Raw genomic sequence first — 56878 nt, forward strand, 5'->3', positions numbered from 1 at the left:
GCCGGGCCGGGTGCCCCGGCGCGGGGCCGGGGGGGGGTGGCGGGCGCCCCACCCCCCCCGCCCCCCCCGCTCCGGGTTCCACAAAACTAAACCGCCCCGGATCACTCCGGGGCGGTTCGCGTTTCAGCTTCGATCAGCCCTTCTTCCCCTTGCCGGGCTTTTCACTCTTCTCACTCGGTTTGCTGCTCGGCGGGGGCGACGACGGCTTGCTGCTCGGCGGCGGTGGGGCCGACGGCTTCGACACCGGGGCCGGCGGGGCCGACGGCTTGAAACTGCTCGGCGGCGGGGCCGAGGGTTTGAAACTCGGCGGCGGGCTGGACGGCTTGAAGCTCGTCGGCGGCGGGGCCGGCCGCGACACCGGGGCCGGGGCCGGCCGCGGGTCGATCCGCTGCGGGGCCGGGGGCGGCGGGAGCGACCGCGTGGTTTGCGGGGCCGGCGCGTCGAACCCCTTCGGGTTCGTCGGCGGCTTCGGGTTCGGGGCGGGAGTCGTCGGCTTCGCGGCCGGCGGCGTGGTCATCGGTTTCGCGGCCGGCGGGGTCGGGTTGGCCGGCGCGGTCGGCTTCGGGGCCGGCGGTTGCGGGGCCGGGTTCAACGGCCGCGGCGCGGGCGTCGGTACCGGCGGCGTCGGGTTTACCGGCTTCGTCGCGGGCGGGGTCGTCGGCGGAAGCGGCTTCGGCTCCGGCTTGGGCGTCGGGGCCGGGGTGTTCGGCTTCGGCGACGGCGGCAGCGGCTTCGGGTCCGGCGACGGGGCAGGCGTCGTCGGCGTCGTCGGCTTCGTCGGCATCGGGGCCGGCGTGTTCGGCTTCGTCGGTTCCGGTTTCTGCCCCGCCGTCGGGGGCGTCGGCGTTAGCGGGGCCGGCTTCGGCGCGGGCTTTAGAGCCGCGTTGTTGTTCGCCGCGTTCGGCTTGCCGATCAGCGTGCTCGCCGGCGGCGGAACCGGGTTGGCCTTCGCCGTCGGGGCGGCCACTTGCGCCCGCACGACCGCCGCCTTCGGCACGTCCAGCTTCACGGCCTTCGGGGCGTCGTTCCCCTTCACCGGGACCTGCCCGCGGTCCACGAGGCTCGTCTCCAACTGCTTCCGCTGGGCGGACACCTGCCGCAGTTCCTTCGCGAACTGCTGCTCCCGCACCCGCTGCTCCTGCTGGATCGGCTTCAGCGCGATCGCCTTGTTCGTCGCCGCCACGTTGGTCAGCGAGGTCAGCATCATCTGGTTGTTGTTCACCGTGTTGTTGTTGTTCACGATGACGGTGTTGTTGTTCGTCACGTTGGTCACGTTGTTGGTGACGTTGTTGACGATCACGTTCTGCTGCACCAGCGTCCGCGGCGGCCGGGCGACCGTCCCGTTGAACCGGCCGACGTAGGTGTTGTTGATGTTCGCCGCCCAGAACCGGTCGTTGCGGTTCGCGACCCGGTAGTAGTCCCACAGTGGGTCGTACCCGACGGACCGGCCGACGCTCACGGACACGCCGAACCCGCTGCCGCCGATGCCGACCGCCCACGCGGAGAACCCGCGGTTGACGTACCGGTTCTCGAAGTAGTCGCCGAAGTAGTAGCAGCCCCACCCGCGGCGGACGAACAGCGACGTGTACAGCGCCGGCTCGCTCACCACGATCGTCGGCGTGTAGAAGTACGACGGCCGGGCGTACACGGCCCGCGGCACGTACACCGGCGCGAACAGGACGCCCCGTTCGGCGAGCGGCATGTCCCAGTACCCGTCGATGAAGATGTGGCCGGCCGGCGTCCAGCGGTAGTGCGCCGGGACCCAGACCCAGCCCGGCCGGTGATCGACCCAGAAGCCGGGCCGCCACACGTACCGGTGGCTCCGCCACACCCAGCAGCCGGGGACGTGGATGTGCGTCTCGCTCGGCGCGGGGATCGACGGGGCCAGGTCGAGCGGGGCCGGCGGTTGCGTCAGGTACTCCACGTCCGCGCGGGTGATCTCCGGCGTCGATTCCTGCCAGAACCCGTGGACCCACTGGAATCCGTTGCGGACTTCGCGCCAGCTACCGGGAACCCAGACGCGGCCGGGCGGGGGAACCCTCCAGAACCCGCTGATCCAGATGAAGTCTTCCCGCTCCTCGTCCCAGTGCCAGTAGCCGGGAACCCACTGGACGTTGTCCCCCTCCGGCTTCTGGTCGGGCGGCAGCTCCTCGATGGCGTCCGGCGGCGCTTGGCGGACGAGCACGGCGTCCTTTTGGACTTCGAGCGTGGCGGCGAACGCCTCGTGGACCGGGCCGCGGGCGAGGACTTCCACGTCCGGCTCGGCGGCCGGGGCGACGGTCGGGAACGAGGTGGCGAGGCCGAGGCTGGCGAGGCCGGCGAGTATCAGGCGGGGAAGGCGGGTTCTCATGGCGTACCCTCAACGGGGTGATTTTCAGGCGGGGTGCGGACACCGGCGAACGTGGTCGGCCGGGCAACTTGCGCCGTTACCTTCAAGTTCGCGGCAGAGTTTACCGAACGTATCGGCTACACCGTACCGGACGGGTGAGGATTCCGCAACGGGAAGCCCCGATCCGGCAAAAACGAACCCGCCCGCCCCGAAGGGCGGACGGGTCGGCGAGTCAGGTTCCACACTTCCCGACAAACAAATACATGTGCAAGTCCAGTGCCGGTCTTGTAGGGCGGGTCAAGGCTTTGCGCCGACCCGCCGGGGCATACGCGGCGATGGCGGGTCGGCGCAAAGCCTTGACCCGTTCTACATCACGCCAACGACCACCCCTTGCGGTACTCCCGCTTCAAGAACTGGTCCGCGGCCGGGCAGTTCGTCGCCTTCATCGCGGCCGCGTCCCACTCCAGCTTCTTCCCGGCGCGGTACGCGACGTTGCCGAGGTGGTTCGCCTCCGTGAGCCAGCCCGCGTACTCGAAGTTGCACGTCGTCGCCGCCCCGGTCTTGCAGGCGTGGATCCACTCCAGGTGGTGCCCCATCGACTTCGCGATCGTCGGCTCCGGCGGCTTGAAGTCCTGGTACAACTTCTTCGGCAACAGCATGTGCTTGCCGTAGTCGGCCAGCAGCATTCCCTTGTCGCCGACGAACAGCACGCCGTTGTCCCACTGCGGGATCTTCTTCTGGGCCCAGGCCGCCGGCTTCGCCGTGCCCTGGTGCCACGTCAGCGTCAGGCCGGGCATCCCGTCCCGCGGGCCGTAGGTGTACGTCGCGGACATCGACGCCGGGGCGATCTCCGCGTGCGGCGGCGGGCCGGCCGCCTCGATCGTAAGCGGGGCCTTCAGGTTCAGCGCCCAGAACGGCAGGTCGTTCCAATGGCTGCCGAGGTCGGACGTGGTGCCGTTGCCGAAGTCCCACCACCGGTACCACTTCGGCCCCGGCACGTAGACCGGGTGGAACGGCCGCATCGGGGCCGGGCCGACCCACAGGTCCCAGTCCAGCGTCGCGGGCGGCTTCACCGCCTCCTTCGGCCGCTCGGTCAGGCCGACCATCTCGGCCTTGAACGCCGGGTGGTTCTCGAACTTCCGCGCCTCCTCGACGGATTGAAGCCCCCACGCCCGCGACACCCAGACGTGAACCTCCGTCACGCCGCCGACCGCGTTCGCCCGGACCAATTCGACGACCCGGCGGTAGTTGTCGCTGGCGTGCATTTGCGTGCCCATTTGCGTGGCGACCTTCGCCTTGGCTGCCGCCTCGCGGATGACCCGCGCCTCGTGGACGTTGTGCGTCAGCGGCTTCTCGCAGTAGACGTGCTTGCCGAGCTTCAGCGCCGTCAGCGTGGCGAGGGCGTGCGTGTGCTCGCAGGTGCTGACGACGACGGCGTCGAACTCCTTCGCGTGGTCGAACAGCTTGCGGAAGTCGTTCACCCGGCGGGCGTGCAGGTTGTGCCGCACGGCCGCCGCGTCCATCGCGGTCGCGTCCACGTCGCACACGGCGACGACGTTCTCGCCCTTGATCCCGTTGAGGTTGGCCGCCCCGCGGCCGCCGACGCCGATCCCGGCGACGTTGAGCTTGTCGTTCGCCCCATGGATGCGGGCATACGAGAACGCCGGCAGCGCGACGGCCGCCCCGAGGAACCGACGACGAGTGAACATGATCGTCTCCCGTGTGAATTGGCGAACGGCACGGCGTAAGCGTGCCGGTGGTGTGCGTGCGCAGTACCGGCACGCTTACGCCGTGCCGTTCGCCTTATGGCACTTGCATGATGTACGCGATGAGGTCGGCCATCGCTTCGACGCTAACGTCCTTCTCCAGCCCCTCCGGCATGAGCGAGAGGCCGGTGCTCTTCATCGACTCGATGTTCGACCGGGCGACGGTGTCCTTCAGCCCCTCGCCGCGGACGAACGTGACGCTCGTGGCCGTCTCCGCCTGGATCATGCCGGCGACGGTGCGGCCGTCGTCGAGGTTGCACGTGTAGTTCAGGTACTGCGGGTTCACCTCGGCGTTCGGGTCGAGGACGTTCGACAGGATCGCGTCCACGCCGCGGTTCTTCATGGCCGACAGGTTCGGGCCGAGTTCCTGGCCGACGCCTTCGAGCTTGTGGCACGCGGCGCACGTCTTCGCGAACACGGCCTTCCCCTTCGCCGCGTCGCCCTTCCGGTCGAGGGCCGGGCGGTACTTCTCGACCACGTCCGTCCGGCGGGCCGGCTTGAACGCCGCGAGCAGCGCCGCGGCCCGCTTCTGAATCGCCGCGTCCTTGTGGGCCGTGAGCCGCTTGATCTGCGTGGCGTCGAGGTTCTGCGGGGCGAACATCTTCTTCTCGATCGCGTCCAGGAGTGCCGTCACGCGGTCCGGCTTGGCGAGGAGCGTCTCGCCGGCCGCCGCCCGCAGCCGCGGCGAGAGGGTCTGCCAGTTTTTGAGCAGCGTCTCCGGCAGGGCCGGGTCGTTGAATCGGTCGAGCACGCCGAGGGCCGCGAGTTGCACCTCGCCGGGCTGCCGCAGGTCGAGCAGCTTCACGAGCGTGTCGCGCACGTCGGCCAGCTTGCCGAGGGACAGGGATTGGACCGCTTCGACGCGGACAGGCAACCGTGCCTTTTCGTCGGACGCGGTGACCGATGAAGCCTTCAGGAGTCGTCCGGTCAGTCCTTCATCAATGACTTTTGAAACACCTTCGCGTGCTTTCTTGCCACCGCCGGCGTTGACAGCTTTCACCAGTCTCAAGAGCAAGGCGTCGGACTTACCCTCTTGTTTCAGAGCCTTTAACGTGGACGTGAGATACCAGACGTCATTCTCATCGTCGCGCCGCGAAATCATTGTGGCGAGGTCGGCGAGAACTTGGTGGTCACCATTAGGCTTGGTCCGCACCATGTTGCTTATCGCTGACAGCACTTGCCCGGGGGTTGACGTGCCCCGTTTTCCCGTCAAGGAGCTGAGGAAAGCGGTTTTTGACCAAGTGTCCTTCAATTCAAAGGATAGGTGAAAGAGTGGGGGTGACCATAATAAGTGATCCCCGAAGGTGAAGAGAAACTGATACCGAACTTGGGCGTCCTTCGCTTTCTCAACCTCTTGCCAGATCTCGTCGAGAACTATCGCGTTGGGAATTGCGTCCGGATAAGTTGAAGTTAAGCGAAAAGCATGTTCGCGGACGACAGGATATTTTGAACTCATCGCCACCCGCACTTGCTCCGCCTTGAGTGCGGTGATCCCATGCAGCGCATACAACGCGTGAACGTGGCCGTACTCCGAATATGCGAACACAGATTCATGCATGTTCACGAGTGCCGGAACCGCCGCCTTGTCCTGCCGCTCGTACAAGAGACGGCTCGCCGTCTCGCGGTGCCACGCATTCGGGTGGTCGAGCAGATCCACGAGTTGTGCCGTCGTCATCGCGCCCAACTTCGGCAGCGTCCGCGGCGTGTGGCCTTCCGGCACGACGCGCCACAGCCGGCCGCGGTCGCGGCCGCTCGTCAGGTCGAGGTGCTTCTTGATGACCGGCGGCAGGCTCGCCGGGTGCTCGATCGTTTCCCGGTACATGTCGATCACCGTCAGGCAGCCGTCCGGGCCGTTCGCGAACTGCACCGGCCGGAACCAGTTGTCCTTCGACGCCAGGAACTCCGAGTCCTTGTCGATCCGGTCGGCCCGGTACTGCACGCTCCCCTCCGGCAGCGTCAGCTTCTTGCGGTGGACGAGGCTGCTGCACGCATCGCCGATGAACGCCTGCCCCTTCAGGTCGGGGGCCGCGTCGCCGCGGTAAATCGTCACCCCGGTCGCGCCGGTGAAGTACCCGGTGGAGCGGCCGCCGCCCTCGACGATGCCGGGCGTGATGCCCTGCACGCGCAGCCGGGTGCGGACCGCCCGCCACGGCTCGACCGGCGCGGCCGGGAAGACCTCCGCCTGCGGGCCGTCGGTGGCGATGCTCACCCGCGGCGGCGGGGCGATCAGGTACGGGTTCCGGGCGATGTACCGGTCCTCGTACATCACCTGCTGGATGTGGTCGCTGTTGGACGAGACGAACTTGTGCCCCCAGTCGTCGAACGTCATGCCGTGCTGCGCCCCGCCGCTCGTCGGCCGCAGGTCGAGCGTCCGCGGGTCGAAGTCGAAGTCCCGGCCGTTCACGTTCACCGGCTTGAAGTTCTTGTCGTCCGGCCGCGAGATCGTGCCGCCGCAACTGCTCGCCGACCCGTGGATGCGGTTGTCGAGCGTCCAGAGGAACGTGTTCAACAGCCCCTGGACGTTGTGCGTGCCGAACCCGGTGTAGACGATCTTCTTCACGTCCGCCTTACCGTCGCCGTCGGTGTCCTTCAGGTAGTAGATGTGCGGCGCGTCGCCGACGAACACGCCGCCGTCCCAGCACGCCACGGCCGTCGGCCAGAGCAACCCGTCCGCGAAAACGATCGCCTTGTCGTAGACCCCGTCCCCCTTCGTACTGTCGAGCAGCTTCACGCGGGAGAGCTTCTCGTCGCGGTTCTCCGAGTAGCCGCGCATCTCGACGACGTACAGCCGCGAGTTCTCGTCCCACGCCGCCGCGACCGGGCTGGCGATCTGCGGCTCACTCGCGACGAGTTCGACCTTGTAGCCGGGCTTCATGACGAATTTCTTGAGCGCGTCGGCCGGCTCCGTCGGCGGGATGCGGGGGAGTTCCTTCGCGTAGTCGATCTCGGCTGGCTTCTTCGGTTCGGCGGCGAACGCGGGCAGCAACAAGAACGGGACCAGCAACAACAGTCGGCGCATGTCGGACACCACCGGATGGGATCGAAGAGGTGGTGAGATTCTAGCCGAACGTCAGCGCGGGGAGAAAGGCAAAGGCAGACCGACGGCCGTTTCTTTCGCCGCGCCCGGGGCTGGGGGTTTCGCCTTCGCGCGGTTCAACAGCGGCCGCTCGACCAGGACGTGCAGCAGCCATCCGGACCCCAGGCAGCCGCTCAGGAGAAGCGCGACCCACAGGAGGTGCGTCGGCAGGTTCGTGTTCATCCCGATCGTGACGACCATGATCGTGATCCCGACCGGCAGGTGCATGAGATAAATCGAGTACGACGCATCCCCGACCGCCTGGAGGCGGCGCGGCAGCCGGACGCGGCCGGTGATCTCCCCAGCGACGACGGCGTACACGATCAGCGCGCACGGCGGCCCGAACGCGACGACCCGCGCCCAGAACCGGCCGCCGAGGTCGTCCGGCGTCGGGCCGTGCAACAGGGTCACGAACACTCCGAGCCAGATGAGGGCGACCGCGAGCGCCGCCCGCGACCAACGGACGAACCCGCGGGTGACGACGGCGGCCACGAGCGTTCCGGCCAGGAACTCCAGCACGAACGGGCTGATCGGCAGGTACATCCAGAACGCGGCCGGCGAGACGTTCGCGAACTTCGCCGCGACGATGCCGACGGCCCACGCGATTCCCAGCACCGCGGCCCATCGCTTCGGCACGAGGAACAGCAGGCCGAACGCGAGGTAGAACATCATCTCGTAGTAGAGGCTCCACGTGCCGGGGTTGAACTTCGACGGCTCGTGCCGCGGCACGAGCAGGAGCCACTCGACCCAGTTCGCCACCCACCCCGCCGCGAACACGTCGCCCCCGGCGAACAGGCCGAGCAGCGCGGCCCCGAGGACGCTCGACACCCACAGCACGGGGTATATGCGCCACAGCCGGCGGGCGAGGTAGCGGGGCAGCTTCTTGGCGCGGCCGAGGTGGTCGAGGTGCGCCCAGGTGATGATGAACCCGGACAGGACGAAGAAGACATCGACGCCGGCGTACCCGAACCAGCGGAAGGCGTGGAACGGCCGCCACTTCGACCAGACGTAGCCCTCCCACGACCCGACGTGGTAGCAGACCACGAGCAGGCAGGCGATTCCGCGGAGGGCCTGGAGGTTCTGGAGGGTCGGCCGCATGGCCGCGGAGTGTAGCGGCGGCGGTGGGGATTGGGCAAGGGGGACTGGGAAGGAGCTGGTTTTCAGGCTGAAAGCCTGGGAGTTCATAGCCCAGGGCAACGCCCTGGGCGCGCCTGGGCGGTCGCGGACACGCCGGACGCCCGCGCCCAGGGCGTTGCCCTGGGCTATGAACTCTCACCCCTTCGGGGTGAAAACCGTTACAGCACTTCCTTGATCGGCTCGCCGCCTTCCGTCACGACCGGCATCGGCCGGCCGGTCGGGTCCGTCCACGTCGCGTCCAGCGGGATGTCGAGGTGCTGGAACACCGTCGCCGCGAGGTCGGAAGGCGTCACCTTGCGGGACTTGATCTCGCCCCCGCGGTGGTCGGTGCTGCCGACCGCCTGCCCGTGCTTGCCCTTGCCGCCGGCCATCAGCATCGACATTACGGCCGTCCAGTGCTCGCGGCCGGCGTCCTTCGTCATCACCGGCGACCGGCCGAACTCGCCCATCATCAGGATCAACGTCGAGTCCAAGAGGCCGCGGCTGTCCAAATCCTCGATCAGCGCCGCCAGCGCCCGGTCGATGGTCGGCAGGATCGGCGTCAGCCCCTTCTGGATGCCGCCCCACGGCGGGACGTTGTCGCCGTGGTGGTCGAAGTACCCCCACCGGCCGCTGACCAGCACGAACGTCGTCCCGGCCTCCACCAGCCGGCGGGCGAGCAGCGCCTTCTCGCCGACGCTGACGCGGCCGTAGGTGTCGCGGACCTTCTCCGACTCCCGCGACAGGTCGAACGCCTCCCGCACGGCGGACGACAGGACCATCTCCTGGGCCATCGCCGTGTACCGGTCCACCTGTTGGAACTGGGCCTGGGTGTCGAGTTCCCGCCGCACCGTGTCGAAGTGCTGGCGCAGCGCGGCGCGGTCGTGCAGCTGGTCGAGCTGCAACCCCTTCGGCAGCGCGAGGCGGCCGGGGAGTTCGTTCCCCTTGACCGGCTCGAACGCGGCCCCCATGTGCCCGGCCCCGTACACGTCGGCCTTCCAGGAGTCCGCGAGGCCGAGGAACGCTGGCATTCCGGCGACGTTCGACCCGCGGAACTTCGCCGCGACCGACCCCATCGCCGGGTAGCCGCCGCCGTCCTTGCCGTCCTCCGTCCGCCGGGCGAGGGCGCTCCCGGCCTGCATCGTGATCGGCGTGTGGTTACTCGCGGAGCAATCGACGGCCCGCAGCACGCTGAGCTTGTGGGCGAGCCGAGCCTGCCGCGGTAGGTGTTCGCAGAACTGAATCCCCGGCACGCTGGTGGCGATCGGCTTGTACGGCCCGCGGATTTCGGCGGGCGCGTCCGGCTTCGGGTCCCAGGTGTCGATCTGACTCGGCCCGCCGGACAGCCAGAACAGAATGACGGCCTTCGGGTCGCGGGCCTTCGTCGGGCTGGTGGCGCGGAGCGTGTCGGCGAGGGTCAGCCCGGCGAACCCGGCGAGGCCGGTCTGGAGGAACCACCGGCGGGAGCCGACGCGGAGCAGGTCGGCGGTCGGCGGCAGCAACGGGTTGGCGCGGGCGGCGGCGGCGTGAGAAGGCATCGCGGGCCTTTCCGGCGGACGTGGAGGGAATTGAAATGTAGCCGAGCGGCGGGGAAAAAGCGAGGGAAATAGTAGTAGGCACACTCCGTGTGCCGTCCCCTTCCTGCCGCGGGGCGTTCGTCCGAGCCGCTGCGACCGATCATAGTAGTAGGCACACTCCGTGTGCCGTCTCGTCCATGCGCCCGGAGAGTTCGCCCGAGTCGCGGCGGCGGACAGCAGACGGCACACGGAGTGTGCCTACTACTATGGCGCGTGTTTCTCCAGGAACGCCTTCAGCGCCGCGTAGAAATCGGACGTGAACCAGGCGTTGTGCTCCTGCCCCTCCATCCGGTGAAACGCCTTCGGCTCGTTCGCGACCGCGAACAGCGCCTCGCCCAACTCGAACGGGACGGTGCGGTCCGCCGTGCCGTGCGCGACGAACACCGGCGTCCGCACCCGCGGCAGCTTCGCGAGGCTGTCGAACCGATTAGACATCAGCGTGTGCGTCGGCAGGAACGGGAACAGCGACTTCGCCGCCGCCGGCAGCGACGTGAACGTCTTCGTCAGCACGAGCGCCTTGTGCTCGTGCCGGACGGCCAGCTCCGTCGCGACCCCGCCGCCCAGGGACTCGCCGAACAGGATCAGCTTTGCCTTCGGGACGTGCTTCTCGTTCGCGAGCCACGCGATCATCGCGTCGCCCGCGGCGTAGCACCCGGCCTCGGACGGGCTTCCCGCGCTCTTGCCGTAGCCGGGGTAGTCGAACAGGAGCACGGCCGCGCCGAGAACCTTCCGCAGCTCGATGGCCGTCCGGGAGCGGTGCGAGAGGTTCCCGCCGTTGCCGTGGGCGAAGAGGACGACATCCGCGCCGGGCGTCGAGGGGAAATACCAGCCGTGGATTTTCGTCCCGTCCGGGGTGGCGGTCCACACGTCCTCGCAGTCGGCGACGGGGCATGGCACCCACGACTCGGCGGCCGTGTTGCCGGGGTAGACGAGGCGGTTTTCGAGCCACTTCATGACGACGACCGTACCGAGCCAGACGGCGGCGAGAAACAGGAACAGCCGGCGAACCCGCCGCCACCGGCGCGGGCGGGGCGTCACGGCTTCCGCCGCGTGAGCAGCCACCCGACCGCGATCAGCCCCCAGCACGCGGCCGGCGGCCAGTCCCCGACTCTCGCGTACAGGCTCTCCCGCTTGTCGAGCCGCAGCTTGTCCGTCACCGGGCCGACGTGGTGGATGCTCTTCTTCACCGTGTCGTGCGGCAGCGCCTGGACGACGCCGTCCGAGTTGATGATCGCCGAGACGCCCATGTTCACCGCCCGCACGACCGGCCGCCGGGCCTCGACCGCGCGGAACTTGCACACCGCCAGGTGCTGCTCGTGCTCCTCGGACCCGCGGAACCAGCCGTCGTTCGAGATGTTCACCAGGAAGTCCACCGGCCGGTCGTCGCCGTCCTTCAGGTTGTACTGCCGGGCGAGGTACGGCTCGCTGTCCTCGTAGCAGATGAGCACGCCGAACGTGTACTGCACGTCCCCGGACATGAACGCGAACCGCGTCCGCCTCTCCCCCGGCTTGCACGAGTAGTCGTGCCGGTACGGGGTGAAGTTCTGCAACCACGGGAACAGGCCCTTCAGCGGCACGTACTCGCCGAACGGGACGAGGTGCATCTTGTCGTACCGGCCGCTCGTCGCGCCGTCCGGGGCGAGCAGGACGGCCGAGTTGTACCGCCACGTCCGCTCGCCGTCCCACTCGTCGAGGCCGGTCCCGAGGAGGACGTTCGTTTGCCACCGGGTGAAGGCGTGCCGCTCCAAGTCGGCGTTGAGCTTCAACCCGTCCTTGACGCGCTCCGGCAGCTCCCCCTTCACGCCGTCCGCCACGGCCGTGACGCCGAGCGGGTAGCACGTCTCCGGCCAGACGATCAGGTCCGGCCGGCGGATCGCCGCGGTTTCGCAGAGGCGGTTGTACTCCTTGAACAGCAACTCCTCGTCGTTCATCTTCACGTCCTGGGAGAAGTCCGCCTGGATCGCGGTGACCCGCGGCCCGACCGCGAACTCCTCGTGCTTCAGCCGGCTCACGCCGTACCCGTAGGTCAGCAGCAGGAACAGGCAGGCGAACGTGGCCGACCACATCTCGCGGTAGAAGCCCGGCTTGTACGCGGGTGGCCACTTCAACAGCCGTCGCACGGCCGGGGCGCGGAACGCCCACTCGGCGAGCATCCCGTTGAAGAACGCGACGAGGAACGAGATGAGCCAGACGCCGCCGAGGTCGGCGACCTGGATCAGCGGCGGGTAGTCGTGCTGCGTGTGGCCGAGGTAGTACCACGCGAACCCGATGAGCTGGTGCGCCCCGAGCGGCTTGAGGAACGGGAACCCCGTGGGGAAGTGCGCCCGCACGTACTCGAGCGCGACCCAGACGACCGCGACGGCGAACGGCAGCGGCAGCCACGACAGCCGGTCGAGCCGGCGAATCAGTGCGAGGCCGATGGGGAAGTAGAGGGCCGACGTGAGCGCGAGGCCGACCCACGCGGCGTACATGGCCGGGTGCGCGACGCGAATCCACTGGAGCGCCGGCAGGAAGAACGCATACCCGCCGAGGAAGGCGGCGAAGTACCGGCGGCGCGGGCTGACGCCTTCCGCCCGCACGAGCGTCAGGAACGGCACGAGCGCGAAATAGGCGACGAACCCGAGGTTGAACGGGTAGAACGCGAGCCACAGCAGGAGGCCGGACAGGATCGCGGGGGCGAAGACACGGGGCTGCGTCACGGGGAGTCCTTATTCAGTCGTGGCGAACGGCAACACGTCAACCGCATCCCCGGCCGCGTAGTTCACCTCGCCCGGCGGCAAAACCAGGAACGAGTCCGCCTCCAGCAGCGCCCGCAGGTCCGGCGAGCCGAACCACGGCAGTCCGCACGCCCGGCCGTCGGCCGTCCGCCTCGCCGGGTGGTACGTCGGCCGATTGTTGTTCGCCCGGAACGGTTCGCTCAAGGCCAATCGTTGAACCCCCGGCCCGCGGTCCACGTGGCCGCCCAGCACCCGCAGGGCCGGCTTCACGAACAGCTCGAACCCGACGAACGAACTCACCGGGTTCCCCGGCAGCCCGAACACGAGCGTGTCCCCCTTCGTGCCGAACAGCAACGGCTTCCCCGGCTTCATCCGCACGTGATGGAAGTGGGCCGTCACGCCGAGGCCGGCGAGCACCTTCGGCACGAGGTCGAAGTCGCCGGCCGACACGCCGCCGGCCAGGACGACGACGTGCGACGTAATCAACCCTTCGTTGACGAACGACCGCAGCACCTCCGCGCGGTCGGTCGCGATGCCGATGTACCGCGGCAACCCGCCGGCGCGGGTCGTCTGCGCGACGAGCATCGGGCCGTTGCTGTTGCGGATCTGCCCCGGCTTCGGCTTCTTCAGCGGCTCGACCAGCTCGTCCCCGGTCGCGATGATCGACACCCGCGGGAACGGGTACGCGGCGACCGTCGTGCGGCCGACGGACGCCAGGAGGCCGAACGCCGCCGGCGTCATCACCGTCCCGGCCGGGATGACCACGTCGCCGGCCTTCATCTCCGTCGCCCGCGGTAGGACGAACTGGCCGACGGTCGGAACCTCGCGGACGACAACCGTGGTCAAGGACGACGAGTCGGTCTTCTCGCGCATGACGACCGCGTCCGCCCCGTCCGGGATCGGCGCGCCGGTGAACAGCCGGGCCGCCTCGCCGCGACCGACCGCTTTCGTCGGCAGCTTCCCGGCCGGGATTTCCTCGATCACCGTCAACTCGACGTTCGGCGTCACGTCGGCGGCGCGGACGGCGTACCCGTCCATGAGCGACTTGTCGAACGGCGGCGAATCGACATCCGAAGCAACGTCGGCGGCGATGACCTGGCCGAGCGACGACGACATGAGGGCGGTGAAGTCGCGGGGCAGCCGCTTCGCGTGCTTCAAGACAATTTCGCGGGCGGCGGCAACGTCGAGCATGGACAACCCCTTCGCCCGAACCCCGGTGCGCGGGCGGGCCTATCGGTTTAGTTATGAACTGGGGGATACCGACGGCACGGATCGGTCTAACAACGCGGCCGAGAAGGGGTGACGGGGAAGAAGTGCGCGGTCGCCTGTCGGTGTCGGGGGAAATCGCCCGCGGTCCGCGCCGGCGCGGACCGCGGGCCGGAACGCTCTACTTTCCGACGCAGTAGAGCGTCTTGTCCGTGCGGATCACGATGGCTCCACCGCTGACAGCCGGCGTGCCGAGAATCTCCTCGCCAAGGTCGTTCGTGCCCAGAATCTCGGCCGTGCGGCCGGCCTTGAACACGGTCGTCAGCCCCTTCTCGGCGAACACGTACACCTTGCCGTCGCCGGCGATCGGCGACGCGGACGCCTTGTCCTTCTGCCCGTACCGCTCGGCCCAGAGCGACTCGCCGGTCTTCGCGTCGGCCGCGTTCACCACGCCCGCCCCGGACGCGGCGTAGACGACGCCGTCGTAAATCACCGGCGACGACATGCCGCCGGACAGCTTCGCGGACTTCCACACCTCCGTCGCCTTGCCGTCCGCGATGGTCAGCGCGACGAGGCCGCGGCTCGGCGTGTAGACCACGCCGCCGAGGACCGTCGGCGTCGGGATGTCGCCGCCGACCCCCTTGTGCGTCCAGAGCTTCTTGCCGGTCGCCGCGTCGTAGGCGGTCAGCCCGTCGCGGCCGGGGAACAGGATTTCCGGCGTCCGGCCGTCGAGCGACCGCGTCACCGGCGTCACCCAGTTGATCTCGCGGGTGCGGTCGGACTTCCACAGGTTCACGCCCGTCTTCGTGTCCACGGCCGCGAGGAACGACTCGCCGGCGTTGTCCATCGGCACGATCAGCTTGCCGTCCGCGAGGATGGGCGACGACGCCATGCCGACCTGGTTCGTGATGCTCGGGTAGTCGCCGACGAGCGACCGGTACCACCGCAGCGTGCCGTCGGAATCGAACGCGGCCAGGTCGCCGGTCGCGAACAGGGCGTACACGCCGGCCTCGTCCGCCACCGGCGTCGGGGCGGCCATGCACGTCATCGGGTGGCAGTTCGTCCCGCCGGTCGCCGCGAGCTGCCGGTGCCAGAGCTTCTCGCCCGTCTTGAAGTCGTAGGCGAGGACGTGCAGCCGGTCGTCCTTCTTGCCGGACGACGCGGTGACGTACACCTTCCCGCCGACGACGACCGGCCCGGACACGCCGCGGGCGGGAATCTCGGCCTTCCACCGGTGGCCCTCGGTCTTGGTCCACTTCACCGGCAGGTCCTTCTCGTCCGTCACGCACGTCCCGTTCGGCCCGCGGAACTGCGGCCAGTCCCCGGCGGCGGCGGAACCCGCGAACCCGAGGACCGCGAGCAACAACAGAAATCGCGACATCACTTCCCCTCCGGCGAGACGAGCTTGAACGGGACCGCGCCGCCGGTGGCGTCGCACACGCGGAACTGGAACGCCCAGTTCTGCGCCCACTGTTCCGTCTGGTTGTTCTGGCAGACCTTCAACAGAATCTCGTTCTTCCCGGCCTTGAGCGTGACCTTGCACGCGTGCTGGTCCATGGCGTGCCCGTGGTGGTACTCGTCGCGCTCGAACACCGGCTTGCCGTTGAGGAAGAACTTGACGGACGTGATCGACCCGGCCCGCAGCTCCGCCGGCGTCTCCTTCTCGACCTCGATGACGGCGTAGGCGTAGGACGCCGCGTCCTTGTGCTTCGTCAGTTCCGCGTTCAGGTCCACCATGCCGTAGTCTTTGTCCTTCACTTTGCCGCTGACGGCCTTCCACGCGACCTTCGCGCCGCCCTTGCCCTCGTAGGTCGCCTTCAGATCGACACCCTGTTCCGGCGGGTAAACTTTCGCGAACCCTTCGCCCTTCGTGCTGTCGAACGGGCCGACGACGTGCCAGCCGGTCACGAACCCGAAGTGCGACGTGACCTCCGCCTCGGACTTCTTGAGCGTCTTCGCGATGGCCTCGACCTGGTCCTTGTCGCGGGCGGCCGGGAACAGTTCGGCCAGCTTCGCCGCGTCGTCCTTCGCGTCCGCGAGGCGGGCCGCGATGGCGTCCCGGCGGAGTTCGAGGCTCGGGTCGTTCGCCATGCCGACGATCAGCTTCGCCGCCTCGTCCTTCTTCTGCTTCGCGAACAGTTCGTAGGCGATCCGTCGGGCGGAAGGATCATTCGTCGTTGTGGTAAGGAACGCCTTCAACTCGTCGGCCGACGGTTTCTTCCCGGCCTTCTCGTCCGCTTGAACGATGGCATCGACGGCCGACCGCAGCCAGTTCGCGGCCGTGGGGTTGGCCCCGTCGAACGCGGTGAGGGTCGGGATGAGGGCCGCGTTCCCTTGCGCCACGAGCTTCTTCCACGCGGCGGCCGCCGCCTCGTTCCCTTGTCCCTCGCGGCCGACGGCCTTGATCGCCTTCAGGGCGTCCGCGACCTCCGGCGGGTCCGCCCCGACCCCGCGGCCGACGGCGAGGGCCGCCACCGCGACCGCCAACAACACTCGACGCATTCGGAATCTCCTCGAAGGAATGAACCGGGTCAGTTTCGCGGATCGCCGGGCGATTGTCGATGTTTTTCCCCCGAACCCGACCAAGTGAAAGATATGTACGAATTAACATTATAGGTGTCGCGTCAACCCAGGTGGCGATTCCGCCACGGGGGCCACCCCGTGGCGGTGGCGGCGGTGGCGTTGGGGCCTGTCAGACTGGCAGGGCGGCGTTTCCGGCTTCCGTTCTACAATGATCGCACTTTCCCCGAACGCCGGAGCCTCTTCACATGGCCGCGACGCGAATCGAAACCGACACGATGGGCAAGATCGAAGTGCCGACCGACCGGTACTACGGGGCGCAGACGGCCCGGTCGCTGATCCACTTCGCCATCGGCGACGACACGATGCCGCGGGCCGTCATCCGGGCGTTCGGCGTTCTGAAGAAGGCCGCCGCGATGACGAACGCCGCCCTCGGCCTGCTGCCGAAGGAGAAGCTGGCGCTCGTCGAGAAGGCGGCCGACGAAGTGATCGCCGGGACGCTCGACGGGCACTTCCCCTTGCGCGTCTGGCAGACCGGCAGCGGCACGCAGACGAACATGAACGTGAACGAGGTCATCTCCAACCGGGCCATCGAAATAGCCGGCGGGGAGATGGGGTCGAAGAAGCCGGTCCACCCGAACGACGACGTGAACATGTCGCAGTCGTCCAACGACACGTTCCCGACGGCGATGCACGTCGCCGCCGCGGAGGAGGTCGTCCACCGGCTGCTGCCGAGCGTGAAGGAGCTGCGCGACACGCTGCACAAGAAGGCGGAGGCGTTCGCCGGCGTGGTGAAGATCGGCCGCACGCACCTGATGGACGCCGTGCCGCTGACGCTCGGCCAGGAGTTCAGCGGGTACGTCGCGCAGATCGACTTCGCGGTAAAGGCCATCGAGCAGACGCTGCCCGGCGTGTACGAACTCGCCCTCGGCGGCACGGCCGTCGGCACGGGGTTGAACGCCCACCCGGAGTTCGCCGTGAAAGTGGCGAAGCAGATCGCCGACCTGACGGAGCTGCCGTTCGTGACGGCCCCGAACAAGTTCGCCGCCCTCGGCGGGCACGAGGCGCTCGTTTCCGCGAGCGGGTCGCTGAAGGTGCTGGCCGCGGCGCTCATGAAGATGGCGAACGACGTGCGGTGGCTGGCGTCCGGCCCGCGGTGCGGCCTCGGGGAGATCACGATTCCCGAGAACGAACCCGGCTCGTCGATCATGCCGGGGAAGGTGAACCCGACGCAGAGCGAGGCGCTGACGATGGTGTGCGTGCAGGTGATGGGCAACGACGCGGCCATCGGGTTCGCCGCGAGCCAGGGGAACTTCGAGCTGAACGTGTTCAAACCGGTCATCATCCACAACTTCCTGCACTCCGTCCGCTTGCTGACGGACGCCTGCCACATGTTCAACGAACACTGTGCCGAGGGGATCGAGCCGAATGCGAAGCAGATCGCGGCGCACCTGAACAACTCGCTGATGCTGGTGACGGCGATGAATCGGCACATCGGGTACGACGCGGCGGCGAAGATCGCGAAGACGGCCCACGCGAACGGCACGACGCTCCGCGACGAGGCGGTGAAGCTGGCCCCGGCGCTCAAGGACGGCAGCGGCGGGCTGACGGCGGAGAAGTTCGACCAGATCGTGCGGCCGGAGAAGATGGTCAAGCCGGGGGCGGAGTAGATGCGCGTCCTCGTCACCGGGGCGACCGGCCTCGTCGGGAAGCGACTCGTGTCCGCGTTGCGCGAACGCGGCGACGAAGTCGTGCCCGTGTCGCGGAAGCCGGGGCCGGGCGTGGTCGTGGGCGACCCGGCGGAGCCGGGGCCGTGGCTCGACGCGATCACCGGGTGCGACACGGTCGTGCATCTGGCCGGCGAGAACATCTTCGCGAAGCGGTGGACCGACGAGTTCATGCAGAAGATTCGCGACAGCCGCGTCAACAGCACGCGGCTGATCGCCGAGCGATTAGCGAAGCGACCGTTGAAGACGTTCATCTCGTGTTCGGCCGTCGGCTACTACGGCGACCGCGGCGACGAAGTCCTGACGGAATACGCGCCGCCCGGCTCGGACTTCATGGCCGAAGTTTGTCGCGATTGGGAAGTGGCCGCAGAACCCGCGCGAGAGGCCGGCGTTCGCGTCGTCCACCCGCGGCTCGGCATCGTCCTCGACGCCGCTGGCGGGGCACTGCCGAACCTCGTGCGGCCGTACCGATTCTTCGTGGGCGGCCGAATCGGTTCGGGAAAGCAGTACACGAGTTGGATTCACCACGCCGACCTGACGCGACTGCTGCTGTTCCTCATCGACTCGCAGCTGGCGGGGCCGGTCAACGCGACGGCCCCGAACCCGGTGACGAATGACGAATTGGGCCGCACAGTCGGTAAGGTTCTCGGCCGGCCGCACTGGCTGCCCGCGCCGGGCTTCGCGATCCGACTCGCCCTCGGCCGCATCGCCGACACGATCCTCGGCGGCCAGCGGGTGATCCCGAAGGCAGCGACCGACGCCGGATTCACGTTCCGCTTTCCCGAAGTCGAACCCGCCCTCCGCGACGCCCTCGGCCGTTACAATCCCGACACGCCCCGTAACGGCGGGTGAGTAAACTACACCAATCGCCCCCTAGCGTGAGGTTCGATCATGGCTCGGTTCGCGTCCGCCGCCCTGCTATTGGTGCTCGTTGTGACCCCGGCGTTCGCGCTCTTGAAGGTCGCCCCGCCGCCCGGCGTCGCGACCCGCGCCGCGGCCGACCTCGTCGTCGTCGGCAAGGTCACGGCCGTCGAGAAGGAGGAAGTGGAGGTCGCACAGTATCCGGGGTCGCCGCAGAAGGTGAGCTACAAGGTCGCCGTCGTGAAGGTCGAGGACACGCTGGCCGGCAAGACGAACGAGACGCACATCAAGATCGGCTTCCAGCCCGTCGGCGGGCGACGGGGGGTGACGACGTTCGACTTCAAGGAGAACGCCGAGGGCGTGTTCTTCCTCCGGAAGCACCACGACGGGGCGTTCTACTCGTTCGACTACAACACCCAGCCGCTCGACGCGACCGCCAAGTCCTACAAGGCCGACCTGGAGACGGTGAAGAAGGCGGTCGCCGTGTTCGCCGACCCGATGAAGGCGCTCAAGGCGAAGGAGAAGAAGGACGCCTACTTCGCGGCCGGCGTACTCGTGGCGAAGTACCGCACGCCCCTCACCGGGACGACGGTGCGGACCGAGAACCTCCCGACGGACGAGAGCAAGCTCATCTTGCAAACGATCCTGGAAGCCGATTGGACGGCCGCCGACAGGGACGTGCCGCCGCCGTACCAGACGTTCGTGAAGCTCGGGATGACGCAGAAGGACGGGTGGAAGCCGGCCCCGTTCGCCGGCAATGGCGATTTCAACGCGCACATGAAGGACGAGTTCAAGAAGTGGATGGAAGGCGACGGGGCGAAGTTCCAGATCAAGAAGTACGTCGCGGCGAAGTGACCCCTACTTCGTCCAGTCCTGGAAGGACAGGTTCGGCACCTTCCCGAAGTCGGCCGTGTTCCGGGTGACGACGGTAATGCCTCGCGAGACGGCGATGGCCGCGATGCGGAGGTCCATCGTGCCGACTCCGAGTTTCAACGTCCGCAACCGGTCGGACTCGGTGGCGGCCGCCAAGTCGAACGGGACGAGCGGGAACGACCGGAAGAAGTCGATGACGCGGTAATGAAGTGAATAGGCGGCAACCAACTCATATGGCTTCGTCGCCCGGTTGATGAGGTTGTTACAACCCTTCGATTGCTCCTGGTAGCTCACCACCGACACGCCAACTTCTCCGACGGGTTGGGCCGCAATCTTGGCAAGAATGGCGGCGTACTCCGGCGTGCCGGGGCGTTCGAGGATGCTGACGTGGTCGGTGTCTAACAGGAACGTCATCGCGGACACCATTCCTCGTCCGGCTCTGGGATCGGGTCGCCGGGCTTCCAGTCGGGGGGGGCTTCTTTACCCGTCTGTCGATAGTACCGGCCATAAGCGGCCATCTCTTCGAGCGCGAGTTGTTCCTCGCCCGACAAGGGTGGGGCAGTGGCCAACCGCTGCACCAGCGACGGCCCGGTCGTGCCCCCAGCCCTCAGTTCCAGAACGGCTCTCTCTAGTGACTCGACTCGTTGCTCCAACGTCATGTTCGTCATGTTTAGCCCTCACGCCTTCGCCAGTTCCTCGTCTACCAGCTTCCGCACCACGTCATTCGGCGCGCCCTTGTTGTTCTTCATCACGAACCCGACGATCGCCATCTTTGCCGAGTCTTTGCCGCCCTTGAAGTCGGCCACGGCCTTCGGGTTCGCGGCCACGGCCGCCGTCACCGCGGCCCGCAAGGCCGGCTCGTCAACTTCCTTGATCCCTACAGCCTTCTTCGCTTCCTCGACCGACACGCCCTTCTCCAGCACGATCTTGAACACGTCCACCCGGTCCTGCTTGTTGAGGCTGCCGGTCTGCTTGACGAAGTCGGCGTAGGCGGCGGGGGACACCGGGAACTCGTCGATCTCCTCCTTCCGCTCGTTAAGCGCCGGGAAGACGAGGTCGCTGATCCGGTTGGCGGCCGCCTTGCCGTCGCCGACGAGCTTCGCCACCTCCTCCAGGTACGCGACCGTCTTGCGGCCCTTCGCCACGAACACCTCGGCGTCGGCCGGCGTCAGCCCGTACTGCGATTGCAGCCGCGCCCGCTGGGCCTGCGGCAGCTCGCCCATCGTCGCCTTGACGGCGTCGAGCTGTTCCTTCGAGACGATCACCGGAACGAGGTCCGGCTCCGGGAAGTACCGGTAGTCGGCCGCCTCCTCCTTGTGCCGCTGCACCTCGGTGCGGCCCTTCGCGTCGTCCCACCCGGCGGTCGTCTTCAACAGCTTGTCGATGCGATACCCTGCCGGGTCCTTCTGGAACTGCTCGTACTGCCGCTTCGCCTCGTGGGTGATGGCCCGGCCGACGGCCCGGAAGCTGTTTAGGTTCTTGATCTCGACCAGCGGCGTCGCGGCGTACCCCTTCGGCTCGTCGGCCTTCGGTACGTGGACGTTCACGTTCGCGTCGCACCGCAGGCTGCCCTCTTGCATCTCGCAGTCGGACACGCCGAGTTCGCGGAGCATCAGGCGGATCTCTTCCAGGTACGCGATGGCCTCCTCCGGGCCGTTCATGTCCGGGTGCGAGACGATCTCCAACAGCGGCGTGCCGGTACGGTTCAGGTCCACGCGGGTGTCGCCGCCGCGGCCGGACTCGTCGTGGACGTTCTTGCCGGCGTCCTCTTCGAGGTGCGCCCGGATGATGCCGACCCGCTTCGCCGTGTACCCTTTTTTCGGGTCCGGGTGGACGTTGATGTCCAGGTGGCCGTCGTGGCTGAACGGCAGGTCGTACTGGCTGATCTGATAGTTCTTCGGCAGGTCCGGGTAGTAGTAGTTCTTGCGGTCCCACTTCGTGAAACCGGCCTTCTGGCCGGGGTGCGACGCGATCCGGCAGTTGAGCGCGAGGGCGGCCTTCAGCGCGAGGTCGAACGCCCGGCAGTTCATGACGGGCAAGGAGCCGGGCAGGCCGAGACAGACCGGGCAGACGGCCGAGTTCGGTGGCAGGCCGAACTTGTTCGGGCAGCCGCAGAAGAGCTTCGTCTTCGTCAGCAGTTGCACGTGGACTTCCAGCCCGACCACGATCTTGTACGGCTCGGCCATGACGGCTCCTGAAGGCATGTGCGGAGAGTGTGGGAATTGTAGCGGCCGGTCACGCGATTTCCCGCATCCCGGCGGCCATCGTCGCGAGGAGGTGGTCCAGCGGCTCGCACCCGACGGACAGCCGGACCAAGCCCGACGTGATCCCCTTGCGAATCTTCTCCGCCGGCGGGTCGAACCGGTGGCTGGTCGTGTCCGGGTGGCTGCACGTCGTCGCGTGGTGGCCGAGCGACGGGCAGAACGGCACGCCCGGCGTCGCCCACATCCACCGGTTCACCGCGTCCCGGTCGGCCAGCTCGAAGCAGAGCATGTTCCCCGCGCCGTGTGGCAGCACCCGCTTCGCGAGCGCGAAGTCCGGGTGGTCCGGCCGGCCGGGGTAAACGACCCGCTTCACCGCCGGCTGCACCGCGAGCCAGACGGCCAGCTTCGCCGCGTGCGCGGTGGCGGCGTGCATCCGGAGGTCGAGCGTCGCGAGGCCGCGGGTCGTCAGCCAGCACTCGAAGGCGTTCGCGGCCATGCCCCAGGTGCTGACCGACGACTCGACCTTCGCCTTGCCGACCGCGTCCTTCCCACAGACGAAGCCGAGGATCACGTCGCTGTGCCCGCCGATCATCTTCGTCAGCGACTCCATGACGAAGTCCGCGCCGAGGTCGAGCGGCTTGCACAGGACCGGCGTGGCGAACGTGTTGTCGATGAACAGCTTCGCCCCGTGCCCGTGTGCGATCTCGGCGAGGGCCGGGATGTCGGCGACGCGGCAGAGCGGGTTCGAGATGGTTTCCGCGACGACGAGCTTCGTAGGCGACGCCAGCGCGGCCTTCACCGTGTCGAGGTCGTTGGTGTCCACCCACGTCGTCGTCACGCCGAACCGGGGAAACTCGTCGCGGAGCAGTTTCGCCGTGCGGCCGTAGATGCCGGTCCCGGCGACGACGCGGTCGCCGCTCGAGAGCAGTGCGAGCAGCGGCCCGGTGATCGCGCCCATGCCGGTCGCGGTGACGAGGCCCCAGGCGGCGTGGTGTGCGGCGCGTAGCTCGTCGGAGAGCATCGCCGCGTTCGGGTGGCCGTCGCGTGCGTAGATGAAGCCGGTGGCCGAGCCGTTGTAGATCGCGTCAACGGCGTCGAGGTCTGGAATGCAAAACACCGACGACGGGTATATCGCCGGCGCGAGCGGGAACGTGGGGCCGAAGTCGGGGGTCATCCCGGCATCTTATCGCTTCGACAGGTAGTCCTGAACGGCGAGCAGGAACTTCGTCTTCTCGTCCCCGGTGGCGTCCCGGAGGCCGAGCGGCGCGGCCTTCACCTGGGCCGTGTCGTCGCTGTAGGACTCGACCGTGCGGAAGTAGAGATACCACAAGGAGCCGGTCCGCACGCCGTCGTCGTCGAAGACGTAGGCCGGGCGGTTCGACTTGTCGCCGACGGTTTCAACGAACTTGCTGAACGACTCCTTCAGCGTCGTCGCGGTGACCGGCACGCTGATGAACGTCAGGCCCTTCTTCTCGGCCAGCTCCCGCGTCGCGGACACGTCCTTTCCGGAGTCGTGAAGGTAAATGACCGTCTTGTAACCCGTGCTTCGCAACCGGTCCAGCCCCTCGACCGTCGGCTTCCGCCCGGTCGCGATCCGGTCGCCGACGGCGGCGTAGCCGGGCAGCCCGGTCGGCGCGTTCGTGCGATCCGAGTAACCGGTCGCGGGCTTCCGGGACGACACGCCTTCGGGGATGGGAATGACGGCCGGCGGCTCGCCGGTTTCCTTCTTGGGAATGGCCGGGACTTCCAGCAGCGGATCGGGGTAGACCGTTTCCGGGCGGAACCGACTGCCGCTCGGCTCGGAGCCGATGGCGGGCGGCGGCAAAGTCGGATCGGCCGGCACGGTCCGCGGCGCGGGCAGCCCGCCGGTCGGCGGCGGGATGAGCACGTCGTCCCTCTCGCGTGGTAGCGGCGGAAGGTCGCGGTTCCGGCTGCCAAACAGTGGCCTCTTGCAGCAATGGCGGCACCCGGCCGTGCCGAGGAGCGCCGCTAACACGCCGAGAATCAAGAGTCGCCGGTACATGGTTCTGCCTCCGTCGCGGACTACACCAACTTCAATCTAGAGCAGGAACCGCGCCGACAGACTTCGATTGATGAGATGCCCGCGAACCGGGTGTGAAACTGCGCCGACTGTAGCGGTTGCGCAGACCGGACGGCCATTTTCCACCCAATCTTCGGAAACGAGGTTCAAGTTTCGCGATTGAACCGCGGCCGTCCGCCGTGGGAGCTGGTTTTCGCTACAACTCTCCGCACGAAGACTGTTTTCCCCTCCGAGGTCCGCGACGATGTATTCCCTCGACCTGTCCGGCAAGACCGCCCTCGTCTCCGGCGTCGGCGACAACCAGAGCTTCGCGTGGTACATCAGCAAGGCGCTGAGGGCGGCCGGGGCGAAGGTCGTGTTGGCCGTCCACCCGCGGATGTACGGCATCGTCGAGAGCATCCTCACCCGCGACGCCGACCGCGAGTCGCGAATCTTGCCGGACGGCAGCGAGCTGAAGGTCGAGAAGATGTTCGCCTGCGACGCGAACTACGACACGATGGAGCAAGTGCCGGAGGGCGTGAAGACCGACCGCCGGTACGCGAGGTATTCCGACTATAGCATCAAGGGGACGGTCGAGGCCGTCGGCCAACAGTTCGGCGGAATCGACATCCTCATCCACTCCATCGCTTTCAGCCGCGAGATCACGAAGTCGATCATCGAGACGAGCCGCGAGGCGTACTCCGAGGCGATGGGGATTAGCAGCTACTCGCTCATCAGCATGGTGCGGCACGCGGCCCCGTTCATGGCGAACCGGCCGGGCGGGGCGAGCGTCGTGGGGCTGACGTACATCGGCGGCGACCGCGTCATCCCGCACTACGGCGGCGGCATGAGCACGGCGAAGGCGGCGTTGCAGATCGACGCGAAGCAGCTGGCGTGGTTCGTCGGCGACAAGAACGTCCGCGTGAACCTGATCTCGGCCGGCCCCTACGCCAGCCGCGCGGCCCGCGCCATCAAGCCGGACATGGACCAACAGATCGAGTACGTCGCGTCGCACTCGCCGCTCCGCCGGGCGATCGGGCCGGAGGAGGTGGCGAACAGCACGCTCTACCTGTGCAGCCCGCTCGCCAGCGCCGTCACCGGCCACGTCCTGTACGTGGACTGCGGCTACCACGCGATGGGCACGTAACCCGCCGGAACCTCTCCCATGTTGCGACTCCTCCTCCCACTCCTGGCGTGCGTCCTCGCGCCCGCCGCGTCGGCCGCGCCGAACGTCGTCGTCATCCTCGCGGACGACCTCGGCGTCGGCGACGTGAAGTGCTACAACCCGGCCGGCAAGATTCCGACGCCGAACCTCGACCGGCTCGCGGCCGAGGGCGTGCGGTTCACCGACGCGCACTCCGGCTCCGCCGTCTGCACGCCGACGCGGTACGGCCTGCTCACCGGCCGGTACGCGTGGCGGACGAAGCTCCAGAACGGCGTCCTCGGCGGCCTCTCGCCGCGGCTCATCGCACCGGGCCGGGAAACGATCGCGTCTTTGCTCAAGAAGCAGGGCTACCACACCGCCTGCGTCGGGAAGTGGCACCTCGGCCTCGACTGGACGCTGAAGCCGGGCAAGCAGGTGTCCGAGTTGAACATCGAGCCGCGGGAGCAGGTGTTCAACGTCGAGTACGACCAACCCTTTGCGGGCGGGCCGCTCGCCGTCGGGTTCGACTACTACTTCGGCATCAGCGCGTCCCTCGACATGGTCCCGTACACGTTCCTCGAAAACGACCGCGTGGCGGCGAACCCGACGGAGGACAAGGACTTCGCGATGATGAAGGGCCGGCCGGGGAGGGGCCGCAACCGCAAGGGGCCGACCGCCCCCGGCTTCGACGCGGCGGACGTGCTGCCGAAGCTGCGGGACAAGGCGGTCGAGTACGTCGCGTCGCGGAAGGGGGCGGGCAAGCCGTTCTTCCTCTACCTGCCGTTGACCGCGCCGCACACGCCGATCCTGCCGACCGACGACTGGGACGGCAAGAGCAAGCTGAACCCCTACGCCGACTTCGTCATGCACACGGACGCCGTGGTCGGCGACGTGCTGGCGGCGCTGGAGAAGAACGGGTTCGCGAAGGACACGCTCGTGATCGTGACGAGCGACAACGGCTGCTCGCCGCAGGCCGACTTCCCGGAGTTGCTGAGACTCGGCCACAACCCGAGCCACGTCTACCGCGGCACGAAGGCCGACATCTTCGAGGGCGGCCACCGCGTCCCGTTCCTCGCCCGGTGGCCCGGCGTCGCGCCGCCGGGGCAGGTGTCGGATCACCTCGTGTGCCTGACCGACGTCTTCCGCACCTGTTGCGAGGTCGGCGGCGCGGCCGTGCCGGACGCCGCGGGCGAGGACAGCTTCAGCATCCGCGGCGTCCTGACCGGGAATCAGTCCGGCCCGCTCCGCGCCAGCATCGTGAACCATTCCATAAATGGATCGTTCGCGATCCGCGACGGCGATTGGAAGCTCTGCCTCTGCCCCGGCTCCGGCGGGTGGAGTGCCCCACGGCCGAACCGCGACGACGCGAGCACGCTCCCCAAGCAGCAACTCTTCAACTTGAAGCAGGACATCGGCGAGATGAAGAACCGCGAGGCCGACGAGCCGGGGACGGTGACGCGGCTCCTCGCTATGCTCGACAAGCAGGTCGCGGACGGCCGGTCTACCCCCGGTGCGTCGCAGAAGAACGATGTCGCCGTGGACGTGTGGAAGGCGGGCACGGCCGCGACGAAGCCAATGCCGAAGAAAAAATAAAGAAGCCCGTGCGGGTCTCGCACGGGCTTCGGTCAGATCACTTCCGCGAGCTTTTTCAGCTCGGCGTCGATCTCGGCCAACTCGGCCTGGCCGGTCGCCACTTCCTTCTGGAGCGCCTCCAGCCGGGCCGCCGTCTGGTTGCGGACCTTGTGCTTCTCGCCGAGGATCGCCTTCGCGTCCGCGACGGCCTTCTCGGCGAAGCATGCGTCCTTCTCGGCCTGCACGACCTGCGGCGGCAGCTTCGCCAGCCGGTTCTTCAGCCCGATCTGGTCGGCGAGCAACTGCGTCCGCGTCGCGCGGGCGTGCGCCCGCTTCAGGACGACGTTCTCCGGCTGAAACGCCGCGGCGGCCGGGGCGGGCACGACCGTCACCCGCGTGGCGGCGACCTCGACCGACTCGCGGAACGACTTGCCCTTCGCCTTGTGGTAGACGACCGTGAGCAGGAACGTGCCGAGGGCGATCACGATCGGGACCGGGTTCGCCTCGACGCCGCCGCGGACCCGCTCGGCGAGCTGCGTCGCCTTCTCGACGTAGGGCTGCACGTCGCTCTCGTAGGTGCGGTAGCCGGCGCGGCCGGCGGCGACGAGCGCCAGGGCCACCGTGAGCAGTACGATCTTCTTCATGGGGAATCCTCCTCGATGCGTCCTCCTACCGCTCGACGACGGGTCAGCAGAAACGGACGGGACGGGAGGAAAGAGGGGGAAGCCTGAAAAAGGTTCGCGACTGTCAGCGTTATGTCAGTTGCACCGCCCGCCCCGTGCGGTCGCTCTCGTAGATCGCGCGGATGAGCGCCACGGCCTTGCGGCCCTCGCGGCCGTCCACGGCCGGCGGGCGGTTGCCGCGGATCGCCTCGACGAAGTCCGCGAGCTGGCGGCGGTGGCCCTCGTGGCTGATCGCCTTCGGGTCGGCCGCCCCGCCGCTCGCCCCGACCTTCGCCGCGAACTTCGCCTTCACCTCGTCGTCGGCCGGCAGGGGAGGGGAGAAGTCCCACCGCAACACGTCTTCTTGCTCGATGACGGCGCTCCCCTTGTCGCCGTGGATGGCGATCACCTTCGGGTAGCCGGGGTGAACGCTCGTCGTCGCCTGGATGACGCCGAGCGCGCCGCTCTTGAACCGAATCGCCGCGACGGCCGTGTCCTCGACCTCGATCCGCTCGTGCGCGAGCGTGGCCGTGAACCCGACGACGCTCGCCGCGTCGCCCATCATCCACAACAGCAGATCGACGCTGTGGATCGCCTGGTTCATGAGCGCCCCGCCGCCGTCGAGCGCCTGCGTCCCCTTCCACCCGCCGTCGTCGTAGTACGCCTGCGACCGCCACCACTTGCACGTCGTCTCGCCGAGCGTCAGCCGGCCGAACCGGTTCGCGTCCACCGCCCGCTTCAGCGTCACGCTCGAATCCGCGAACCGCGACGGGAAGATCGTGCAGAGCTTCACCCCGTGCTTGTCGCACGCGGCGATGATTCGGTCGCACCGATCCTCGGTGATTTCGAGCGGCTTCTCGACGACGACGTGCTTGCCGGCCGCGGCGGCCACGGCCGCCGGCTCCAGGTGCGCCCCGCTCGGCGTCGTGATGACGACCGCGTCCACGCCGGGCAGCTTCACCGCCTCCTCGACCGTCGCGACGATGGGGATCGGCTTGTGGTTCAGCTCCGCAAGCATCTTCTCGCCGTTCGCTTTCGTGCGGGAGACGAGGCCGGCGAGGTGCGTGTTCGGAACTTCCACCAGGGCGCGGGCGTGGAACCGGGCGATCATGCCGCAGCCGACGATGGCGAAGCCGAGGGACATGAGGCGTCTCCGTGGGGTGACGGAGATTGTATTACCGGCCGATCGGGCTGGGGCGGTTGATGTACGTGTGCGGGGCGATCCGGGCGTCGTCCTCGAACGTCGCCAGCCGGTCGCGGCCCCGCCGCTCCTGCTCCTCGATGCTGTACCCCGGCAGGTCGGCCCGCGACTTGCCGCGGGCCTCCAGCGGCCCGGCGATGTTCTTGCACCCGGCCCCGGCGGCGGCGAGCACCAGCAACGTGACGATGCGGCGGGTCATGGCGTGTCTCCGTTCACGGGATTCGAGTCCTTCACGTCCATCATCGGCCGGGCAAAATCGCAGGGCGTGCGGAACGGGGCGGGTTGGGGCGAGTACGGGACCGCCCGCCCGCGCGTTCGGGGCGACCGTTGAACTTGGAACCGGCCGGCCGGCGTCCTATATTACGCACAACCGATCAATCTTTTCCCCAACCTGCCAGGCACCTTCGCCGTCGGTTGGTTCGCCGCCAACCCGCGGAGTGCCGTGCCATGCCTCGAGCGACCACGCCCGACGACGACGACATTTTCAAAGACAGCCGGATGTCCTTCGGCGACCACATCGAGGAGCTCCGCACGCGGCTGTTCGCCGCCATCAAGGGGCTGCTGTTCTGCATGGTCATCGGGTTCGTCCTGGACTACGTCGGCGTTAGCACCGGGTACGACCAGATCGGCGTCGGCCGGCCGGTGATGAAGCTCATCGTCGAGCCGGTCGAGACGCAGGCGCGGAACTTTTACTTCCGCAAGCTCCGCCACCTGTTCAACAAGCTCCCCGTCGCGCCGACCGATCCCGAGGAGGCGGCCCGCATCCGTCAGAAGTTGAAGGACAAGGAAGACGACCTCCTCGCGCTGACGGACGACGAGTTACAGAAGCTGATCGCCGCCCCGCGGGACCTGCCCCTCCTCATCCCGGTCGAGCCGTTCAAGGAGGCGTTCGGCGAGCCGAAGAACAAGGACGTGAAGCACGTCGCGGTGACGGTGCAGGTCTATCCGGCGCACCTGAACGCCTACAACCTGGAAGGCGAGGCGCTGCTCGCGAGCAAGAAGCACATCACGACGCTGAGCGCCCAGGAGTCGTTGGTCGTCTACTTCAAGGTGTCGCTGTTGTGCGGCGTCGTGCTGGCCAGCCCGTGGATCTTCTACCAAATCTGGGCCTTCGTCGCGGCCGGGATGTACCCGAACGAGAAGGCGTATGTGTACAAGTACCTGCCGTTCAGCATCGGGCTGTTCATCACCGGCATCCTGCTCTGCCAGTTCATCGTGCTGCCGGGCGCGGTGAAGGCGCTCTTGGGCTTCAACAACTGGATCGACGCCGACCCGGACCTCCGGCTGAACGAGTGGCTGAGCTTCGCCATCATCCTGCCGCTGGTGTTCGGCGTGTCGTTCCAGACGCCGCTGGTGATGTTCTTCTTCAACCGGCTCGGCACGTTCGGGTGGGAGGACTACTGGGCGAAGTGGCGGTACGCGCTGCTCATCATGATGGTGTTCGCGGCCGTCATCACGCCGACGCCGGACGCGGTGACGATGCTGTACCTGTTCGTGCCGATGTTCGGGCTGTACATGATCGGCGTGGCGGTCTGCCGGTTCTTCCCGCCGGCCCACGAAGAGTACGAGGCGGACGACGCGGAGATCGCGGTGTGACGGCGGCCGCCGTATCATTCCCATATGTCCGACTTCACCGAACCGCGGGTCTTCCTCGTCGGGGCCGGCCCCGGCGCTCCCGGCCTCCTGACCCTCCGCGCCGCCGAGCTGCTCGCGTCCGCCGATGTCGTACTTTACGACCAACTCGTCCCCCGCCGGCTGCTCGACTTCGCGAACCCGGCCGCGGAGACCGTCTGCGTCCGTGAGCTGCCCGGCAACCACCCGGACAAGTACCCGCACATCCACACGCTCCTGATTGAGAACGCCCGCAAGGGCAAGCGGGTCGTGCGGCTGAAGGGCGGCGACCCGCTCGTCTTCGGCCGCGGCGGCGAGGAGGCGGACGCCCTCCGGGCCGCCGGCGTCCCCTACGAGATCGTCCCCGGCGTCACGGCCGCGCTCGCGGCCGCGGCGTACCTCGACCTGCCGCTGACGCACCGCAACTACTCCAGCGCCGTCGCCCTCGTCACCGGCCACGAGCTGCCGTCGAAGCCCGGCAACCGGCTCGACTGGAAGGTCCTGGCGAAGTTCCCCGGCACGCTCGCGATCTACATGGGCATCTCCCGGCTGCCGCTGATCGTCGAGCAACTGCTCCAACACGGCCGCGACCCCAACTCGCCGGCGGCGATCGTCGAACGCGCCTCGACCGGCGACATGCGGAGCGTGTCGGCCACGCTCGGCACGCTGGAGGAAGCCCGCCGCCACGCCGGGCTGGAGTCGCCGGGCCTGATCCTCGTGGGCGACGCCGTCGGCCACGGCGTCGAGAAGTCGTGGTTCCAGCGGCGGCCGCTGTTCGGCCAACGCGTCCTCATCACCCGACCGCGGCACCAGGCGGGCGAAATGGTCCGCCGCATCGAGGAACTCGGCGGCGTGCCGTTCGTCCTGCCGACGGTCGAAATCCGCGACGCCGACCCCGCCGCCGTCGACGCAGCACTGGCGGAGGTCCGAGATGGGAAGTGGGACTGGCTCGTGTTCAGCAGTGCTAACGGCGTGCATTCGCTGATGAAGCGGGTGTTCGCCACCGGCGGGGACGTGCGCGTCTTCGGTCGTGTGAAGTTCGCCACGGTCGGGCCGAAGACGGCCGCCGCCCTCGCGGAGTACCGGCTGACCGCGGACATCGTGCCCGAGGCGAAGTTCTCCGCCGAGCAGTTGGCCGAGCAGTTGGGCCAACACGTCCGCGGCCAACGGGTGCTGCTCGCCCGCGGGAAGCAGGGCCGCGAGGTGCTGCGGGAGAAGTTGTCCGCCGTCGCGACCGTCGGCGACGTGGTCGTGTACGAGCAGGCCGACGCCGTCGAGGGGCGGCACGAGGTGTTGGACGCGCTCCGCCGCGGCGAGATTCGGTACGTGACGCTGACCAGCCCGAACGTGGCGCGGGCGGTGGCGAAGCTGTTCGACGACACGATCCGCGGCCGCATCGCGCGGGACGAGGTCCGGCTGGTGGCGATCAGCCCGCTGACGGCCGCGGCCGTGACGGAGTTGGGGCTGGCGAACATTTCCGTCGCAAGCGTCGCGACGGCCGAGGGGTTGATCGACGAGTTGATCCGACTGGCGAAGGACCGGCGGGACGAGCACTGAGGGGCTTACTTGAGGTCCCGCATGGCGTTGAACCCGAGGTAGCCGACGATGGCGCTGGCGAGGATGAGGAACACGTCCACCAGCATGAACGGGCTGCCGCCGAACGGGATGCCGATGGCGATGTCGAGCACGGCCAGCAGGAGCATCAGGGCCGCGACGCCGAGGGCCGCGTAGCACAACCACTTTTCCATGACCTGACCTTTCAACCCGCGGCCCGCCCCGAGTCCGGGGGCCGAAGGGAAGAAATCGACGGGGCTATGTTCGTCGCATTCTAGCGTCGAAACCCCGCCCCGCAACCGGCGTTAGAGCGATTTGCCCGCCGGCCGAAGGCGCGCCGCCGGTACGGGTGGAACAACAGGCGGAATCGGCCCGTCGGTTGGCAACACCGAAAGCGTGAAAAAGTTCCCACAAATTAAGAATTCGTCACATTTTGTCCTTTACTCGGATTTCCGGGTTGGTCATAGTCTCAAGTGGTGACTCGCAATCACCCGTCTTTTCCACTTCTTTTTCGTCGAGGTCATCATGCGAAGGTTCTCTCCCCGCCGGTCGGCGTTCACGCTGATCGAGCTGCTCGTCGTGATCGCGATCATCGCGATCCTCATCGGGTTACTCCTCCCCGCCGTGCAAAAGGTCCGCGAGGCCGCGGCCCGGACGCAGTGCGTCAACAATCTGAAGCAGATCGGGTTGGCGTGGCACGGGCACAACGACACGACCGGCTTCCTGCCGTCCGGCGGTCAGCACTGGTCGATGGCCCCGACCTACGGCACGCCTGTCGTCGGCGTGATCCCGACCATCACGGCCGGGGCCGCAGCCCCGATGGACGTGACCGAACAACGAGCCGGGTGGGGTTTCCAAATCCTACCCTATATCGAGCAGAACGCGGTTTACACCGGCAGTGGCCGGGCGACTATCGGCGCACAGATGGAACAAGCCATCTCGACTCCGATCAAGACGTATTTCTGCCCGTCCCGGCGGTCCAACACGGTAATTTCTCAAGCCACGAACTGGTACGTGCCGACAGCCCCGACGATCTCGACGACCTACGGCCACGCCCAAACCGACTACGCGGCCTCATTCGCAAATAACAGCGGTGATAACGGAGCACTGGTACGAACCTTCAATCACTCGGCCGACAGCACGCCCGGTACCCGCCGGCGTGGCCCGATCCGCTTGAACGACCTCAACGACGGAACGTCGAATGTGTTGCTCGTGGCGGACAAACGGCGTCGGCCGGCCGATGCCGCGTTCCGAGGAGACGACAACGAAGGGTACACGTCTGGCTGGGACCAAGACATCATGCGGCGGACAGACTTAGCTCCTCGACCCGACACGATCGGCGTAGACGGCGAAACCCGGTTCGGCAGCTCTCACACGGGGGGGTTCGTCGCCCTCCTCGGCGACGGGTCGGTCCGGTTCATCAGCTACAACGTCGAGTGCAACCCGGACACGAATGGCATTTGCGCGAACACGTCCGTTTGGTGGCGACTCGGCCACCGGGCCGACGGCAACGTGCTAGGGAACTTCTGATCGAACGTTGCCAAACACCAACTCCGTTCCGGCCTTCGGGTCGGGGCGGAGTTGTTTCATCTCACCCACGAGGAACGTCCATGATCCGATCACCTCTCTGTCCATCGGCCGTTCGTCTCGCCATAGTCGGCGTCGTCCTATTTGCCGTCGTCGGCTGCGGCGGCGGGGGAAAGGAAGCGACGGCCGAGGGCCGTGTGAAGCCGAAGGGCCGCGTTCTTAAGAACGGGTTGCCGCTGGACATTAACGCCGCCGGGCTGCCGCCCGGCGACCCAGGCTTGCAGGTCATCTTCATCAAGATGGGGACGACCGACGCCGGGACCGAGATTCCCGCGCAGATTACCGACCCGGCCACCGGGTCGTTTGAACTCGCCGGGTTGGACGGGAAGGGGATTCCGCCGGGCAAGTACCGCGTGGCCGTCATCCTGGCCCCGTCCGGCAGCCCGGACCAGTTGAAGGGCAAGTACGATCAGAAGAACTCGAAGATCGAGAAAGAAATCACCGGGACCGAGGACGTGATTATCGACCTCGGGAAGTAGACCGGCCGACGCTCCCTCTCTCGACCCCGCGGGTTGCCCCCCGCGGGGTTTTTCATGTACCCTGATAGCATTCCGCCGGTGCCGCCTCACGATAAGGATGCTCCCCCATGGCCGTTGCCCTGTCCGAAGTCGCCGTCCACCTCCGCCCGGCCGACAACGTCGCCGTCGCCCGCCGTCTCATCGCCGCCGGCACGGAGGTCACGTTCAACGGCGGCACGCTCAAGGTTCCCACGCTCGTGAAGCCCGGCCACAAGTTCGCCGTCCACCCCATCAAGGAGGGCGACGCGATCACGAAGTACGGGCAGGTCATCGGGTTCGCCGGGAAGACCCTGGAGCCGGGCACGCACGTCCACACGCACAACGTCGTCCTCGGCAAGTTCGAACGGGACTACGCGTTCGCCAGCCAGACGCCGCCGCCGCCGGCCCCGCCCGCGGAGTACCGCAACTTCATGGGCTACGACCGCGGCCCGGTCCGCCCCGAACACCAGCGGTACGGCACGCGGAACTACGTCGCCATCATCAGCACCGTGAACTGCTCGGCCGGGACGAGCAAGTACGTCGCGGAGAAGCTGCGGATGAGCGGCGTGCTGAACCAGTACGCGAACATCGACGGCGTCGTGCCGATCGTCCACAAGCACGGCTGCGCGATGGCCTACGGCGGCGACGACCACAAGCAGCTCGACCGCACGCTCGCCGGCATCGCCAACCACCCGAACGTGGCCGCGTACATCCTCATCGGCCTCGGGTGCGAGACCGGCCAGGCCGCGCACCTGATCGAGAACGAGCACCTCGAACTCATCCAGCTCGGCAAGCCGAAGCAGAAGCCGATCCTGCTGAGCATTCAAGAAGAGGGCGGCATCGGGAAGACGGTGGACGCCGGGGTGAAGGCGATTGCCGAACTGCTGCCGCGGGTCAACGACGTAAAGCGGGTTCCCATTTCGGCGAAGCACCTGATCCTCGGCACGAACTGCGGCGGGTCGGACGGGAACAGCGGCATCACGGCCAACCCGGCCCTCGGCGTCGCGTCCGACCTCGTGGTGCAGCAGGGCGGCACGACCGTCCTCGCGGAGACGACGGAGATTTACGGGGCGGAGCACATCCTCACCCGTCGCGCCACGAGCAAGGCCGTCGGCGAGAAGCTGGTCGAACGGATCAAGTGGTGGGAGTGGTACACGAGCGTCTTCGGCGTGGAGATCAACAACAACCCGTCGGTCGGGAACAAGGAGGGCGGGCTGACGACGATCTACGAGAAGTCGCTGGGGGCGATCGCGAAGGCCGGGACGACGGCGATGACGGACGTGCTGACGTACGCGGAGCCGATCCGCTCGAAGGGGTTCGTGGTGATGGACACGCCGGGGTACGACCCGGTGAGCATGACCGGGATCGTGGCCGGCGGGGCGAACGTGTGCGTGTTCACGACCGGCCGCGGCAGCGTGTACGGGTGCAAGCCGGCCCCGTGCCTGAAGGTGGCGACGAACACGCCCTTGTACGAGCGGATGATCTCGGACATGGACATCGACGCCGGCAAGGTGCTGGCCGGCGTGCCGGTCGAGGAGGTCGGGAAGGAGATATTCGAGGCGGTCCTGGCCGTGGCGAGCGGGCAGAAGACGAAGAGCGAGGTGCACGGCGTCGGCGAGGAGGAGTTCGCCCCGTGGCACATCGGGCCGACGCTTTAACAAAGAGGGTGTCATGAGCGAACGTGCGAGTCAACTGCTTCAAGAACTGCTCGGCCTCGAACTCACGGAGCGGATCGCCCTCGCCGACCGGTTGGAGGCGAGCATCGACGCCGACCTGCCGGGGCCGACGAACGCCACGTCCGACGAGGAGCGGGAAGCCGAGGACCATCGGCTGTTGCTCGACCGGGTGACGGAAGCCGACCAACACCCGGAACGGCTGATCGACGGCGAGCAGGCGATGCGAGAGATCGAGGAGTACGCGCGGAGTCGCACCGGCTCGGTGCCATAAACGAAAGGAGAGCGGCATGACTGGACACGCTATCAAGGCGAACGCGGTCGTCGGCAAGAACGGCACAGTCGAGGTGACCGTTCCGCTCCCCGCCGGCACGACCGTCGAAGTGATGGTTTTCGCCCCCGACCGGGACGACGGCCGCGACCTGATCGCGGCCGCGGCGTCGTCAACGGATTTCTGGGACAACCCGATTGACGACGAGGTGTGGAATGACGCCGGGACAAGGTGATATCGTCCTCGTGCCGGTGCCGTTCACCGACCTGTCATCGACCCGCCGGCGGCCGGTCATCGTCATCTCCAACACGGCGTACCAGTTGGCCACCGTCGATTTCGTGTGCGTGGCCGTAACGTCGAACCTGCAAGGCGATGCCTACAGTTTCGACATCACCACCGCCGACCTCGACGACGGCACGCTCAAGATGACGAGCCGTGTCCGCGTGGACAAAGTTTACACGCTCGCGCAGTCGATTATCGTCGCCCGGTTCGGCCGCGTCAACGCAGCCACGATGAACCGAATTCGTGACATGCTCCGCGACCTGACCCGTTGATTCGCCTTCGCCCAATCTACGAGGCCGCCTTCATGACCCCCATCCGTCCCGCGTCCTTCGGCCCGCCGCGGCTGCCGTTCACGCCCGCGGTCAAGGCGAACGGGTTCGTCTTCGTCTCCGGGCAGGCGTCCACCGACGCCAACGGGAACATCGTCAACGACACGTTCGAGGCCGAGTTCCGCCGGTCCGTCGGGCACGTCAAGACCATCCTCGCGGCCGACGGGCTGACGCTCGCGGACGTGGTGCAGGTGCGGTCGTACCTCGCGAAGCAAGAAGACCTCGCCGAATACAACCGGCTGTACCGCGAGTACTTCGCGGAGCCGTACCCGGCCCGGACCACGCTCGTCGGCTGCCTCGGGACGGGCAGCATCCTGTACGAGATCGACGTCGTCGCGGCGGCCAAGTCATGAGCCACCGCGTCGGCATCGTCGCCCTGTTGCACGAGTCGAACACGTTCATCGGCGCGCCGACGACGCTCGACCACTTCCGCCGCGACCTGCTCGCCGAGGGGGAGGCCGTCCGCGAGAAGCTGGCCGGCACGCACCACGAGGTCGGCGGGTTCTTCGAGGGGTTGGCTCGCGAAGGAATCGAGGCCGTGCCGATCTTCACGGCCCGCGCGTTGCCGTATGGCACGATCGCGAAGGACGCGGCCGAGGAACTGACGCGACAGATGCTCGCGGCCGTGGACCGAGCCGGCGAGGTGGACGGCTACCTCGTCGCGCCGCACGGCGCGGCCGTCGCGGACGGCTACCCGGACTTCGACGGCCACTGGCTGACGCTTCTCCGCGAGAAGGTAGGATCGAAGCCGGTCGTCGGCACGCTCGACCTGCACGCGAACCTGTCGCCGAAGATGGTCGCGGCGTGCGACGCCCTGATCGCGTACCGCACGAACCCGCACCTCGACCAGAAGGATCGCGGCATCGAAGCCGCGACGCTGATGGCGCACTCGCTGCAAGGGAAGGTCCGCCCGACGATGGCCGCGGCGTTTCCGCCGCTGGCCGCGAACATCGAGCGCCAGGCGACGCTCGAACCGCAGTGGCGGCCGCTGCTGGACCTGCTGCTCGACCAACGGGACCGCGGCGCGGAGACGAACAGCCTGGTCTACGGCTTCCCGTACTCCGACGTGCCGGAGATGGGGTCCGCGGTGATCGCCGTCACGAACGGCGATGCCGCGCTCGCCCAGCAGTTGGCGAACGAGTTAGCCGACGAGTGGTGGAAGCGGCGGGAAGAATTCGCGGGGCAACTCGTCGGTGTGAAAGAGGCCGTTGATCGCGCCGAACAGCTCGAGGGGCCGGTGTGCCTGCTCGACATGGGCGACAACGTCGGCGGCGGTTCCCCGGCGGACGGCACGGTCCTCGCGCACGAACTGCACGCCCGGAAGCTGGGGCCGAGCCTCGTCGTCATCGCCGACCCGGAAGCCGTGGGACGAACCGCGTCGTTGAACATCGGGGACCGCGTTCGCCTGCGAATCGGCGGGAAGTCGGACGACCGGCACGGGCCGCCGCTCGACGCGGACGTTACGCTCGTCGGCCGGAGCGACGGCCGGTACGAGGAAACGCAGGTCCGGCACGGCGGGCTTCGCACGTTCGACCAGGGGCCGACGGCGGTGGTGCGGACTGACACCGGGCTGACGGTGGTTCTCACGACGAACCGGATGGCCCCGTTCAGCCTGAACCAGGTCGCGTCCTGCGGCCTCGACCCGGCCGCGTTTCGCGTGCTGGTGGCGAAGGGCGTTCACGCGCCGGTCGCGGCCTACGCCCCGGTCTGCAAGCACCTGATCCGCGTGAACACGCCGGGCGTGACGACGGCCGACATGCGGGGGCTGTACTACCGCCACCGCCGTCGCCCGCTGTTCCCGTTCGAGGACGTGTGACTACTTCTCCGGCTTCGCCATAACCTTCGGTGCTTCCGGCGCAGCCGCGGAAGGTGCCGGCGCGGGCGGCAGGGTGCAGTTCATCGGCCCGGCGGCGGAGGGCGTCGTCGAACAGCTTACCGCCGCGGCCGTGCAGGTTCCGGCTTTTGACGCGCACGTCTCGACCGACTGAAACTTCGCCTTTAGCCGCGTGAGCAACCCCGGCCGGCCGCACGGGTCGGCCGGCTCGTGGCAGGTCGTCGTGAACCCGGCGAACAGCGGCGTCCCGCACGGCACGCAGGACGCGGAGGACGCGGCGCTGAGCTTCGCGCGGATTCTGACGAGGATGCCGGGCGAATCGCACCCGCACGGCTCCGGGCACGGGTCGCCGCCGGTCGCGACGGCGGCCGTAAGAAGTAAGGTCGTGACGGTCATGGCGTAGACTCCTTCAACCCCCGTCATCACGCACCGACACCATCCCCCGCCACCTGCTTCGGCAGAATTCGTCGGAATCTTGAAGCACTTTTTCCCGGCCGGCGGCCGATAGAATTGCATCACCTCCGAGGGGCGGGCGTGGCAGCGGTCGCGAAGCAGTGGCATCTCCTCCCGCACGACGACGCGGCCGTCCGACGGCTGGCGGGCGAACTCCAGGTTTCCCCGGTCGTCGCGCAGTTGCTCCTCAACCGCGGCATCAAGCAGCCCGCCGAGGCGAGGCGGTTTCTCGACCCCGTGCTGACGGCGCTGCACCCGCCGGAGACGCTGCCCGGCGTCGCCGACGCGGCGAACCGGATCGCGGCCGCGATCCGCGAGAAGGTCCGCATCCGCGTGTTCGGCGACTACGACGCGGACGGCGTGACCGGCACGGCCGTCCTCGTTCGCATCATCGAGCAGCTCGGCGGGGTCGTCGATTTCTACATCCCGCACCGGCTCGACGAGGGGTACGGGCTGAACGTCGAGGCGGTCCAGAAGGCGAAGGCCGACGGCGTCGGGTTGATGGTCACCGTCGATTGCGGCATCACGGCCGTCGCCGAGGCGGAAGAAGCACGGCGGGTCGGGATCGAACTCGTCATCACGGACCACCACGAGCCGAAGGACGAGCTGCCGGCGGCGGACGTGATCGTCCACCCGCGGCTGCCGGGCGGCTACCCGTTCGGCGGGCTGTCCGGGTCCGGCGTCGCGTTCAAGCTCGCGTGGGTCATCGCGCAGCGGGCGAGCAACAACGAGCGCGTCACGCCGGAACTCCGCGAGCTGCTACTCGACTGCGTCGGCCTGGCGGCGCTCGGCCTCGTCGCCGATGTCGTGCCGCTGCGGGACGAGAACCGCATCTTCGTCAAGCACGGCCTGCACCGCATCGCGAAGAAGCCGCTGCTCGGACTGAAGGCGTTGATCGAGGCCAGCAAACTGAAGGATGTCGCGATCAAGGCCGAGGACGTGAGCTTCAAGCTCGCCCCGCGGCTGAACGCGGCCGGGCGGCTGGGGTGCGCGCTGCTCGTGGTGGAGTTGCTCACCACGAAGTCGCCGGTGAAGGCCCGCGAGATCGCCGAGTGCCTGGACGGGTTCAACTCGCAACGGCAGACGCTCGAACGGCGGATCGGCACGCAGGCCCGCGAGATGATCGAGCAGGAGAAGTTCGCGTCCGATTCCGCACTCGTCCTCGGCTCCGAAGACTGGCACCAGGGCGTCGTCGGCATCGTCGCCGGGCGGATCGCGGAGCAGTTCGGCAAGCCGACGGTCCTCGTGTCGCTGCGGCCGAACGACGAACCCTCGACCGGCTCGGGGCGGTCGATCGCCGGCGTCGAGTTGCACGAGGTGTTAAAGGACTGCAACGGCGTGCTAGAGGGCTACGGCGGCCACGCGGCGGCGGCGGGGGTGAAGGTCCGGCCGTCGAACCTCGCGGCGTTTCGGAAGGCATTCGCGGCGGCCGTGGCGAAGAAGTGCCCGGCCGGGCTGCCGCGGCCGCGGATCGTCCTCGACGCCGAGGTTCCCTTGTCGGCACTCACGTTCGGCCTGCTCAAGGACATCGACAAGCTCGAACCCTACGGGGCGGAGAACCCGAAGCCGCGGTTCGTCGCGACCGGGCTGACCATCGACGGCGTGCCCCGCCGCATCGGGACCGGCGAGCGCCACCTGAGCTTCCGCGTGCGGCAGGGGACGACACTGATCCGGGCCGTGGCGTTCGGCCTCGGCGACAGGCTGGACGAGCTCATGTCCGCGGGCGGGAAGTGTTCGCTCGTGTTCACCCCGCGGTTGAACGAGTGGCAGGGCCAGCGGTCGGTCGAGATCGAGGTCATCGACTTCCGACCGGGGACGGAGGTGGTGTTGGAGTGAGCGCGGTGGCATCTGCCTACCTGGGACCGCGGGCGTCCCGCCCGCCCACCTTCCCGACTTCGGGGACCTGTCTTACGCGGCTGGGGCCGAGGCGGGCGGGACGCCCGCGATCCCAGGAATTGCGACCGAGCCGTCGAGACGATCTTACTTCTGTTCCGGCAGCTTCTTCTTCAAGTCCTCGACCCGCCGCTTCCACGAGTTGAACGACCCCTCGCGGGCGAGCGGGCCGGCCGCCGCGTCGTAGCCGCTCAGCGCCTTCATCGACCGGGCCTCCGGATCGACCTCGTTGAGAAGTTGCCAGAACGCCAGCTCGCGGATCACCAGCGCCGGCGAGTTCAGGTGCTCGACGAGCTGGTCGAGCGCCTTCGGGTCCGCCCGCTCCGCGTCGCTGACGCCGCGGACCAGCCGCACCACCGTCTTCGCTTGATCGGCCGTGAGCCGGCTCTTCTCCGTGAGAATCTTCGTCAACTGGTCGAGGGCGTCCGGCGAGGTCGCGGCCAGGGCGTGCAGTCCGTACACGGCCGCGTCGCGGACGCGGGGGCGGGCGTCGTCGATCAGGCCGTCAACGACCGGCGGCAGGTCGCCGAGGGCGGCGTAGCCGAGCACGGCGACGCACGGCCGCACCGCCCGCTTCGCCGCCTCCGTCATCGTCTCGTTCACGCCGGGGCCGGGGTCGGCGAACATCTCGGCGAACCGGACGCGGACCGACTCCATGTCGCGGAACCGGTCGGCGAACTCGGCCAGCGTCGCCTGCACGGCCCGCCCGAGCGTCTCGCTCGCCGGGAGCGGCGCGCGGGGGAACAGCCCGGCCGTCAGGCCCGGCGGCGGGCCGGGCAGCTTCTTCGGCCCGACGAGGCCGGCCCCCTTGCTCGACCACGTCACGGCGTCGTTCGGCGTCAACTCCGGCAGCGGCTTGTACCGCGCCTTCAGCTTCGCCGTGCCCTTGAGGACCGCGAGCAGGAGCGTCGTCTGCGGCTTCTCGCTCGGGTCCACGTCGGCCGTCAGGCCGGGCATCAGCCGGTGCGTGACCTCGACCACCACGTCGGCCTTGTCGTCGGGCAGCGTCACGTCCCAGATTTCGCCGAGGCAGCGGACGCGGACGGTCGTGCCGGTCGGCTTCTTCGCTGTGAGGTAGATGCGGCCGGTGTGCAATGTCAAATCCGCGTCGAACCCGTCGTAGGGCGGGTGGAACGTGACCGCCGTGTCGAGGATCGGGATCGGCTGCTGCTCGGGGAGGTTGCCCCAGAGTTCGACGCCCGCGCCGCTGTCGGTCTTGAAGTTCGCCTTGTAGCCGGGCAGCGCGACCAGCTTCTCGGCGGAGAACAGCGCCGGGTCCTTCGCCGCGACGCGGACCCATTTGCCGTCGCGGTTGGCGAGGACGACGCGGTCCGGCGTTTCCAGCACGCCGAGGGTGACGCGGTCCTCCTTCGGCGGCTGCGGCTTCGGCACGAGGTCCATCGGCGGCGGGCCTTCGACCATTGGCGCGGGGGCCACCGCCGGTTCTTCCTTCGACAGGTCCACGGCCGCGGGCATCGGCACGGCCGGCGGCTCCGCCTTCGGCTCGACCTTCGGCGGCTCGGGTTTCTTCTCCCCGTTGGCGGGCACGACGGCCGCGATCTCCTGTCGCTTCGGAGGCAGGTCGGACTTCGCGGCCGACGGCCACGCGGCGTAGGCCGTCAGCCCCAGCCCGGCGACGAGCGCCGCGAGGATCGCGAGCTGGGCGATTTTCTGCCCGCGGTTCTCCGTCTGCCCGTAAGCCTTCATGCCGAGCAGGTACGCGGCGTCCGAGTCGTCGGCGTTCGGCAGCGGCTCGTCCGGCAGCACGCCGCCGACCGGGACGGTGTTCCCCGGCTTCTTGTTCGGCAGCGACTCCGGACCGGTGACGAGCCGGTACATCCGCTGCCGGGCGGTTGGCGGCACGCGGACCGGCTCGCTGAGGAGCAGCGTGAGAATCTGGTGGCAGGCCGCGACCTCCGCGAGGTGAACGTCCGAGTCGAGGCAGAGCTTCTCGAACTCGACCGTCTGGTCGGACGGCAGCGTGTCGCTGAGGTACTCAGCCACGGTGTTCGGGTCCGACCCGTTGCCGCCCTCGGCCGGCGGCGTCGAGAGCCGGCGGCGGCGGGTGACCCGCTTGATCGTCTCGATCAGTTCCTTCGCCGTCGGACTCTCCGCGACCTTCTGGCCGATCGCCTTCGCCTCGTCGCCGGGCAGGGTGTCGTCGAGGTACGCCAACAAGGTTCGCAGGGTCAGTCGCATCGCCGGCCTCCGGGGTGTCGTCACCTCAAATAGTGGGGCCGCGACTCCGGTTTCGTGCATCGAAATGGAAAAAAATTCGAGGCGTGCATTCGCCGGAACAATCGGTATCCTCGGCAGAGTTAAACCTGCCTTCCAGGACGATCCCCATGCGAACCTTGTTGTTCTTCCTGTTCCTGTCGGCGAGTTTCGCCGTCGCCGCGGACCCGAAGTCCGGCGTGCGGGCCGGGGCGTTTGCGATGGACGTGACGCCGGAGCACTTCCCGATTTCCGTGAACGGGAACATGGCCGACTTCCAGGCGAAGGCCGCGAACGACCCGCTGCACGCGAGGTGTCTGGTGCTGGACGACGGGAAGACGAAGCTCGCCCTCGTCGTCGTCGATAGCTGCATGTTGCCGCGGGAGTTGCTCGACCGGGCGAAGGAGCTGGCGAGCGCGAAGACCGGCATCCCGACGAGCCACATGCTCATCTCAGCGACGCACACGCACTCCGCCCCGACCGCGACCGGCGTGTTCCAGAGCGAGCCGGACGCGAAGTACGTGGCGTGGCTGCCGGGCAAGATCGCGGACGGGATCGCGAAGGCGCACGCCAACCTCTCGCCGGCGGAACTCGGGTGGGCCGTCGTGGACGAGCCGACGCAGGTGTTCAACCGCCGGTGGTGGATCAAGCCGAGCGTCGAGAACCGCGACCCGTTCGGCGGGACGACCGACCTCGTGAAGATGAACCCCGGAATTCAGAACCCGGCCCTGATCGCGAGCGCCGGGCCGACCGATCCGGGCGTGTCGATCCTCGCGGCCCGCGTGGGCGGGAAGCCGGTCGCCCTATTCGGCAACTACTCGCTGCACTACGTCGGTGGGCTGCCGGCGCTCTCGGCCGATTACTTCGGGCTGTTCAGCGACACGATCGGCGGGAAGGTCGGCGGGAACGAGAAATTCGTCGGCGGGCTGTTCAACGGCACGAGCGGGGACGTGAACAACATCAACTTCCGCGAGGCGGCGATCCCGGCCAAGCCCGGCGAGCGGGCGCGGGTCGTGGCCGACGTGGTGTCGAATGCGGCGAAGAGGGCTTACGGACAGGCGAAGTTCACCAGCGACATAACTCTCGCCGTCGCAGAGAAGGAGGTCGAGCTGAAGGTCCGTAAACCGACCGCCGGGGAACTAAAACGGGCTGAGGATATGCTCGCGAAGGCCGGGGATCGCGTGCTGAAGGGGTTGGACGAGGTGTACGCTCGCGAGACGGTGCTGATCGCGAAGTACCCGGACACGGTGAAGCTGAAACTCCAGGCGATGCGGGTCGGCGGCCTCGGGATCGTCGGCATCCCGTGCGAGGTGTTCACCGAGATCGGGCTGGAGATTAAACGCCGCTCGCCCCTCCAGCCGACGTTCACGGTGTCGCTCGCGAACGGCTACAACGGCTACCTGCCGACGCCGCAGCAGCACCGGTGGGGCGGGTACGAGACGTGGCGGGCGCGGTCGAGCTACCTCGAAGTCACGGCGTCCGACACGGTCACGGCGACGGTGATGGAGTTGCTGGCGGCCGTGGGGAAATGAAAAACCCGTCGGCGAACGCGAACGTCCGCCAACGGGTTTTTGGAGCCGCGGGTTCCGGCCCGCGGCTCGGCCTCTTCCGTCCCAGCCCCGTTCCGACAAGGCTGCGTCGGTTGATGGGAACAGAAGCAATCACCGTGCCGCGCAGTTTCGTGCCGAATTTCGCGGCCGATTGATCTTGAATCGCTGATTTTTCGGGTTGCGTCGGCAATTCTGACGGCAAGTTTTACAACTCGCGCCGGACGCGATGAAAAATCTGCCCGCACCTTTTACCGAATCAGCACGACGCGAACGTCCATGACGTTCGTGCCCGTCAGCCCGGTGCGGACGAGGCCGCCGGTCGCGTCGAAGAACGGGTAGGCGTCGTGCGACCGTAGCGCGGTTGCCGTTGACAGACCGAGCCTTTCCGCGGCAAAAAGTGTGTCCTGGGTGGCGACCGCGCCGGCCGCGTCGGTCGGGCCGTCCTCGCCGTCCGTGCCCGCGCTCAGGACCGTCACGCCGTTCATTCCGTCGCGGCCGAGTTTGTCGAGCATTGCCAGGACGAACTCCTGGTTCCGCCCGCCCTTGCCGGTCGATATGCCGAGCGTCACCGTCGTCTCGCCGCCGAGGAGTACGCACGCCGGCGGCTTCACCGGCTCGCCGCGCTCGCGAATGCTTCGCACGATCCCGGCGACGGCCGCGGCCACGTCCTTCGTTTCGCCTTCGACGAACGGCCCCAGGTCGAGCACGGCGAAGCCGTGCTCGACGGCCTTCACCCTCGCCGCGTCGAGCGACCGTGTGTTCGAGGCAATCACGACGTTCCGCACGTTCGGCGGCAACTGTTTCGGCGTTTCCGGGACCTCGCCCCGCACGCCGCGTTCGAGGTGGGCAACCACCCGCGGCGGCGACTGTGCCCGCAGCCCGTACTTGTCCAGAACGGCCAGCGCGTCGGCGAACGTCGTCGGGTCGGCGGCGGTCGGGCCGGACGCGATCACGTCGAGCGGGTCGCCGACCACGTCCGAGATGATGAGGCTGACGACCAGCTTGCCGCGGAACGCCTCCGCCAGCCGCCCGCCCTTGACCCGCGACAGGTGCTTGCGGACGGCGTTCATCTCGTTGATCGTCGCCCCGCTCGCGTGCAAGAGCTTCGTAACGGCCTGCTTGTCTTCGAGCGTCACGCCGGCGACCGGCGCGGGTAGCAGCGCCGACCCGCCGCCGGAAAGCAGGCAGAACGCCACGTCGTCCGGCCCGGCCGCGGCGAGCAGCCGCAGCATCTCGTCCGCGCCTTCGACCCCGGCCGCGGTCGGATGATTGCTCCCGGCGGGCCGCGCCGAATGTAGCCGAATCCGCGTCGTCGTCCGCGGCGTGCCCTCGGGGACGTTCACGACGCCGACGAGGTTCGGCTCGACTTGCAGCACGGCTTCCAGCCCGGCCGCCATCCGGCCGCCGGCCTTGCCCGCGCCGACCGCGACGATCCGCGTCGTCGCGTTCAGGAGCGGGGCCAACTCGTCGTAGAGGGCCATGCAGGCGTCGAGGATCGCCTGTTCCGGGTTCGCGGCCGCGACCGCGTGCCGCCAAATGTCGAGCGCGATTTCAGAAGAGGTCATTTTGAGCCACAGATGAACACGGATAAACACGGATGAATAAAAATCATGATTTGGTTTTATCTGTGTTCTCTGTGTTCATCTGTGGCTAATTCTTCACGACAACACGTCTTTGACGACGTGGCCGTGAACGTCGGTGAGGCGGAAGTCGCGGCCGGCGTACCGGTACGTGAACTTCTCGTGGTCGAAGCCCAAGAGGTGCAGGATGGTCGCGTGCAGGTCGTGGACGTGGACCGGCTTCTCGACCGCCTTGAACCCGAACTCGTCGGTCGCCCCGACAACGGTTCCGCCTTTCACGCCGCCGCCGGCGAGCCAGCAGGTGAACCCGTGGTGGTTGTGGTCGCGGCCGTTCACCTTGCCGGCGTTGCTGCCCGGCTGGGCGAGTTCCACGACCGGCGTGCGGCCGAACTCGCCGCCCCAGATCACGAGCGTGGACTCGAACAAGCCGAGCCGCTTCAAGTCCGCGAGCAGCGCGCCGATGGCCTTGTCCACATCCCCGGCGAGGCGGCGGTGGTTCGCCTCCAGGTCGTCGTGGCTGTCCCACGGCTGGACCGGACCGTGCGACACCTGCACGAACCGCACGCCCCGCTCGACCAGCCGCCGGGCGATGAGCAAGGATCGCGCCTGGTCCGTGTTGCCGTAGGCGTCGAGGGTTTCCTTCCTCTCCTTGCGGATGTCGAAGGCGTCGGTCGCCTCGGTTTGCATCCGGTAGGCCAGCTCGAACGACTGGATGCGGGCCTCCAGTTGCGGGTCGGCGTCGCGGGCCTCCTGGTGCATCTTGTTGAGCTTCTGCAACAGGTCGAGCTGCTTCCGCTGCGTGTTGCCGAGGGAGAACTTGTTGCGGATGTGCTCGATCAGCTTTTCCGGGTCGCGCTCTCGGGTGTCGATGTACGTGCCCTGGAAGATGCCGGGCAGGAACGCGGACTGCCAGTTCTGCGACTCGAGCAGCGGCATCCCGCCGGGGCACATCGCGACGTAACCGGGGAGGTTCTGGTTCTCCGTGCCGAGACCGTAGGTGACCCACGACCCGAGGCTCGGCCGGACGAGCCGGGACTCGCCGGTGTTCATGAGCAAAAACGACGGCTCGTGGTTCGGCACGTCCGCGTGCATGCTGCGGATCACGCAGATGTCGTCGACGTGCTTCGCGGTGTGCGCGAAGAGCTCGCTGACCTCGATCCCGGACTTCCCGTACTTCTGGAACTTGAACGGCGAGCCGAACGCCGCCCCGGTCCGCCGCTCGGTCCGGAGGTTGCTCGTCGGCAGCGGCTTGCCGTGGTACTTGTTGAGGAGCGGCTTCGGGTCGAACGTGTCCACCTGGCTCGGCCCGCCGTTGGCGAAGACGTGGATGACCCGCTTCACCTTCGCGGGGAAGTGCGGGGCACGCGGCGCGAGCGGGTTGACGGCGTTCGGCTCCGCGGCGAGCAGTTGCTGCAGGCCGATGAGGCCCATGCCGACGCCGCAGTTGGCGAGGAGTTGCCGCCGGGTGAGGAAGGGGTTCATGCGGGTAGCGACTCGAAGAGGGTGGCGATGGCGCAGGCGAAGTTCGGCAGCACGTCGCCGCCGGTGAGCGTGGCGTCGATCCAGAGGACGGTCCCGTCGCCGGGCCGGGTGTAGACGGTCACGGACCGCTCGTCCGGATCGACGACCCAGACGAGCCGGACGCTGCGGGCGAAGTATTCGCGAATTTTCTCCGCGACGCGGCGGCGAGTGTTGCCGGGCGAGATGACTTCCGCCACGAGGTCGGCGGCCACGTCCGGGTACGCGGCCGGGGCCTGGTCGGCCGGCAGCCGGTCGAAGCTCCAGTACGCCACGTCCGGCCCGCTCTCGAGAGTAACGCGGCCTGTGCCGGCTTGCATCACGAAGGCGCGCAACTCCGAGGCGAGGGCGAGTTGAACGACGCCACGGACGAAAGCCGGTTGAGGGGCGGGCGGAGATAACGTGACGACCTTTCCGCGGAAGAGTTCCTGTTTCGACCCGTAGGCCGACGGCGGTAGCGCGGCAAACTCGGCCGCGGTCAGCAGCCCGGCGGCTGGGGTCGGCGTGAGAACGGCGCTCATGACATATCCCGCTTGGCCCGTGTCTTCGCGAGTTTCGCGACGAACTTCGCGTGCTCGTCGGAGGCCAGCCCCGTGTTCAAAGTCGTGAGGAGCCGCTTCGAGCCACGCTCGAAGATACCCACCGGGTCGAGCCAAAGGCCGGGGAAGGCACGGGAACGGTAGACGCCATTCTCGTCGGGCTTTATCGCCATGAAACCCCGCTTCCCACGGGTGTACCATTCCACCGCTTCCGTCTCGACGATCACGATCAGGTACTCGCGAACGCCGAACGCTTCGTAGTCCCGCCGCTTGGCGTGGCGGTCGATCGCGGCCGAGGAGTACGCGACTTCGGCCACGAGTTCCGGCGGCCCCACGACGTAATCGTCCTCGTTGATGGTCGTTTGGCCGCCGCTGTCCGGGTCGATCAAGAGGGCCGCGTCGGGTTGCGGTTCGCTCTCCTCGTCGAGGATGTTGGTCGTGTTGTCCAGGACCATCAACTCTTCCGACTCTCCGGCGTAGAGGCTCAACCAGGCCACCACGCGGGCGTGCGGGCGGCCGTGCCGCCAAGTGACGGGCGATGCCACGTAGACTACCCCTCCGATTAGCTCGGCTTTGAAGTCGTCCGGCGTTTGCATGTAGAGTTCATGGAACGTCTTCTGGTCCATGTGGTCGCCGTTGCGGAACGGCGGCACGAACCGCGGCTTCGCCTTCGGGGGTTTTGTCACTCGGTCGGCCGACGGCACACGCATTCTTCGTCCTCAGTCCACGAACGCGAACTCGTTGCTCAAGAGCAGCACCTGGGCGAGTTGCTCCCACCCGTCCTTCGGGGTCGCCGTCACGAACTCCTCGGCCAGTTCCGCTTCCTCCGCCGTCGGCGGGCGGCCGAGGGCGGCGCGGTAGGTCGCCGTCACCCGCTCCGGCGTCGTGCCGGCGGCCCGCGCGGCGACGGCCTTCGACGCCTCCAGCACGAACGGGCTGTTCATCAGGAACAGCGCCTGCTGCGGCACGGTCGTCTGGAACCGCTGCGGCGTGTGCTGGTCCGGGCTGGCGAAGTCGAACGCCCGGAACGTCCCGGCCAGGTTCTGCCGGTCCACGAACCCGTACACCGCCCGCCGCTTCGTGAACGGGGCCGCGAACAGATCGACCGACTTGCCGCCGACCTTGCTCACGTCCAACGTGCCGGCCGCGAACAGCAGCGCATCGCGGAGGCCCTCGAAGTCGAGCCGCTGGCGGTTGAACCGGGCGAGCAGCCGGTTGTCCGGGTCGGCCTTCGCCAGCTCCGGCGTGACGGTGCTCGCCTGCCGGTACGTCGCGCTGAGCATGATTCGGCGGTGCAGCTTCTTGAGCGACCAGCCGTCGTCGGCGACGAACCGGGTCGCCAGCCAGTCGAGCAACTCCGGGTGCGTCGGCGGCTCGGACCGGACGCCGAAATCGCTCGGCGTGCGGACGAGGCCCTGGCCGAAGTGCCACGTCCAAACGCGGTTGACGATCACGCGGGCGGTCAGCGGGTTCGTGCCGGAAACGATCGACTTCGCGAGTTCGAGCCGGCCGCTGCCGTCGGCGAACGGCGCGCGGCTCGGGCCGGCGACGACGGCCGGCATCTGCCGCGGGACTTTCGGCCCGCGGTTGTTCGGGTTGCCGCGGAGGAACACGACCGGCTCGGACATCCGCGGGCTGTCGTTCATGACCATCGCCCGCGGCGGGGCGAACGGCGACTTCGCGCGGGCGACGGCCGCGGCGTTGCGGAGCTTGCGGAACTCCCGCTTCACCGGGATTTGCACGAGCTTGTCCGCGTCGGCCGGCAGCGGGTTGGTGATGCCGTTCTCGCCGGCCATGCGGGCGACGAGCAGCTTCCAGTCGCGGTCGGCCGTCGAGTCGCCCTTCGCCGCTTCCGCGAGGAGTTCGCCGTACACGGCCGCGACTTCCGCGTGTGTCTTCGGCCCGGACTCGCGCAGCAGCGTGGCGAGGTGGGAATTGACCGACTTCGCCTTGACCGCCTCCGCCAGCTTCTTCGGAACCTCGTTCTCCGGCGTCGCGATGAGCGTATTCCACGTCGCGAAGATCGCGTCGTTCGTCGCCACGGCCGTCCGCCACCGGTCGAGCATCCGCGGGTCGAGCTTGTTCTCCACCGCCCACTTGTCGGCCTTGTCGGTGGGGAACCCCTTCGTCGCCTTCACGGCCAGCAACATCGTCGCGATGGACGACGCCTTCTTGAACGGCGCGAGGGCGTCGGCGTACATCTTCTTCTCGTAGTCGGCCGCGGCCTGCTCCATCTTCTTGAGGCTCTCCTCGAACGCGACCGCCTCCGGGCTTCGCACCGCCTCCGCGATCAGCGGCAGCTCCTTCGGCTCGAAGCTGCTGCCGAACACGCCGTAGAGCGAGTAGTAGTCCGCGATCGGGATTGGGTCGAACTTGTGGTCGTGGCAGCGGGCGCAGCCGACGCTCAGCCCCATCAGCCCGCGGCCGACGAGGTCGATCCGGTCGTCGATGATGTCGTGGACGTTGTTGCTGAACCGCCGGCCGACGGTCAGGAACCCCATCGCCGCCAGCGGCGACTTGTCCCCCTTCAGGTCGAGCTTGTCCGCGGCCAACTGCTCGATGACGAAACGGTTGTACGGCTTGTCCGCGTTCAGCGCGTTGATGACGTAGTCGCGGTACGTGTAGGCGTAGGGGTAGTTGCGGTCCTCGGTGAAGACGTACCCCTTCGTGTCGGCGTACCGGGCCACGTCCAACCAGTGCCGGCCCCACCGCTCGCCGTACTGCGGCCTCGCAAGTAGGCGGTCCACCACCGTCGCGAACGCCTCGGGCGAGTCGTCCTTCTCGAACGCGTCGATCTCGTCGGCTGTTGGCGGCAAACCGATCAGGTCGTAGTAGGCGCGGCGGATGAGCGTCCGCTTGTCCGCGACCGCGGACGGTTTCAGCCCCTTCTCGTGCAACTTTTGAAGCACGAACGCATCGATCGGGTTCGCGGCCTTCGCCGGCGGCACGGCCGGGTCGCGGACCGGTTGGAACGCCCAGTGCGTCTTCGCCGCGTCCGGGGCGGCCTGCGGCACGACCGCCTCCGGCATCGCCGCCCCGTGCTTCACCCACTCGACGAGCGCCGCGACCTGCTCGTCTTCGAGTTCCTTGTTCGGCGGCATCGGGAACTCGCCCTGCCGCCGCACCGACTTGATGAGCGAACTCTTCTCGACGTTCCCGGCCACGACGACCGGCCCGGCGTCCGTCCCCTTCTTCAGCCCGGCGACCGTGTCGAGCCGTAGCCCGGCCTCCTGCTTCTTCTCGCCGTGGCAGCGGACGCAGTCGGACAGCAGCAGCGGGCGGACCTTCTTCTCGAAGAAGTCGAGCTGCTCGGCCGTGGGCTTGTCGGCGGCCGCGAGGGCGGACCCGAAAGCGAGCGCGAGCACGGAGGATGCGAGTCGTCGCATGGAGCGTGCGGCCTCTAGGTGTCGGATGCGTGGGCGTCGTGCCCAGCGGTCATGGAGGGATACCGTCTCACCCTCATTTTATCTCACCGCCGGCGGTTTGTCGAAGGCGAAGGGACAATCTCCGCCGGTCGGAGGGGACGCCGAACCCGGCTTGCCCCGGCCCCGCGGGTTCGGGTACACCAACGGCATGACGCGCCTCGCACTCCTACTGCCCCTCCTCGCCGTCGGTTGCGATGGCTCCCTCGCCGTGAACATCCCGTCGCCCGCCGAGCCGGTCCCGCTCCCGGCGAACGACCGGTTCGACCCGGCCGCCTGCGGCACGGTTGCCGGCCGCGTCCGGTGGGTCGGCGAGTTGCCGGACGTGTCCCCGCTGCCGATTTCCCGGTTCCTCGGAACGATGACGCAGAAGGAAATCGTGCCGCACCCGAACGCCCCGCGGTTCTCCGCCGACGGCGGGGTGCGAACGGCCGTCGTCTTCCTCCGCGGCGTCGATCCGCGGCGGGCGAAATCCCAACCGGCCACGAACGTCCGCGTTGACGTGGAATCGCAGGGCCTCGTCGTGGTGCAGGACGGCGGCCGGCAGCGCGTCGGGTTCGTGCCCGTCGGGTCGGAGGTCGCGTTCGCGAACGGCATCGACGCGATCAGCGGCGTGCGGGCCCGCGGGGCCAGTTTCTTCACGCTGATGCTGCCGGCCGCGAACGACACGACCCGCCGCGTCCTCTCCCAGCCGGGCCGGGTGGAACTGACGAGCGCGAGCGGGCAGTTCTGGGCCGCCGCCGACATCTTCGCGTGCGAGCACCCGTACTTCGCCCGGACGGACGACGCCGGCCGGTTCGCGCTGGCGGACGTGCCGGACGGCGAGTACGAACTCGTTTGCTGGCATCCGAACTGGCACGCCCGCGGCCACGAGCGCGACCCGGAGACCGGCCAGATGGTCCGCATGTCCTACCTACCGCCGGTCGAGAAGCGTTCGACCGTCCGCGTCGTGGCCGGGAAAACCACGACCGCCGACTTCACGCTCCAGCCGGTCGATCTCGTACCGTCACGGAAACCGTGACTATCTTCTTGAATTCTTCCCACCCCGCGCCCACAATGCGAGAGGTTGCTGACGCCCCTCGCCGCGCCGACGGACGGCCGATTCGCTAAGACATCGGCTTTCCTCGACCGACGGGAGGGAGGTTCGATCATGTTCATCTACCCCGCTATCGACCTGCTCGGCGGCAAGTGCGTCCGCCTGCGTCAAGGCGATTACTCGCGGGAAACCGTCTTCTCGGACGACCCGGCCGCCGTCGCGAAACAATGGGTCGCGCAAGGGGCCGACCGGCTGCACCTCGTCGATCTCGACGGGGCGAAGGCCGGCAAGCCGGTGAACGGCGACGTGGTCCGGCGGATCGTGGCGGCCGCGGGCGTGCCGTGCCAGCTCGGCGGCGGCATCCGCACCGAGGCCGACCTGGAGGCCGTCTTCGGGTGGGGTGTACGCTGGGCCGTCCTCGGGACGCGCGCGCTGCAAGAGCCGGGCTGGGTCTGCCGCATGGCCGACCGACACCCGGCTCGGATCGTTTTGGGCGTCGATGCCCGCGACGGGTTCGTCGCCACCGAGGGTTGGCTCAGCACGTCGGCCACCAAGGCGACCGACCTGGCGAAGAAGGTGGAACACGCCCCGCTCGCGGCGGTCGTCTACACAGACATCGCGAAGGACGGCATGATGAGCGGGCCGAACTTCGACGCCCTCGCGGAGATGCAGGCGGCGGTGCGGCTGCCGGTCATCGCGTCCGGCGGCGTCAGCACCCACGACCACGTGGCGAGACTCGCCGCCACGAACCTGTTCGGCTGCATCATCGGCCGGGCGCTGTACGAAGGGACCGTTGACTTGTCCTTGATCCTGGCCACGACACGGACGGCCGTACCGAAAGCGAGCGGCGAATGACCTGATGCCTTCGTAGGGCGGGTCAAGGCTTTGCGCCGACCCGCCGGGGCTACTGTGACCGACGGCGGGTCGGCGCAAAGCCTTGACCCGCCCTACGAGACACCGATCCTTCGACCGCCCGCGACCGACCGTTCTGCCGTGGCTCCTCTTCCCATCAGGAGTTCACGTATGAGCAAGCACCTCGTCGAAGACGTTCGGGACATTGCACTCGTCGGGCACCGCGCGGCCGGGAAGACCAGCCTCGCGGACGCCCTGCTGTTCGAGGCCCACGCGGTGGACCGGCTCGGTAGCGTGGACGACGGCACGTCCGCCGCCGACACCGACGAGGACGAGAAACGCCACCACTTCTCCATCGACACCCACGTCCTCCACGCCGAGCACGGCGGCAAGCACCTGAACTTCCTCGACGCCCCCGGCACGCCCGACTTCATCGGCGCGGCCATCGAGGCGCTGTCGGCGGTCGAGACGGCCGCCGTCGTGGTGTGCGCCGTCAACGGCATCCAGGTGAACACCCGGCGGATGTTCCACGAGGCCGGGAAGCTCGGCCTCGCCCGCGTCTTCATCATCAACAAGCTCGACGCGGACAAGGTGGACTTCGAGGCCGTCGTCACCAGCATCCGCGAGTCGTTCGGCAAGAACTGCGTCCTGTTCAACATGCCGAACGACGTGGGGCCGAAGTTCAACGGCGTCATCGACCTCGTTCACAAGCCGACCGGGACGCCGACGACGTTCCCCTACGACCAGAAGCAGGCCCGCACGGAGCTGATGGAGGCGGTCGTCGAGGTCGATGAGGCGTTGATGGAAAAGTACCTCACCGACGGCAGCATCACGGACGCGGAACTGGAAGAGGCGATCCCGCGATGCATTGCGGCCGGGTACGTCGTGCCGATCTTCTGCACGTCCGCGAAGAAGGACCGCGGGGTGAAGGAGCTGCTCGACGGGCTGGAGCGGTTCGGGCTGTCGCCGCAGATGTCGAAGAAGAAACTCGAAGGGCTATCGTTCGGGTCGAACGGCTCGACGAGGTCGGCCGAGCCGACCGCCGCGTCCGAGTTCCTCGGCCAGGTCTTCAAGGTGGTGAACGACCGGTACGTCGGCCACCTGAGCTTCATCCGCGTCCTGTGCGGGACGCTGACGCCGAACCACAACATCATCGACCTGAACAACGGCAAGTCGATCCGCGTCGGGCAACTGCTCCAGGTCCAGGGGAAGACGCACGTGCCGGTTCAGGACGCCGTGCCGGGCGACATCATCGCCGTGGCGAAGGTAGACGGGCTGCACGTCGGCGACACGGTCGCGTTCCGCACGGACGCGCCGAAGCTGCCGGCGATGAACTTCCCGGCCCCGATGTTCGGCGTCGCCGTCGAGCCGAAGACCCGCGGCGAGGAAGAGAAGGTCGCCAGCGGGCTGCACAAGATCGCGGAGGAAGACCCGACGATGCGGATCACGCACGACCCGCAGACGCACGAACTCGTCGTCAGCGGCGTGAGCCAGCTACACCTCGAAGTCATCCGCGAGCGGCTGAAGCACCGGTTCGACGTGGACATCGTCACGAAGGAGCCGAAGGTCCCGTACCGCGAGACGATCATCACGAACGGCGCGGGCGACTACAAGCACAAGAAGCAGACCGGCGGCCGCGGCCAGTTCGCGGAGGTCCACCTGCGGGTCTTCCCGCTGTCGCGGGACATCAAGACGCAGGAACAGTTGGAGAAAGAGTTCGCGAACAAGTCGAACTTCGAGAAGATGCGGTCGGCCCACTACGATCCGGCGGCGAACTTCGCGTTCATCGATCACATCGTCGGCGGGTCGATCCCGAACAACTTCATCCCGGCCATCGAGAAGGGGATCAAGGAGATGCTCGAACGCGGCGTCCTGGCCGGCTACCGGATTCAGGACCTGGCGGTCGAGGTCCACTTCGGCAAGTACCACGACGTGGACTCGTCCGAAGCGGCGTTCAAGACGGCCGCCCGGCACGCCTTCAAGAAGGCGTTCCTGACGGCCCGGCCGACGCTGTTGGAGCCGATCGTGAAGCTGGAGGTGACGGCCCCGGCCCGGTTCACCGGGTCGCTCCTCGGCGACCTGTCCACGAAGCGGGCGCACGTCGAGAACCAGGACTCGCTGCCCGGCGACATGAACGTGATCCAGGCCCGCGCCCCGCTCGCGGAGGTGGCCCGGTACGCGGCCCAGCTCGGCGGCATGACGCAGGGGCAAGGCTCGTACTCGATGGAGTTGAGCCACTACGAGACGGTCCCGGCGGCCGTGTTGCAGCAGGTGGTGGCGCGGTCGCAGTTGAAGGAGTTGGAAGACGATTGAGGATTTTGATGGTCGAAGCCCAGGGATGATCATCCCTGGGCTTTCTTCGTTTCCAACGATCTTCTTGCACGCGCGTTGCCCGTCTGTAAAGCTAGAAGAAGACTCGTCACATCCCCTGACGCACGGACCGGCGAATGAAAGCGCTCCAGAACTTCTACGAGAACGAGTGGTACTTCGCGGCCCCGATGACGGCGATGACGCTCATCGCGTTCCTCCTGGTCGCGTGGCGGTGGCTGCTCAACCAGAGCGCCAAGACGCGGATGGACCGGTTCCTCCCGGAACTGCAATCAATCCTGAAGCGGAAGGGCACGAAGACGGCCGCGCAGCTCTGCCGGAACGAGAAGGGCCTCATCCCGAACGTCCTGTACGTGGCCGGCCTCGAAGCGTCAGAGCAGGGCGTCGCCGCGATGCGGCGGAGCATGGCGAGCGCCGTCGAGTTGGAGATTCTCCCGCGGTTGAACTTCCTGCTCGCGCCGATCCTGGCCATCGCGAAGATTTCCACGATGGTCGGGCTGCTCGGCACGGTCATCTCGATGATCGGCACGTTCTCGAAAATCTCCGAGGCGACGGCGAAGGGTCCCGGCGGCGGCGGGAACGTCGGCGCGCAAGCCGAGTCGATCGGCCTCGCCCTGTTCGCGACGGCGCTCGGGCTGCTGACGGCCATCCCGCTCGTGTTCATGCACGTCCTGTTCAAGGACTGGATCGCCCGGTTCGAGACGAAGATGAAGGGGGCGGCCCAGAAGCTGATCGTGCTGGTGCAGAACGCGAAGGCCGGGAAGCTGGAAGACCCGCTGGAGGCGACCCGTCCCGACCCGCGGGAGGAGAAGGAGAAGCCGGCCCGCCGCGGCCGCGACGAGGACGGGGAGGAAGACGACGAGGACGACGACCGCCGCAGCTCCCGCCGCGAGCGGGTACGGCGGTAAGACTGACTTCCGAAGTCCGGCTTCGACTTCGGAAGTCGAGGGGGCGGTGAAGCACGTGCCGACCCCGCGAAAGTTCCTCCGCCGTTCGACTTCCGAAGTCGAAGCCGGACTTCGGAAGTCAGGCTGTGAGGGTTGCCCGTGGCCGTCGTTTCCTTCGACGTATGGCTCATCAGCACGAACACCGTCTACCGCGGCGTGCCGTTCGGGGCCGTCACGGACTGGGCGCAGCAGGGCCGCCTCTCGCCGGACGACAAGATCAAGGACGCCGGCCCCGGCGAGAACTGGGGCCGCGTCGCCGACCACCCCATCGTCGGCGACTACCTGTTCGTCAAATCGGCCGACGCCCCGCCCGCGATTCCCGAAAAGCCGACGGAGG

The 56878-nt window shown here is 68.0% G+C and carries 47 protein-coding genes (1 of these 47 only partly in view); 22 read left to right on the forward strand and 25 right to left on the reverse strand.

Going from position 1 to position 56878, the window contains the following annotated elements; translation table 11 throughout:
• Window positions 1-133: 133 nt before the first annotated feature.
• From AC5JJ2_RS09315 to AC5JJ2_RS09360, 10 genes are all read right to left on the reverse strand, one after another.
• A complete protein-coding gene (locus tag AC5JJ2_RS09315) occupies window positions 134-2350 on the reverse strand; it encodes a hypothetical protein (RefSeq protein ID WP_495857704.1) in 2217 nt (738 codons plus the stop codon).
• Between the two features lie 350 nt (window positions 2351-2700).
• Window positions 2701-4038 carry a Gfo/Idh/MocA family protein gene (locus tag AC5JJ2_RS09320; protein ID WP_495857705.1) on the reverse strand — a complete coding sequence of 446 codons (1338 nt, stop codon included), beginning with the start codon at window positions 4036-4038 and terminating at the stop codon, window positions 2701-2703.
• 94 nt (window positions 4039-4132) lie between these two features.
• Window positions 4133-7114 carry a PVC-type heme-binding CxxCH protein gene (locus AC5JJ2_RS09325; RefSeq protein WP_495857706.1) on the reverse strand — a complete coding sequence of 994 codons (2982 nt, stop codon included), beginning with the start codon at window positions 7112-7114 and terminating at the stop codon, window positions 4133-4135.
• A 51-nt stretch (window positions 7115-7165) separates the two neighbouring features.
• Entirely contained in the window at window positions 7166-8269 is a 1104-nt protein-coding gene (locus AC5JJ2_RS09330) for an acyltransferase family protein (protein WP_495857707.1), read from the reverse strand.
• A 197-nt stretch (window positions 8270-8466) separates the two neighbouring features.
• The gene (locus AC5JJ2_RS09335) at window positions 8467-9825 is read right to left on the reverse strand and encodes a DUF1501 domain-containing protein (RefSeq protein WP_495857708.1); all 1359 of its coding nucleotides are present in this window, start codon (window positions 9823-9825) and stop codon (window positions 8467-8469) included.
• Window positions 9826-10068: 243 nt separating this feature from the next.
• Entirely contained in the window at window positions 10069-10902 is an 834-nt protein-coding gene (locus tag AC5JJ2_RS09340) for an alpha/beta hydrolase (RefSeq protein ID WP_495857709.1), read from the reverse strand.
• Window positions 10899-12563: an apolipoprotein N-acyltransferase gene (gene lnt / locus AC5JJ2_RS09345; protein ID WP_495857710.1), complete on the reverse strand. Its 1665-nt coding sequence runs from the start codon at window positions 12561-12563 to the stop codon at window positions 10899-10901. The genes AC5JJ2_RS09340 and lnt overlap by 4 nt, the downstream gene beginning before the upstream one ends.
• Window positions 12564-12572: 9 nt before the next feature.
• The gene (locus AC5JJ2_RS09350; RefSeq protein ID WP_495857711.1) at window positions 12573-13772 is read right to left on the reverse strand and encodes a molybdopterin molybdotransferase MoeA; all 1200 of its coding nucleotides are present in this window, start codon (window positions 13770-13772) and stop codon (window positions 12573-12575) included.
• A 196-nt stretch (window positions 13773-13968) separates the two neighbouring features.
• Complete coding sequence (locus AC5JJ2_RS09355; protein ID WP_495857712.1) at window positions 13969-15168, reverse strand: outer membrane protein assembly factor BamB family protein; 1200 nt, start codon at window positions 15166-15168, stop codon at window positions 13969-13971.
• Window positions 15168-16289, reverse strand: a complete 1122-nt coding sequence (locus AC5JJ2_RS09360) for a HEAT repeat domain-containing protein (protein WP_495857713.1) — start codon at window positions 16287-16289, stop codon at window positions 15168-15170. The genes AC5JJ2_RS09355 and AC5JJ2_RS09360 overlap by 1 nt, the downstream gene beginning before the upstream one ends.
• A 266-nt stretch (window positions 16290-16555) precedes the next feature.
• Here AC5JJ2_RS09360 and fumC point away from each other — a divergent pair, with 266 nt between their 5' ends.
• Genes fumC through AC5JJ2_RS09375 form a run of 3 tightly spaced genes read left to right on the forward strand, consistent with a single transcriptional unit; the run spans window position 16556 to window position 19750 of the window.
• Window positions 16556-17977, forward strand: coding sequence for a class II fumarate hydratase (gene fumC / locus AC5JJ2_RS09365; RefSeq protein WP_495857714.1), 1422 nt, complete (start codon window positions 16556-16558; stop codon window positions 17975-17977).
• The gene (locus AC5JJ2_RS09370) at window positions 17978-18886 is read left to right on the forward strand and encodes a TIGR01777 family oxidoreductase (RefSeq protein WP_495857715.1); all 909 of its coding nucleotides are present in this window, start codon (window positions 17978-17980) and stop codon (window positions 18884-18886) included.
• 39 nt (window positions 18887-18925) lie between these two features.
• Entirely contained in the window at window positions 18926-19750 is an 825-nt protein-coding gene (locus AC5JJ2_RS09375) for a hypothetical protein (RefSeq protein ID WP_495857716.1), read from the forward strand.
• A 3-nt stretch (window positions 19751-19753) separates the two neighbouring features.
• Here AC5JJ2_RS09375 and AC5JJ2_RS09380 read toward each other — a convergent pair whose 3' ends face one another.
• The 4 genes from AC5JJ2_RS09380 to AC5JJ2_RS09395 all read right to left on the reverse strand — a co-directional run bounded on the left by AC5JJ2_RS09380 (window position 19754) and on the right by AC5JJ2_RS09395 (window position 23995).
• A complete protein-coding gene (locus AC5JJ2_RS09380) occupies window positions 19754-20182 on the reverse strand; it encodes a type II toxin-antitoxin system VapC family toxin (protein WP_495857717.1) in 429 nt (142 codons plus the stop codon).
• 263 nt (window positions 20183-20445) lie between these two features.
• A complete protein-coding gene (gene gatB / locus AC5JJ2_RS09385) occupies window positions 20446-21972 on the reverse strand; it encodes an Asp-tRNA(Asn)/Glu-tRNA(Gln) amidotransferase subunit GatB (RefSeq protein ID WP_495857718.1) in 1527 nt (508 codons plus the stop codon).
• Window positions 21973-22003: 31 nt separating this feature from the next.
• Window positions 22004-23146 carry a trans-sulfuration enzyme family protein gene (locus AC5JJ2_RS09390; RefSeq protein WP_495857719.1) on the reverse strand — a complete coding sequence of 381 codons (1143 nt, stop codon included), beginning with the start codon at window positions 23144-23146 and terminating at the stop codon, window positions 22004-22006.
• A 9-nt stretch (window positions 23147-23155) separates the two neighbouring features.
• Window positions 23156-23995 carry a fused DSP-PTPase phosphatase/NAD kinase-like protein gene (locus AC5JJ2_RS09395; RefSeq protein ID WP_495857720.1) on the reverse strand — a complete coding sequence of 280 codons (840 nt, stop codon included), beginning with the start codon at window positions 23993-23995 and terminating at the stop codon, window positions 23156-23158.
• Between the two features lie 262 nt (window positions 23996-24257).
• On the opposite strand from AC5JJ2_RS09395, the gene AC5JJ2_RS09400 reads away from it, so the two are divergent.
• Both AC5JJ2_RS09400 and AC5JJ2_RS09405 read left to right on the forward strand, forming a co-directional pair.
• Window positions 24258-25139 carry an SDR family oxidoreductase gene (locus AC5JJ2_RS09400; RefSeq protein ID WP_495857721.1) on the forward strand — a complete coding sequence of 294 codons (882 nt, stop codon included), beginning with the start codon at window positions 24258-24260 and terminating at the stop codon, window positions 25137-25139.
• A gap of 18 nt (window positions 25140-25157) precedes the next feature.
• On the forward strand, window positions 25158-26729 hold the full coding sequence (locus AC5JJ2_RS09405) for a sulfatase family protein (protein ID WP_495857722.1): 1572 nt from the start codon (window positions 25158-25160) through the stop codon (window positions 26727-26729).
• A 32-nt stretch (window positions 26730-26761) separates the two neighbouring features.
• Here the strand turns inward: AC5JJ2_RS09405 and AC5JJ2_RS09410 are convergent, their stop codons facing one another.
• The 3 genes from AC5JJ2_RS09410 to AC5JJ2_RS09420 all read right to left on the reverse strand — a co-directional run bounded on the left by AC5JJ2_RS09410 (window position 26762) and on the right by AC5JJ2_RS09420 (window position 28770).
• On the reverse strand, window positions 26762-27352 hold the full coding sequence (locus tag AC5JJ2_RS09410; RefSeq protein ID WP_495857723.1) for a hypothetical protein: 591 nt from the start codon (window positions 27350-27352) through the stop codon (window positions 26762-26764).
• A 109-nt stretch (window positions 27353-27461) separates the two neighbouring features.
• Complete coding sequence (locus AC5JJ2_RS09415; protein ID WP_495857724.1) at window positions 27462-28514, reverse strand: Gfo/Idh/MocA family protein; 1053 nt, start codon at window positions 28512-28514, stop codon at window positions 27462-27464.
• A gap of 31 nt (window positions 28515-28545) precedes the next feature.
• Window positions 28546-28770, reverse strand: a complete 225-nt coding sequence (locus AC5JJ2_RS09420) for a hypothetical protein (protein WP_495857725.1) — start codon at window positions 28768-28770, stop codon at window positions 28546-28548.
• 248 nt (window positions 28771-29018) lie between these two features.
• Between AC5JJ2_RS09420 and tatC the strand changes: the two genes are divergently transcribed.
• Together tatC and cobA are read left to right on the forward strand one after the other, a co-directional pair.
• A complete protein-coding gene (tatC, locus tag AC5JJ2_RS09425; RefSeq protein WP_495857726.1) occupies window positions 29019-30167 on the forward strand; it encodes a twin-arginine translocase subunit TatC in 1149 nt (382 codons plus the stop codon).
• Window positions 30168-30191: 24 nt separating this feature from the next.
• A complete protein-coding gene (gene cobA / locus AC5JJ2_RS09430; RefSeq protein WP_495857727.1) occupies window positions 30192-31739 on the forward strand; it encodes a uroporphyrinogen-III C-methyltransferase in 1548 nt (515 codons plus the stop codon).
• Between the two features lie 5 nt (window positions 31740-31744).
• Here the strand turns inward: cobA and AC5JJ2_RS09435 are convergent, their stop codons facing one another.
• Window positions 31745-31930: a hypothetical protein gene (locus AC5JJ2_RS09435; RefSeq protein ID WP_495857728.1), complete on the reverse strand. Its 186-nt coding sequence runs from the start codon at window positions 31928-31930 to the stop codon at window positions 31745-31747.
• Between the two features lie 331 nt (window positions 31931-32261).
• Here AC5JJ2_RS09435 and AC5JJ2_RS09440 point away from each other — a divergent pair, with 331 nt between their 5' ends.
• The 8 genes from AC5JJ2_RS09440 (at window position 32262) to AC5JJ2_RS09475 (ending at window position 38191) form a co-directional block, all read left to right on the forward strand.
• Entirely contained in the window at window positions 32262-33266 is a 1005-nt protein-coding gene (locus tag AC5JJ2_RS09440; RefSeq protein WP_495857729.1) for a DUF1559 family PulG-like putative transporter, read from the forward strand.
• Between the two features lie 80 nt (window positions 33267-33346).
• Window positions 33347-33802, forward strand: a complete 456-nt coding sequence (locus AC5JJ2_RS09445) for a hypothetical protein (protein ID WP_495857730.1) — start codon at window positions 33347-33349, stop codon at window positions 33800-33802.
• A gap of 107 nt (window positions 33803-33909) precedes the next feature.
• Window positions 33910-35478, forward strand: coding sequence for a UxaA family hydrolase (locus AC5JJ2_RS09450; protein WP_495857731.1), 1569 nt, complete (start codon window positions 33910-33912; stop codon window positions 35476-35478).
• Between the two features lie 13 nt (window positions 35479-35491).
• Window positions 35492-35767, forward strand: coding sequence for a hypothetical protein (locus tag AC5JJ2_RS09455; RefSeq protein ID WP_495857732.1), 276 nt, complete (start codon window positions 35492-35494; stop codon window positions 35765-35767).
• 16 nt (window positions 35768-35783) lie between these two features.
• Window positions 35784-35999 (forward strand): DUF2281 domain-containing protein, encoded by a 216-nt coding sequence (locus tag AC5JJ2_RS09460; protein ID WP_495857733.1) that lies wholly within the window; start codon window positions 35784-35786, stop codon window positions 35997-35999.
• Complete coding sequence (locus tag AC5JJ2_RS09465; RefSeq protein ID WP_495857734.1) at window positions 35980-36318, forward strand: type II toxin-antitoxin system PemK/MazF family toxin; 339 nt, start codon at window positions 35980-35982, stop codon at window positions 36316-36318. Before AC5JJ2_RS09460 ends, AC5JJ2_RS09465 begins: the two co-directional genes overlap by 20 nt.
• Window positions 36319-36350: 32 nt before the next feature.
• Window positions 36351-36728, forward strand: a complete 378-nt coding sequence (locus tag AC5JJ2_RS09470; RefSeq protein ID WP_495857735.1) for a RidA family protein — start codon at window positions 36351-36353, stop codon at window positions 36726-36728.
• Complete coding sequence (locus tag AC5JJ2_RS09475) at window positions 36725-38191, forward strand: M81 family metallopeptidase (RefSeq protein WP_495857736.1); 1467 nt, start codon at window positions 36725-36727, stop codon at window positions 38189-38191. Before AC5JJ2_RS09470 ends, AC5JJ2_RS09475 begins: the two co-directional genes overlap by 4 nt.
• On the opposite strand, the gene AC5JJ2_RS09480 is transcribed toward AC5JJ2_RS09475, so the two are convergent.
• On the reverse strand, window positions 38192-38605 hold the full coding sequence (locus AC5JJ2_RS09480) for a hypothetical protein (protein WP_495857737.1): 414 nt from the start codon (window positions 38603-38605) through the stop codon (window positions 38192-38194).
• Between the two features lie 138 nt (window positions 38606-38743).
• Between AC5JJ2_RS09480 and recJ the strand changes: the two genes are divergently transcribed.
• On the forward strand, window positions 38744-40498 hold the full coding sequence (gene recJ / locus AC5JJ2_RS09485; protein WP_495857738.1) for a single-stranded-DNA-specific exonuclease RecJ: 1755 nt from the start codon (window positions 38744-38746) through the stop codon (window positions 40496-40498).
• A gap of 144 nt (window positions 40499-40642) precedes the next feature.
• Here the strand turns inward: recJ and AC5JJ2_RS09490 are convergent, their stop codons facing one another.
• A complete protein-coding gene (locus AC5JJ2_RS09490) occupies window positions 40643-42754 on the reverse strand; it encodes a hypothetical protein (protein WP_495857739.1) in 2112 nt (703 codons plus the stop codon).
• Window positions 42755-42900: 146 nt separating this feature from the next.
• On the opposite strand from AC5JJ2_RS09490, the gene AC5JJ2_RS09495 reads away from it, so the two are divergent.
• Complete coding sequence (locus AC5JJ2_RS09495; RefSeq protein ID WP_495857740.1) at window positions 42901-44301, forward strand: hypothetical protein; 1401 nt, start codon at window positions 42901-42903, stop codon at window positions 44299-44301.
• Between the two features lie 266 nt (window positions 44302-44567).
• Here AC5JJ2_RS09495 and AC5JJ2_RS09500 read toward each other — a convergent pair whose 3' ends face one another.
• The 5 genes from AC5JJ2_RS09500 to AC5JJ2_RS09520 form a co-directional block, all read right to left on the reverse strand.
• Complete coding sequence (locus AC5JJ2_RS09500; RefSeq protein WP_495857741.1) at window positions 44568-45884, reverse strand: glycerate kinase type-2 family protein; 1317 nt, start codon at window positions 45882-45884, stop codon at window positions 44568-44570.
• Window positions 45885-45977: 93 nt separating this feature from the next.
• Window positions 45978-47381: a DUF1501 domain-containing protein gene (locus AC5JJ2_RS09505; protein ID WP_495857742.1), complete on the reverse strand. Its 1404-nt coding sequence runs from the start codon at window positions 47379-47381 to the stop codon at window positions 45978-45980.
• Window positions 47378-47938: a Uma2 family endonuclease gene (locus AC5JJ2_RS09510; RefSeq protein ID WP_495857743.1), complete on the reverse strand. Its 561-nt coding sequence runs from the start codon at window positions 47936-47938 to the stop codon at window positions 47378-47380. Before AC5JJ2_RS09510 ends, AC5JJ2_RS09505 begins: the two co-directional genes overlap by 4 nt.
• On the reverse strand, window positions 47935-48666 hold the full coding sequence (locus AC5JJ2_RS09515) for a Uma2 family endonuclease (RefSeq protein WP_495857744.1): 732 nt from the start codon (window positions 48664-48666) through the stop codon (window positions 47935-47937). The genes AC5JJ2_RS09510 and AC5JJ2_RS09515 overlap by 4 nt, the downstream gene beginning before the upstream one ends.
• Window positions 48667-48675: 9 nt before the next feature.
• The gene (locus AC5JJ2_RS09520; RefSeq protein ID WP_495857745.1) at window positions 48676-51342 is read right to left on the reverse strand and encodes a PSD1 and planctomycete cytochrome C domain-containing protein; all 2667 of its coding nucleotides are present in this window, start codon (window positions 51340-51342) and stop codon (window positions 48676-48678) included.
• A gap of 187 nt (window positions 51343-51529) precedes the next feature.
• On the opposite strand from AC5JJ2_RS09520, the gene AC5JJ2_RS09525 reads away from it, so the two are divergent.
• The 5 genes from AC5JJ2_RS09525 to AC5JJ2_RS09545 all read left to right on the forward strand — a co-directional run.
• Window positions 51530-52399, forward strand: coding sequence for a carboxypeptidase-like regulatory domain-containing protein (locus AC5JJ2_RS09525; RefSeq protein ID WP_495857746.1), 870 nt, complete (start codon window positions 51530-51532; stop codon window positions 52397-52399).
• A gap of 129 nt (window positions 52400-52528) precedes the next feature.
• On the forward strand, window positions 52529-53269 hold the full coding sequence (hisA, locus tag AC5JJ2_RS09530) for a 1-(5-phosphoribosyl)-5-[(5-phosphoribosylamino)methylideneamino]imidazole-4-carboxamide isomerase (RefSeq protein ID WP_495857747.1): 741 nt from the start codon (window positions 52529-52531) through the stop codon (window positions 53267-53269).
• Window positions 53270-53437: 168 nt separating this feature from the next.
• Window positions 53438-55579, forward strand: coding sequence for an elongation factor G (locus tag AC5JJ2_RS09535; protein WP_495857748.1), 2142 nt, complete (start codon window positions 53438-53440; stop codon window positions 55577-55579).
• Between the two features lie 134 nt (window positions 55580-55713).
• Window positions 55714-56502 carry a MotA/TolQ/ExbB proton channel family protein gene (locus AC5JJ2_RS09540; RefSeq protein ID WP_495857749.1) on the forward strand — a complete coding sequence of 263 codons (789 nt, stop codon included), beginning with the start codon at window positions 55714-55716 and terminating at the stop codon, window positions 56500-56502.
• A gap of 138 nt (window positions 56503-56640) precedes the next feature.
• Window positions 56641-56878: the 5' end (the start) of an ExbD/TolR family protein gene (locus AC5JJ2_RS09545; protein ID WP_495857750.1), read on the forward strand. Its footprint extends 500 nt past the window's final position; only the first 238 of its 738 coding nucleotides appear in the window; its start codon is at window positions 56641-56643; its stop codon lies off the right edge, out of view.

Source organism: Limnoglobus sp. (assembly GCF_059499385.1).

Bases quoted from the DNA above. Each gene is read 5' to 3' on its own strand.
- AC5JJ2_RS09315 (WP_495857704.1), bottom strand. From the start codon at position 2,350: ATGAGAACCCGCCTTCCCCGCCTGATACTCGCCGGCCTCGCCAGCCTC.
- AC5JJ2_RS09320 (WP_495857705.1), bottom strand. From the start codon at position 4,038: ATGTTCACTCGTCGTCGGTTCCTCGGGGCGGCCGTCGCGCTGCCGGCG.
- AC5JJ2_RS09325 (WP_495857706.1), bottom strand. From the start codon at position 7,114: ATGCGCCGACTGTTGTTGCTGGTCCCGTTCTTGTTGCTGCCCGCGTTC.
- AC5JJ2_RS09330 (WP_495857707.1), bottom strand. From the start codon at position 8,269: ATGCGGCCGACCCTCCAGAACCTCCAGGCCCTCCGCGGAATCGCCTGC.
- AC5JJ2_RS09335 (WP_495857708.1), bottom strand. From the start codon at position 9,825: ATGCCTTCTCACGCCGCCGCCGCCCGCGCCAACCCGTTGCTGCCGCCG.
- AC5JJ2_RS09350 (WP_495857711.1), bottom strand. From the start codon at position 13,772: ATGCTCGACGTTGCCGCCGCCCGCGAAATTGTCTTGAAGCACGCGAAG.
- AC5JJ2_RS09355 (WP_495857712.1), bottom strand. From the start codon at position 15,168: ATGTCGCGATTTCTGTTGTTGCTCGCGGTCCTCGGGTTCGCGGGTTCC.
- AC5JJ2_RS09360 (WP_495857713.1), bottom strand. From the start codon at position 16,289: ATGCGTCGAGTGTTGTTGGCGGTCGCGGTGGCGGCCCTCGCCGTCGGC.
- fumC (WP_495857714.1), top strand. From the start codon at position 16,556: ATGGCCGCGACGCGAATCGAAACCGACACGATGGGCAAGATCGAAGTG.
- AC5JJ2_RS09370 (WP_495857715.1), top strand. From the start codon at position 17,978: ATGCGCGTCCTCGTCACCGGGGCGACCGGCCTCGTCGGGAAGCGACTC.
- AC5JJ2_RS09375 (WP_495857716.1), top strand. From the start codon at position 18,926: ATGGCTCGGTTCGCGTCCGCCGCCCTGCTATTGGTGCTCGTTGTGACC.
- AC5JJ2_RS09380 (WP_495857717.1), bottom strand. From the start codon at position 20,182: ATGACGTTCCTGTTAGACACCGACCACGTCAGCATCCTCGAACGCCCC.
- gatB (WP_495857718.1), bottom strand. From the start codon at position 21,972: ATGCCTTCAGGAGCCGTCATGGCCGAGCCGTACAAGATCGTGGTCGGG.
- AC5JJ2_RS09390 (WP_495857719.1), bottom strand. From the start codon at position 23,146: ATGACCCCCGACTTCGGCCCCACGTTCCCGCTCGCGCCGGCGATATAC.
- AC5JJ2_RS09395 (WP_495857720.1), bottom strand. From the start codon at position 23,995: ATGTACCGGCGACTCTTGATTCTCGGCGTGTTAGCGGCGCTCCTCGGC.
- AC5JJ2_RS09400 (WP_495857721.1), top strand. From the start codon at position 24,258: ATGTATTCCCTCGACCTGTCCGGCAAGACCGCCCTCGTCTCCGGCGTC.
- AC5JJ2_RS09405 (WP_495857722.1), top strand. From the start codon at position 25,158: ATGTTGCGACTCCTCCTCCCACTCCTGGCGTGCGTCCTCGCGCCCGCC.
- AC5JJ2_RS09410 (WP_495857723.1), bottom strand. From the start codon at position 27,352: ATGAAGAAGATCGTACTGCTCACGGTGGCCCTGGCGCTCGTCGCCGCC.
- AC5JJ2_RS09415 (WP_495857724.1), bottom strand. From the start codon at position 28,514: ATGTCCCTCGGCTTCGCCATCGTCGGCTGCGGCATGATCGCCCGGTTC.
- AC5JJ2_RS09420 (WP_495857725.1), bottom strand. From the start codon at position 28,770: ATGACCCGCCGCATCGTCACGTTGCTGGTGCTCGCCGCCGCCGGGGCC.
- tatC (WP_495857726.1), top strand. From the start codon at position 29,019: ATGCCTCGAGCGACCACGCCCGACGACGACGACATTTTCAAAGACAGC.
- cobA (WP_495857727.1), top strand. From the start codon at position 30,192: ATGTCCGACTTCACCGAACCGCGGGTCTTCCTCGTCGGGGCCGGCCCC.
- AC5JJ2_RS09435 (WP_495857728.1), bottom strand. From the start codon at position 31,930: ATGGAAAAGTGGTTGTGCTACGCGGCCCTCGGCGTCGCGGCCCTGATG.
- AC5JJ2_RS09440 (WP_495857729.1), top strand. From the start codon at position 32,262: ATGCGAAGGTTCTCTCCCCGCCGGTCGGCGTTCACGCTGATCGAGCTG.
- AC5JJ2_RS09445 (WP_495857730.1), top strand. From the start codon at position 33,347: ATGATCCGATCACCTCTCTGTCCATCGGCCGTTCGTCTCGCCATAGTC.
- AC5JJ2_RS09450 (WP_495857731.1), top strand. From the start codon at position 33,910: ATGGCCGTTGCCCTGTCCGAAGTCGCCGTCCACCTCCGCCCGGCCGAC.
- AC5JJ2_RS09455 (WP_495857732.1), top strand. From the start codon at position 35,492: ATGAGCGAACGTGCGAGTCAACTGCTTCAAGAACTGCTCGGCCTCGAA.
- AC5JJ2_RS09460 (WP_495857733.1), top strand. From the start codon at position 35,784: ATGACTGGACACGCTATCAAGGCGAACGCGGTCGTCGGCAAGAACGGC.
- AC5JJ2_RS09465 (WP_495857734.1), top strand. From the start codon at position 35,980: ATGACGCCGGGACAAGGTGATATCGTCCTCGTGCCGGTGCCGTTCACC.
- AC5JJ2_RS09470 (WP_495857735.1), top strand. From the start codon at position 36,351: ATGACCCCCATCCGTCCCGCGTCCTTCGGCCCGCCGCGGCTGCCGTTC.
- AC5JJ2_RS09475 (WP_495857736.1), top strand. From the start codon at position 36,725: ATGAGCCACCGCGTCGGCATCGTCGCCCTGTTGCACGAGTCGAACACG.
- AC5JJ2_RS09480 (WP_495857737.1), bottom strand. From the start codon at position 38,605: ATGACCGTCACGACCTTACTTCTTACGGCCGCCGTCGCGACCGGCGGC.
- AC5JJ2_RS09490 (WP_495857739.1), bottom strand. From the start codon at position 42,754: ATGCGACTGACCCTGCGAACCTTGTTGGCGTACCTCGACGACACCCTG.
- AC5JJ2_RS09495 (WP_495857740.1), top strand. From the start codon at position 42,901: ATGCGAACCTTGTTGTTCTTCCTGTTCCTGTCGGCGAGTTTCGCCGTC.
- AC5JJ2_RS09500 (WP_495857741.1), bottom strand. From the start codon at position 45,884: ATGACCTCTTCTGAAATCGCGCTCGACATTTGGCGGCACGCGGTCGCG.
- AC5JJ2_RS09505 (WP_495857742.1), bottom strand. From the start codon at position 47,381: ATGAACCCCTTCCTCACCCGGCGGCAACTCCTCGCCAACTGCGGCGTC.
- AC5JJ2_RS09510 (WP_495857743.1), bottom strand. From the start codon at position 47,938: ATGAGCGCCGTTCTCACGCCGACCCCAGCCGCCGGGCTGCTGACCGCG.
- AC5JJ2_RS09515 (WP_495857744.1), bottom strand. From the start codon at position 48,666: ATGCGTGTGCCGTCGGCCGACCGAGTGACAAAACCCCCGAAGGCGAAG.
- AC5JJ2_RS09520 (WP_495857745.1), bottom strand. From the start codon at position 51,342: ATGCGACGACTCGCATCCTCCGTGCTCGCGCTCGCTTTCGGGTCCGCC.
- AC5JJ2_RS09525 (WP_495857746.1), top strand. From the start codon at position 51,530: ATGACGCGCCTCGCACTCCTACTGCCCCTCCTCGCCGTCGGTTGCGAT.
- hisA (WP_495857747.1), top strand. From the start codon at position 52,529: ATGTTCATCTACCCCGCTATCGACCTGCTCGGCGGCAAGTGCGTCCGC.
- AC5JJ2_RS09535 (WP_495857748.1), top strand. From the start codon at position 53,438: ATGAGCAAGCACCTCGTCGAAGACGTTCGGGACATTGCACTCGTCGGG.
- AC5JJ2_RS09540 (WP_495857749.1), top strand. From the start codon at position 55,714: ATGAAAGCGCTCCAGAACTTCTACGAGAACGAGTGGTACTTCGCGGCC.